This window comes from Bradyrhizobium sp. dw_411, assembly GCF_018449695.1.
GTDB lineage: Bacteria > Pseudomonadota > Alphaproteobacteria > Rhizobiales > Xanthobacteraceae > Bradyrhizobium.
This window is the reverse complement of the sequence record NZ_JAAVUY010000018.1, coordinates 1-57,671: the sequence shown is the minus strand read 5'-3', so window position 1 is coordinate 57,671 and position 57,671 is coordinate 1. Positions and strand designations below refer to the sequence as shown.

The 57,671-nt window shown below is 62.4% G+C and carries 35 protein-coding genes (1 of these 35 running past the window's edge); 13 read left to right on the top strand and 22 right to left on the bottom strand.

What is annotated here, in order from left to right; genetic code table 11:
- A protein-coding gene (locus tag HB676_RS26485) for an LEPR-XLL domain-containing protein (protein WP_213741424.1) crosses the window boundary here: on the bottom strand, positions 1–20,631 show its 5' portion. 4,878 nt of this gene lie to the left of the window's left edge; 20,631 of the gene's 25,509 nt are visible here — the first part of the coding sequence; the start codon lies at positions 20,629–20,631; its stop codon lies beyond the left edge, outside the window.
- A 259-nt stretch (positions 20,632–20,890) separates the two neighbouring features.
- On the opposite strand from HB676_RS26485, the gene HB676_RS26480 reads away from it, so the two are divergent.
- Entirely contained in the window at positions 20,891–21,619 is a 729-nt protein-coding gene (locus HB676_RS26480) for a DUF3750 domain-containing protein (RefSeq protein WP_213741423.1), read from the top strand.
- A gap of 39 nt (positions 21,620–21,658) precedes the next feature.
- Here the strand turns inward: HB676_RS26480 and HB676_RS26475 are convergent, their stop codons facing one another.
- Complete coding sequence (locus tag HB676_RS26475) at positions 21,659–22,819, bottom strand: patatin-like phospholipase family protein (RefSeq protein WP_213741422.1); 1,161 nt, start codon at positions 22,817–22,819, stop codon at positions 21,659–21,661.
- Positions 22,820–23,142: 323 nt separating this feature from the next.
- Here HB676_RS26475 and HB676_RS26470 point away from each other — a divergent pair, with 323 nt between their 5' ends.
- Together HB676_RS26470 and HB676_RS26465 are read left to right on the top strand one after the other, a co-directional pair.
- The gene (locus HB676_RS26470) at positions 23,143–23,916 is read left to right on the top strand and encodes an acetoacetate decarboxylase (protein WP_213741421.1); all 774 of its coding nucleotides are present in this window, start codon (positions 23,143–23,145) and stop codon (positions 23,914–23,916) included.
- 10 nt (positions 23,917–23,926) lie between these two features.
- On the top strand, positions 23,927–25,033 hold the full coding sequence (locus tag HB676_RS26465) for a hypothetical protein (RefSeq protein WP_213741420.1): 1,107 nt from the start codon (positions 23,927–23,929) through the stop codon (positions 25,031–25,033).
- A 32-nt stretch (positions 25,034–25,065) separates the two neighbouring features.
- Here HB676_RS26465 and HB676_RS26460 read toward each other — a convergent pair whose 3' ends face one another.
- Positions 25,066–25,635: a hypothetical protein gene (locus HB676_RS26460; RefSeq protein ID WP_213741419.1), complete on the bottom strand. Its 570-nt coding sequence runs from the start codon at positions 25,633–25,635 to the stop codon at positions 25,066–25,068.
- 185 nt (positions 25,636–25,820) lie between these two features.
- Positions 25,821–26,711 (bottom strand): SDR family oxidoreductase, encoded by an 891-nt coding sequence (locus tag HB676_RS26455; RefSeq protein ID WP_213741418.1) that lies wholly within the window; start codon positions 26,709–26,711, stop codon positions 25,821–25,823.
- Positions 26,712–26,809: 98 nt separating this feature from the next.
- Between HB676_RS26455 and HB676_RS26450 the strand changes: the two genes are divergently transcribed.
- On the top strand, positions 26,810–27,658 hold the full coding sequence (locus HB676_RS26450; RefSeq protein WP_213741417.1) for a helix-turn-helix transcriptional regulator: 849 nt from the start codon (positions 26,810–26,812) through the stop codon (positions 27,656–27,658).
- Positions 27,659–27,934: 276 nt separating this feature from the next.
- Here the strand turns inward: HB676_RS26450 and HB676_RS26445 are convergent, their stop codons facing one another.
- The 5 genes from HB676_RS26445 to HB676_RS26425 form a co-directional block, all read right to left on the bottom strand.
- Positions 27,935–29,173, bottom strand: a complete 1,239-nt coding sequence (locus tag HB676_RS26445; protein WP_213741416.1) for a DUF445 domain-containing protein — start codon at positions 29,171–29,173, stop codon at positions 27,935–27,937.
- Positions 29,174–29,175: 2 nt separating this feature from the next.
- Positions 29,176–30,000: an EcsC family protein gene (locus HB676_RS26440; RefSeq protein WP_213741415.1), complete on the bottom strand. Its 825-nt coding sequence runs from the start codon at positions 29,998–30,000 to the stop codon at positions 29,176–29,178.
- A gap of 1 nt (position 30,001) precedes the next feature.
- Positions 30,002–32,125 carry a heavy metal translocating P-type ATPase gene (locus HB676_RS26435; RefSeq protein WP_213741414.1) on the bottom strand — a complete coding sequence of 708 codons (2,124 nt, stop codon included), beginning with the start codon at positions 32,123–32,125 and terminating at the stop codon, positions 30,002–30,004.
- A gap of 48 nt (positions 32,126–32,173) precedes the next feature.
- A complete protein-coding gene (locus tag HB676_RS26430) occupies positions 32,174–32,755 on the bottom strand; it encodes an HMA2 domain-containing protein (RefSeq protein WP_213741413.1) in 582 nt (193 codons plus the stop codon).
- A 184-nt stretch (positions 32,756–32,939) separates the two neighbouring features.
- Entirely contained in the window at positions 32,940–33,329 is a 390-nt protein-coding gene (locus tag HB676_RS26425) for a DUF5132 domain-containing protein (protein ID WP_213741412.1), read from the bottom strand.
- A 400-nt stretch (positions 33,330–33,729) separates the two neighbouring features.
- Between HB676_RS26425 and ppk2 the strand changes: the two genes are divergently transcribed.
- Positions 33,730–34,611, top strand: a complete 882-nt coding sequence (gene ppk2, locus HB676_RS26420; protein ID WP_213741516.1) for a polyphosphate kinase 2 — start codon at positions 33,730–33,732, stop codon at positions 34,609–34,611.
- Positions 34,612–34,672: 61 nt separating this feature from the next.
- Here the strand turns inward: ppk2 and HB676_RS26415 are convergent, their stop codons facing one another.
- Complete coding sequence (locus tag HB676_RS26415) at positions 34,673–34,969, bottom strand: phasin family protein (RefSeq protein WP_213741411.1); 297 nt, start codon at positions 34,967–34,969, stop codon at positions 34,673–34,675.
- Between the two features lie 464 nt (positions 34,970–35,433).
- On the opposite strand from HB676_RS26415, the gene HB676_RS26410 reads away from it, so the two are divergent.
- Positions 35,434–37,056, top strand: a complete 1,623-nt coding sequence (locus tag HB676_RS26410) for an inorganic phosphate transporter (protein WP_213741410.1) — start codon at positions 35,434–35,436, stop codon at positions 37,054–37,056.
- A gap of 168 nt (positions 37,057–37,224) precedes the next feature.
- Positions 37,225–38,256 (top strand): CNNM domain-containing protein, encoded by a 1,032-nt coding sequence (locus tag HB676_RS26405; RefSeq protein ID WP_213741409.1) that lies wholly within the window; start codon positions 37,225–37,227, stop codon positions 38,254–38,256.
- Positions 38,257–38,408: 152 nt separating this feature from the next.
- Here the strand turns inward: HB676_RS26405 and HB676_RS26400 are convergent, their stop codons facing one another.
- The 10 genes from HB676_RS26400 to hydA all read right to left on the bottom strand — a co-directional run bounded on the left by HB676_RS26400 (position 38,409) and on the right by hydA (position 50,078).
- Positions 38,409–39,224: an RMD1 family protein gene (locus HB676_RS26400; RefSeq protein ID WP_213741408.1), complete on the bottom strand. Its 816-nt coding sequence runs from the start codon at positions 39,222–39,224 to the stop codon at positions 38,409–38,411.
- A gap of 59 nt (positions 39,225–39,283) precedes the next feature.
- Entirely contained in the window at positions 39,284–39,511 is a 228-nt protein-coding gene (locus HB676_RS26395; RefSeq protein ID WP_213741407.1) for a hypothetical protein, read from the bottom strand.
- A gap of 166 nt (positions 39,512–39,677) precedes the next feature.
- Positions 39,678–40,556, bottom strand: coding sequence for a DUF2061 domain-containing protein (locus HB676_RS26390; protein ID WP_213741406.1), 879 nt, complete (start codon positions 40,554–40,556; stop codon positions 39,678–39,680).
- 115 nt (positions 40,557–40,671) lie between these two features.
- Positions 40,672–42,351 (bottom strand): ABC transporter ATP-binding protein, encoded by a 1,680-nt coding sequence (locus tag HB676_RS26385; protein WP_213741405.1) that lies wholly within the window; start codon positions 42,349–42,351, stop codon positions 40,672–40,674.
- Positions 42,348–43,196: an ABC transporter permease gene (locus tag HB676_RS26380; protein ID WP_213741404.1), complete on the bottom strand. Its 849-nt coding sequence runs from the start codon at positions 43,194–43,196 to the stop codon at positions 42,348–42,350. The genes HB676_RS26385 and HB676_RS26380 overlap by 4 nt, the downstream gene beginning before the upstream one ends.
- The gene (locus HB676_RS26375) at positions 43,196–44,224 is read right to left on the bottom strand and encodes an ABC transporter permease (RefSeq protein WP_213741403.1); all 1,029 of its coding nucleotides are present in this window, start codon (positions 44,222–44,224) and stop codon (positions 43,196–43,198) included. Before HB676_RS26375 ends, HB676_RS26380 begins: the two co-directional genes overlap by 1 nt.
- Positions 44,225–44,471: 247 nt before the next feature.
- Positions 44,472–46,088: an ABC transporter substrate-binding protein gene (locus tag HB676_RS26370; RefSeq protein ID WP_213741402.1), complete on the bottom strand. Its 1,617-nt coding sequence runs from the start codon at positions 46,086–46,088 to the stop codon at positions 44,472–44,474.
- A gap of 93 nt (positions 46,089–46,181) precedes the next feature.
- Positions 46,182–47,606 carry an NAD(P)/FAD-dependent oxidoreductase gene (locus tag HB676_RS26365; protein WP_213741401.1) on the bottom strand — a complete coding sequence of 475 codons (1,425 nt, stop codon included), beginning with the start codon at positions 47,604–47,606 and terminating at the stop codon, positions 46,182–46,184.
- A complete protein-coding gene (locus HB676_RS26360) occupies positions 47,603–48,586 on the bottom strand; it encodes an NAD(P)-dependent oxidoreductase (RefSeq protein WP_213741400.1) in 984 nt (327 codons plus the stop codon). The genes HB676_RS26365 and HB676_RS26360 overlap by 4 nt, the downstream gene beginning before the upstream one ends.
- A 22-nt stretch (positions 48,587–48,608) precedes the next feature.
- A complete protein-coding gene (gene hydA, locus HB676_RS26355; protein WP_213741399.1) occupies positions 48,609–50,078 on the bottom strand; it encodes a dihydropyrimidinase in 1,470 nt (489 codons plus the stop codon).
- 160 nt (positions 50,079–50,238) lie between these two features.
- Here hydA and HB676_RS26350 point away from each other — a divergent pair, with 160 nt between their 5' ends.
- Positions 50,239–50,901, top strand: a complete 663-nt coding sequence (locus HB676_RS26350) for an aspartate/glutamate racemase family protein (protein WP_213741398.1) — start codon at positions 50,239–50,241, stop codon at positions 50,899–50,901.
- Here the strand turns inward: HB676_RS26350 and HB676_RS26345 are convergent.
- Positions 50,898–51,578, bottom strand: coding sequence for a flavin reductase family protein (locus HB676_RS26345; protein ID WP_213741397.1), 681 nt, complete (start codon positions 51,576–51,578; stop codon positions 50,898–50,900). The two genes, HB676_RS26350 and HB676_RS26345, sit on opposite strands and share 4 nt — an antisense overlap.
- A gap of 70 nt (positions 51,579–51,648) precedes the next feature.
- The gene (locus HB676_RS26340) at positions 51,649–52,581 is read right to left on the bottom strand and encodes an N-carbamoyl-D-amino-acid hydrolase (protein WP_213741396.1); all 933 of its coding nucleotides are present in this window, start codon (positions 52,579–52,581) and stop codon (positions 51,649–51,651) included.
- A 357-nt stretch (positions 52,582–52,938) separates the two neighbouring features.
- Between HB676_RS26340 and HB676_RS26335 the strand changes: the two genes are divergently transcribed.
- The 5 genes from HB676_RS26335 to HB676_RS26315 are packed head-to-tail and all read left to right on the top strand — an operon-like array spanning position 52,939 to position 57,574.
- Positions 52,939–53,799 (top strand): branched-chain amino acid ABC transporter permease, encoded by an 861-nt coding sequence (locus HB676_RS26335; RefSeq protein ID WP_213741395.1) that lies wholly within the window; start codon positions 52,939–52,941, stop codon positions 53,797–53,799.
- A complete protein-coding gene (locus HB676_RS26330) occupies positions 53,796–54,806 on the top strand; it encodes a branched-chain amino acid ABC transporter permease (protein ID WP_346347427.1) in 1,011 nt (336 codons plus the stop codon). Before HB676_RS26335 ends, HB676_RS26330 begins: the two co-directional genes overlap by 4 nt.
- A complete protein-coding gene (locus tag HB676_RS26325; protein ID WP_213741394.1) occupies positions 54,803–55,582 on the top strand; it encodes an ABC transporter ATP-binding protein in 780 nt (259 codons plus the stop codon). The genes HB676_RS26330 and HB676_RS26325 overlap by 4 nt, the downstream gene beginning before the upstream one ends.
- The gene (locus HB676_RS26320; protein WP_213741393.1) at positions 55,575–56,285 is read left to right on the top strand and encodes an ABC transporter ATP-binding protein; all 711 of its coding nucleotides are present in this window, start codon (positions 55,575–55,577) and stop codon (positions 56,283–56,285) included. The genes HB676_RS26325 and HB676_RS26320 overlap by 8 nt, the downstream gene beginning before the upstream one ends.
- 11 nt (positions 56,286–56,296) lie before the next feature.
- A complete protein-coding gene (locus HB676_RS26315; protein ID WP_213741392.1) occupies positions 56,297–57,574 on the top strand; it encodes an ABC transporter substrate-binding protein in 1,278 nt (425 codons plus the stop codon).
- Positions 57,575–57,671: the final 97 nt, after the last annotated feature.

Here is a 57,671-nt window from a genome sequence, read left to right as displayed (position 1 = left end):
GTCGAGCCCGAGAATGCCGCCGACATCCTCATGCACTTGCTGGCCGAACAGCAAATCGCCGGCCACGATGTTCTTGCTCGGCTGATCGGCGGTCTGGCGCTGGAACACGGCGATGGAGTCGCCGCTGCCGTTGAGCGCCAGCACATATTGATCATCTGGCGTGACCGCGAGCGCCACGGTTCCGTCGAGCCCGTGGGTGCCGAAGCTGTCGCCATTCTGCAGGGTCTGGATATTGACCAGCGAATGGGTCGCCGTGTTGCCGCTGCCTGTCGTGACAATGCTGAAGATCGCGAGCGTGCCGCCGCTCTGGCTCGCGACGTAGAGATAGAGGCCGTCAGGACTGACCGCGATCGAGGATGCGCCGATCAGCCCGTTGCCGGCGGTCGCCGCCACATTCACGATCTCGGTCGTTCCGCTGTTATTGAAGACAGCCGTCAATTTGTTGGTCGCCGCGTTGACGTAGAAGGTCGCATTGCCCTGCCTGGCGCTGGCGGTCTCGGCGCCGACACTGGCCAGCACATGCGCGGTGCCGAGCGTGCCGTTGCTGTTGACCGCGATCGTCTCGACGCCCGCGCTGCCCGTGAGCGTCAGGTTGCCGGTCGAAGCGTCGTAGCTCATGCTGCTCAGGAAGTTGCTGCCGACAACGGTGTGGTCGTAGCTCTTGAGGAAAGTCAGGTCGCCGGTGGTGGAGTTGAGCTGGAACACCGAGATCGAATTGTTGGTCGCGCTGCCGACCAGCACATAGCCATTGAGCCCGGTCACCACGACGCTGGAGGGCGCGATCAGCCCGGAGACGCCGTTCTGGCCGTTGGAGAACAGTTGCCGCTGCGAGCCGTCGGCTGCATTGACGTTCACCAACGCGTTGAGACTGGTGGAGACACCAAACTGCTGCTGCACCGTGGTCGAGCCCGGAGCCACCGGCTCGTTCGCAAGCGCGTTGAAGCCGTTGAACGCCGCGACGTTCAGCGACGGCCGGTTCAGCGTGATGTAGGCGGCGTGGCCATCGGTGATCGTGCCGTCATTGACGGACGGTGTCGCGGAGGGCGCGATGTTGATGACCGCATTGGTCGCGTTGGTCGTCACCGAGGCGTAGACATCCGTCTCGCCGGTCGGGATCAGTGTCACCCACACCTGGCCGGGATTGAGCGAGGTCAGGGTCTGGACCGCGCCCTCGCCACGAATCTGCAGGGCTTGTTCGCTGCTGCTGCCGACGCTCAGCATCGGAGTGCTGAGCGAAATGTTGGAGAGGTTCTGGACCACCAGCATGTCATAGCCGGTATAGCTTGAGGCGATGCGCGTCACCGACAGCAACGCGCCGCTGGGTGCTGCGCCGGCCGCGTTGAGCGCGCTCTGGATCGAAGCGTTCGCCGTCGCGGAGAGATCGATCAGCCCATAGATATCCGCACCGCCCTCAAGGTTGGCGATCGTCGGCGTGCTGGGATCGCCCGCGACATATTGGTTGGGAGCGGTCGGGCCGGTGAAAGCCTGGGTCGGAAGCGTGCCGGCCGGCTGGCCGCCAACGCTTTGCAATGCCGAGCCTGAGAAAGTCAGGTTGGTATTGCTCGCGATCAGGAAGCGGCCATTGCCGCCGGTGCTGCCATTGCCTGCCCCGGCGCCGCCGGTGGTGGTGACGCTGGCGCTGCCTGCAGAAATGTTCGTCGCTTCGATCTTGATGGTGCCGCCGGCGCCACCGCCGCCGCCGCCGCCGGCACCGCCTTCGCCGCCTTGCCCACCGGCGCCACCGTTTCCGGCGGTGTGCTGTCCGCCACCACCCGTGCCTCCGTTGGTCGGGCCACCGCTCTGCCCTAACGAGGGCGCGGTGGTCGGGCTGCCGCCTGCGCTACCCGCGCCGCCATCGGCCTGGAAGCTGCTGCTGCCGATCGAGAGATTCCCGTTGGCGATGATTTCGAACGCGCCGCCGCCAAAGCCGCCCGTGCCGCCAGCCGCACCGGTCGCGCCTTTACCGCCCGCGCCGCCACCGCCGCCACCGCCGCCGGAGCCGCCGGACCCCCCGCTCGTGAACAGACTCCCTTCCTCGCCGCCATCACCAGAAGCGCCGCCACCGCCACCGCCACCGCCGCCCGCACCGCCACCGCCACCGCCGCCGCCGCTACCGCCGGCGCCACCACCGGTAATCGTATTGTTGGTCGAAGTGTTGTGACCGCCACCGCCGCCACCGCCGATCTGCGAATTCGTGGTGTAGGACGGCGTAGAGCCATTCACGCCGGTGCCACCATTGCCAAAGCCCAACGGTGTCCGGTACTTCGCCTGACCGCCCACATAATATTTATACCGCTCGCCGGCACCGTAGCCGCCGCGGCCGCCGGCACCGCCGGAGCCATAGTGCCCGCCGGCACCGCCGCTGCCGCGGTCTGCGCTGTTGCCGTAGACGCCAGCCGAACCCAGGCCGCCGCCCCCGCCCATATATCCGTGATAGCCGGTGCCACCGCGGCCGCCGGGGCTGCCGCTGAATCCGTCGTCGCCATCATGGTAGGGAGCCGAACCGCCCTTGCCGCCACCGCCGCCACCGCCGCCGCCGCCGCCGGAGGCACCCATACCGGAGTATCCACCCTGACCGTAGCCGCCGTTGTGACCGGTATCTTTACCGGCCAGCCCGCCCATGCCGGCTCCCCCCGCCAGGGAGTGACCGTAATTGGCATTGTAGCGGCCATAATGTCCGGCATTCGTAGTACCGGCGCCGGCCTCGGTGCCGCCGCCGTCTACACCACCGGTTGCGAACGAGCCGTAGCGACTGCCCCGGCCACCGGTGCCAACAGCGCCATAACCGCCGCCGCCGGGACCCGCCTGCGTCGAGGTGGCGGAGAAGTTGAAGGTGACGCTGTTGCCGATATTGACGTCGTTGCCGACTTCGAAAGACAGGCCATTATTACCCGCCGCGGTAACCGTCGTACCGTTCTGAACCGTGAGGTTACCCGCGAAGTTGAACGTCAGGATACCGCCGCTCATCGTGACGGTGATGCCGTCCTGCGACGTGCCGAGCTGCCACAGCGTGTTGTTGAAGGTGAGCGTATGGTCGATCGTCGCGCCGTTGTCGTTGTGATCGTCGACGTTGATCGTTCCGGAGATGATTTTCGCGAAGAAATTGCCGCCGCTCTCGACCAGCGTCGTGCTGATGTTCAACTGGGCGGCGCTTGTCACCGTGAACGTCGGCACTGTTGCCGGGGCCACCGTGTTGGCGTTGTTCGCAAGGGTATCGACCGCGACGATGTCGTCGAAGTCGAGTTTGGTCGACGAGATCGACTTGAACGTCACGTCCTTGAGGCCGGTGAACGTGGTCGGCAGCGAGATCACCTGGAATCCGGCGCCGGCGGTAACCGTCAGCGTCATGCTGACGCTGCCGCCCGTGATCAAATCGCCCGTCACCAGAACGCTGGCCGTGCCTGATGTATCGGTGTCGGCGAGTTCGAGCGAATAGAGCGTGAAGCCGTCTCCGGTAACCTTGCCGGTGCTGTCGACGGTTTGCAGGGTGAAAGTGTCGTTGGTCGACTTCGCCTGCGCGGCAGGACTGATCGAATTGTCGAGCGTGAATCCATTCGAGTCCGAGGTCGAGAATCCGAAACCGTTGGAGATGTAGACCGGGTTTCCGTTCTGCCCCGGTGCGTTGCTGATCGTCTGCGGCTGGGTGCCGTTGGCAAGCCCGTCGAAATTGATCACCGGACCGTAGTTCTGGAACGTGTTGAAATCGGTCGACGGATCCGGCTGGCTGACAACGCTGAGCCCCGTGCTCAGGGTAATGGTATTGCCGGAAATCGTGCCGTTCACGTTTGCGGGTGTCGTGGAGTCGATCGTCAGCGTATCGCTCGTGGTCGGGGTCGTGCTGCCGAGGATGTTGGTGAGGGTGGCCCCTGCCGTGGAGATCACGTCGACCAGCGAGCCGCCGCTCGGCGTCGCCAACAGTTCGGTATCCTTCAAGTCCCAGGCGATCGGCGTCGTGGTGTTGGCGGTGTCGTTGACGGTCAGGAGCTGCACGCTCTGCTGGATCGAGGTGAATTCGTTGTTGAAGGGAATCCCGGGGATGTCGACCTGCAACGTGTTCTGGCCGGCGCCGCCATTGACGATGGTGCGGGCGCTGCTGACACTCTTGGCCTCGATGAAATCATCGCCGCCATTGCCTTCGACATCGATCACGGTCGAGGGCAGGATTGCCGCGCTGGTATTGATGATGAAGGAATCGTTGCCGCTGCCGAGCAGCACATTGACCCGGGGCAGATTGAAGAAGCCGATATCGCTGGCGGTCAAGCCGCTGACAATGCCATGGCCGAGGCCTTTGGCAGTGTCGTCCTTGATGACGCCGCTGGTCAGCGCCGCGGTGGCGGCGGAACGGTCGACGATCAGCAAATCAGTGCCGCCGGTGGTGCCGTTGACCTGCAGCGCACCCGTCCCGGTTCCCTGCACCGTCGCCGTATCGGTACCGGCGCCGAGGTTGATCGTGGTGGCCCTGCTGATCGCCTCAACCAGGATATTGTCCTTGAAGCCGTTTGAATTGACGGTGATCGGCGTCGCGCTGCCAAGGATGGTGACGTTGTTGGTGGTCCCGGCGGCAAGATTCACAGTGGTGGAATCGACGCCCTGGAATTCAACCGAAACGCCCGTCGGCATCACATCGGCGGTGAGCTGGCTGATTGACGAAGAGACCGCATTGAGCGTGATGTTCGAGTCGACCGTCGGGCTCACCGACATCTGATCGCCGGTATGGCCGTCGATCATGACGCTGGCGAGAATCTGGTTGAGATTCGGACCGACGATGATGTTGTCGCCGCCAGCACCCGTATCAAGCGTGGTCGCGGTCGAGGTGCCGGAGATCGTGACATTGTCGCCGCTGGCGCCGAGTTTCACCAGCAGGGAAGCAAAGCCCTGATAGGTGATGCCGTCGGCCTGGTTCACGATAGGACCGCTGCCGCCCATGCCAAGACCGAAGATCTGGTTGCTGCCGCCGCCGCCCAGAATGCCGGTCTGCGCTACCGTCTCGCCGCTGTCGTCGACCGTCAGCGTATTGGTGCCGGTGCCGCCGACCAGCACCAGCGGGCCGCTGACGTTGTCGAGCTGGCCGGTGACACCGGACACGCCGGTCTGGCCTGACACGCTGACCGTGTTGTTGCCATTGCCGAGATGGACCGTGGTCGTGGCGCCCGTCTGCGTCGACAGCACGTTCACAATGTCATTGCCGCGTCCGAGATTAAGCGTGAGCGCGCCGAGGTCGCTATAGGCGATCGAACCGGCGACCATGCCAAAGCCGGTCACGGTCGCGTCGGTGATATCGCCATTCACGACCGCTGCATCATTGGTATCGTCGAGCAGGACGCTCGAAAGATCGCCGCTGGTCCCGTTGATGGTCAGCAGCGCCTGGATGCCGATCAGGTCGCCGCCGGTGTTCGAGGATGTGAGCGCGCCATTGGCGTTGTTGAACGAGGCGGTGGCATTGCTGCCGATCAGGATCGTATTCGCCGCACTGCCGGTCTGGATCGTCACCGGCGAATTGGCCGAGACGCTGCGGATCACGAAGGTGTCGCGGTTGGTGCCACCGGTCACCGTGACCGCCGCCGCCGTGATGGCGCCTTCGAGATCGATCAATCCGAGCACGCCGGTGTCGGCACTGCCGGCGTCGCCGAACAGACTGACGTTTCCGCCGGCGTTGATGCGCGCGCCTGACGGCATCAGGAAATTATCCGCAGCCGTGATCTTCACATTGCCGCCGGCCGCGTTCACGAACGACCCGGCGCCGAACACGATGTCCTGGCCGGTGGCGGCGCTGTCGACATTGGCGATGGTGATGTCGCCGGTTGTCGACGTCACGTTGCCGATGCCGAGACCGCCTGCGACCTGCAGCACGTTAATGCCGGTCTGCGCCGACGCATTGAATGCGCCCGCGGTGTTGCCGGTATCGATACGCAGCGCGTCCGTGGTCGAGCCGACCGAACCGGTGCCCGCGCTCAGATGGAGAACCGGACCGCTGACATTGATTGCAACGCCGGTATCGGCATCGAGGATCGAGCCGGTCGCCGACAAATTGACCGATCCGCCGATTGAGCTGATCGCGCCGACATCGAGATCGCCGGTCTGGCTGATCCAGATGCCGTCGGCCGCATTGGCGTCGATCCGCGTCGATTCCGTCGCGATCGGCATCGCCGAGGTACCGATGAAGCCGAGCGGCGCCGACAGATCGAGCGTGGTCGATTCGATCCGGCCGCTCTTGGAGCCGCTGCTCGCCGCCAGGATATTGCCGTCGGCGGTCGAGATCGTGACCGGGCCGAGCGAATTGAGAATGGCGTCGTGGATCGTGACGTTTTCCGGCGCCAGCGTCGTGGTGTTCTCGATGGTGATGACGGTGCTGCCGGGATTGGCGACCGATGTCGATATGAAGCGGGTCGTGTCGGTGACGTTGACATGGATGTTGCTGGCGAAATTCGGCGTCGCCGCGACCGGATTGATCAACCCGATCTCCAGGTTGCGGGTCGAGTCGTTGATGATGGTCACGTGATCGAACGCGGTCAGGAACGTGATTGTCGCATTGCCCTGGATCGAATCCTCGCCCGGCAGCGTGCCGTAGCCGGCGGGATTCGGATCCTGCGACCAGACCGGGATGTTGAACGTCGCGGTGCCGGCCGCGGTCGAGGTATTGACGATATCGGGGATGATGATGTCGGTCGGCGTCTCGATGATGGTGCTGGGATCGATGCCAACAGCCGTGATGTTGCCCGCGGCATCGATATGCACTTCCGGCGACGGCGGTCCCGACAGGAACACGCCGGAATTGAAGGTGATGGTTCGCTGATAGGACAGCGTCTTGTTTGAGTGAGAGCTGCCAGTATCGATCACAGCACCATTCGAGGTCGCGTCGCTGAAGCCGGAGGGCGACGACGTGCCGTCGGCATCGACTTCGAGCGCGCGAGCATGAATCGTGGAATTGGTCTCGGTCAGTACCCGGGTCGCGACGTCGAAATCATTGTTGGTCGTGCTGTCGGTCTGGGCGCCGAGCCCGTTGGTGGTCGCGGTCGCGACCGCGTTGCTGGTGATGGATTCGTGCGAGGCCTTGATGGTGACGTCGTTGTCGGCCGAAAGGTTCGCGCCGCTGCGGACATTGACTTCGGCGTCGGAGGTCGGCGTGTTGGCCGGCCGGGCGATGGTGCCGTTCGCGGTGGAGTCGGCGCCGAGCGCGCTCGCGGTGGCGTTGGAATTGACTTCGAGATCGAGGGTGGTGACCCGCGCCAGTACGCTGAGATTGGCGCCGGAGGTCAGGCTCGCGGACGACTGGATCTCGGTGATGGTGCTGCCGCCATAGGTCAGATTGCCGTCGGACTCGGTGTTGACGCCGAGGCCCCCCGCCGAAGACGTCGGCGTCGACTTGCCGGTTGTCGCGGTGCGCGCCTCGACCGACATGTCGCTCCCCGAGGTGAGGCTGGCGCCGGTTTCAACGGTGGTATGGGTCTCGTCGGATTCATTGGTGGTGGTCGTGGCCTTGATGATCGGCACCACGCCGTCGCTGCCGGCGTCGCCGGAGGATTCCGCGTCGTTGGTCGAGGTCGCCAGCACCGTCATCCCGGTGGCGGCGCTGATCACGGCGTTGTCGCCGATGGTCACGGTGTTGATATTGTCGAGCGTGCTGGTCGCGCCGCCGATGATGACCAGGATGCCGCCGTAATTGCCGGCATTGCCGGTCGCGTCGGAGGTCGTATTCGAGGTCGACGTGATGTTGACGGATCCCGAGACCGGATCGGTCGCGGTCACATTGGCATCCTGATCGATCAGGATCGTCGTATCCGGATCGATCTCCATCTCGACGTCGAGCCCCTGCCCGCTCAGGATGCCGCCGCCCGCGGCAACACCCAGCAGGCTGCCGTTCGCCGTATTGTTGGCAGTGACGCTGATGGACGAGCCGCGCACGACAGCGCTCTTGCCGACCGTGGTGTTGACGGTGGGCTTGAAGGTCGCGTGCGCGATCACGAAACCGACCGCAAGGCCACCGATCGCGCCGCCGTCGATTTCCATATTGGTCGCGGTGATGGTGCTGGAGCCATTGAGGCTGATGGCACTGGCCGCATAGACCCCGGCGTCATCGCCGATCGTGGCCGTCACCGTGCCGGTGACCGCGATCAGCGCGGCGCCGGCGGCAACACCGAGAATGCCGCCACCGATCGCGATGCCCATCGGCAGGCTGTTGCTGTACGGATTGATCGTGACGGTACGTTCGGCATCCACCGTGACGGTACCGGCGAGCGGATTGGCCAGCGTCCCGATCTGGGTGAAGTCTCCGACGATGGCCTGGCCGACGCCGGTGACGGTATCCGACACAACGGCCGCGCCGAGGCCCGCGATACCCGAGACCGAGAACGCCGCGTCAGACAGGAAATGACTGATGGTGGCGTTCGAAGTCACATCGACATTGTCGAAGCCATTGACGGTGGTGGCGTCGCTGCTGGCGGTAGCCTGCTGGGTCGTATCGTCGGTTTCCGGCGTGGCGCCGATCATCGCGCGCGCCGAACTCGAATCGCTGACAAACGACACCGCGCCGCCGAGCGAAACGAAACCGCTCACCGCGCCGGCAAATCCGAGCAAATGGACATTGTCGGTGAGATCGGCCGTGACGGTGAGATCGCCGGTGGCGTTCAGTCCAAGCAGATGAACATCGGCCGCGATATAGGCGGTCGAAGGCAGGTCGGCGTGAACGACGCCGATACCGACGCCGAGCGCGACCGCGCCGACGCCGACGGCGCCCGCCTGGCCGGTGTAATTGATTTGTGCATTCGCCTTCACCGACACGGTCGGCGCGGTGATCGTGGTGTCGGCCCCCTTGCTGTTGGGCGAGGTGCCGCCGTTGATCCCCGCCGTGGTGCCGGCCTGGGGAGCCGTCCCGTTGGTGGCGGAATCGACCAGTCCGGTCGTTCCGCTCGCGGCGGCGGAAGCGCGGCCGGCATTGGCGAGACCGGCATTGCCGGCGACGAGTTGATGCGCCGAACCCGTGGCACCCGTGGTGCTGATCGCGATCGCAGTACCGTTCTGGGCGTTTTCGTAGGACGATGCGAGCTGGATATCGTCCGGATTGTTGGGATTGACGATCACGAAGTAGGTCTGGCCGTTCACCAACCCGTCGATCGGCGTCCCGCTGCCGTCCGAATAAACCACGGTATCGCCGGTCTTGAAGCCGGGATCGGAGCCGAGGTCGATGGCGTGCGTGGTGTTGTTGACTGCGCTCGACGGATTGAAGGTCGGCGAGGTCGTCGCATCGCTGGTTTGCGCGCGTCCGGTGAGCGTGCCGACCGTCGCATCGACGAACGAAATGATCGAGGAGCTCTGGCCGCTCAGCGCCGAGGAGCTGCCGCCCGAGGTCGAGTATTGCGCGCTGAAGTTTCCGCCGATGGTGTAGACGATGATGCCGCCGCCGATGCCGCCGAGGCCTGCGCCGAACGCGATGGCGTTCGAGTTCACCGCCCAATCCGACAGCGCGAATACGTCGACTTCTTTCCTGGCCGCAATCTGCGCACCCGCGCCGATCAGCGCCTGGGTGTTGTTGCTGATCATGCCGACATCGACCGAAGCGCCGATACCGGCGCCCGCGCTGCCGCCAAGCGCGCCGGCGATGCTTAGCACGTTGACCTGATTGGTTGCGGCGACGACCACGCTTTGAAGCGTGCTGGCCGTCGCATTGTTCTGATTGATCTGAACGCCACTGCCCAGCGTCGCGATCGTGCTCGAGTTGATCAGCTCGACCGAAGCCGCGCCCGCTATGCCTGCGTAAAGGCCGCCACCGGCGCTGCCGGCTACCGACGTGACGTCTTCGGACGAAGCGGCAAGCACCACGACGCCGCGGCTGGTCTTGGTATTGAAGTTGTCGCCGGTAACCGTGCCGTCCGGCACATCGGGAACATCCAGGACATTGGCTTGCGCATCGACGATCGCCTCATCGCCGATCGTCGCCAGCGTGGTCTTGGTGATCGAAGTGACGTTGACCGCGCCGGCGCCGCCCGCGGTTCCCAGACCGACGCCGACCGCGCCGCCGATGGCATAGCTGGTGGTATCGTCATTGGCCGTCACCACGACATTGCCGCCGGCGGACACCCGCACCAGCCCGGAGATCGAGGCAATCGTCGTAGTGTTGATATCGACCACGGCGGCCGAGCCGCCGATGCCGACATCGCCCGACAGCGCAATGCCCGAGCCGATGCTTAAGATTGTTTCCAGCGCACGCGCCTCGACCGTGACATTGCCGCGGGCATGGACAAAGGTCGAATAGCTGCTGCCGCCAGTGCTCGGCGTGCCCTGGATGAAGGCGGTGGTGGTGCCTTCGAGGACGGGTGCAGCGAATCCCGGCGCGGCCGCGAAGCTGCCGGAGCCCGCGATGCCGACACCGATCGACAGATCATTGTAGCTGCGGCCGGCGGCGACCGTGACGTTCTGGTTGGCGCTCGCAAGCGTGTCGTTATTCGCGGCGGCGTTGATCTGCGCGCCCTGGTCGATATAGGCACGGGTCGTGATCGAGTTCACCGTCACCGAACCGGCGACAGCGCCCGCGCCGCTGCTGGAGATTGCGACGCCGACACCGGCGCTGGTCATGTCGTTGACGCTCACAGCCACCACGATCAGGCCGGTTTGAACGCTGGTGTCGGGCGTGCGGTCGCGCTTTTCGGTCAGCGTCGGATCGCTGAACGCCTGGTTGTTGATCGAGGGCACGCCGGTGTTGTTGACGGTCTGGATCACATGATCGGAGGTCGCCGAGGCGCCGGCGGTCAACGTGATTCTGGCGCCGGCCATCGCGTTGGCTTCGCTGGTCGCCAGCGCGAAATGATTGGCATCGATGGCGATGACATAATAATGCTGGCCGGTTTCAAGACCGTCGATCGGCAAGGATTCCCCGGTGTAGATCACCTCTTCGCCGGTGGTAAAGCCGTGGTTGGTCACATCGAAACTGTTGTTGGCATAGTTGACGGCGGAGCCCGAAAACTCCTGCGTGTCGCCGCTCTGCTGCACGTTGGTGCCGCCGGCCGGCGCGCTGAAATCGCCGGTGTTGGCGGTGATCCCGGCCTTGCCGGCTTCGGCGAGTGCGGTGACGGTCGCATTCGTCGCGATATAGGCTTCGGTGTCCTTGGTCAGCACGCCGACCCCGGCCGCGATGCCGACCGCAGCACTTCCGGAGCCCGTCAGGTTGCCGGAGACCTGGTTTTCGGTGGTGTCGTCTTCGGCCGATACCAGCACGTTGCCGTTTGAGCTGACAATCGCACCTGCGCCGATATAGGCCAGCGTCGTGAGGTCAAGCACCGCGACACCGGCCGTGACGCCGACGGCGGTCTCGCCGGAAAATGCGCCGGACGCCGACACCGAGGTCTGCGTCAGATCGGCATAAGAAGCGACGGTGACATTGTCGCCTGCCTGGGCGGACGCGCCCGCGCCGATATAGGCCTCGATATTGCGATCGATGTAGCCCGCATCGGCGCCGATGCCGACCGCGACATCGCCACCGCCGGCAAGCGCACCGGCGACCCCAACCAGGGTGGTGTGGCCAACGGCGGCGATATCGACATCATGCAGCGAGCTGAGGCCCGCATTGGCTCCGGGTGTCGCGCTCGGCGCGGCTTCATAGGCGCTGGCGCTGACATCGATATAGGTGAGCGTGGTCGCGCCGGTGCCGGCACCTTCGCTGGAGAACGCACCGCCGACCGCGAGAATGACGATGTTTTCAGAGGAATTAGCCTCGATCGAGAGGCCCTGCAGGCCGGTATGGCCGGCGCCCCCGATCACGTCGGTGAAGGTTCCCGAATCTCCATTGGCGGACACGGTCGCGGCGCCGTCGATGAACGCATTGGTGGTGTCGAGGATGGTGACGTTGGTGATCGACAGGCCGACGCCGGTATCGCCGCCCGCCGCCAGCGCGCCGGCGATGGCGACAATGTTGGCGGTGTCCTGCGCGATGACCCGCAGATTGTCTTCCGCAAACACATTCGCGGTGGCGCCGGTGATCGAAGACGTCACGGGGTCGTCGACCACGTTGATCGAGACAGACGCGCCGACGCTGACATCGTCGCCGCCGGCCGTACCGACCGTCAGCGAATTGATCGCGGCGGATTCCTCGCCGTCGATGGTGACATTGCCGTTGGACGAGATGCCGGAGCTATCGACATTGGCGGTAACATCGTTGGCGATGTAATTGGCGCCGATCGCGGCCCCGACCGCGTTACCCTTGGTGGAGATCGCCGCACCGCCGGTGAGCGCGTTGATGGTGGATTCATCGCTGGCCAGGATGCTGACATTGCCGCCGGCCGTCGTGGTCAGGCTGGATCCGTCAGTGATAGTGGCCTCAATCGTGTCATAGGTGCCGTTGACCGACAGGCTGCCGCCGACGCTGGTGCCATTGCCCTTTGAGCCGCCGATCGCCGCAGCCGCGATCTTGCCCGCGAACGAGGGCGAGGTGCTGCCGATCGCCTTGATCGGCCCGTCCTCGGTCGACAATGCCTGCAGGCTGATGCCGTCGGCACCGGCATGGACAGTGGAATTATCGATGGAGGCATCGACCACCAGCGCGATCTGGTTCCAGCCGAGCCCGATCCCGTAGGCATTGCCTTGGGCGCCGACGCCGATCGCGCCGGCCACCGCATAGATCACCGAATTGTCGTCGGCCTCGACGCTGACGCCGGCCGCCGTGATGTCGGCATTTTGCAGCATCGCTAGAATCCCGCTGGAATTATCGCGGGTGAAGATGCTTTGGCTGGTCGAGATCACGTTGATGGCCAGCGTAAACGCCACCGCGTTGCTGCTGAGCCCGCCACCGGTGGCGATGCCGAGCGAGACCGCGAACGACCACAGCGTCTGGTCGTTCATCGCGGTGACCGACAGATCGCCGCCGATATCGACGGACGCGCGGCGGCCGGTGACACCGAGCACGCCGGCTTCGGTATCGCCGCTGATCTGGTTGAACGCCAGCGAGGCGCCGACGCCCTTCGCACCGGCCGTATAGCTGGCGCCGCCGCCGATCGCGATCACCTGCGCTTCGTCGAGCGCATCCATGAGCGTGTTGCCGGCGGCCATCAAGGTCGCGCCTTCGATCAGGGTCTTGGTGGTGTCCACGATTCTGTTGAGCGAGATCGAACCCGAAAACGCGTTGCCCTGTTCATTGGTATTGGCGGCAACCGCCGCCGAGAATGTTCCGAGCGTGCCGCCGCGCGTCGCCGTCAGCGACACCTGATTGGCGCCGGCGACTTTCGGAGCGGTGCTCTGGATCACGAGGCCGTTGGTGTCGGGCACCCCGCCGCTGCCCGGCAGGAAGTCAGCGATAAAGGCTTCGGTATCGGCCGTGATCTGGTTGAACACGAACGAGCCGCCGATGACACTGCCGCCGCCCAAACCGGTACCGCCGGTCACCGAGGCCGCAACGCCGCCGCTGAACAGCACGACGACCGGCGTCAGTTCGGCATCGAGCGCCAGCGTGCCGGTCGTGATCGAGCCCCGCGCGTTGATATAGGCGAGGTCGTTTTGATCGAAGATATTGATACCGACGCTGCCGGCTAAACCTTTCCCGCTCTTGATGCTGGCCGCATCCGGCCCATCCTGGAACAATGCCGGCAACGAGATGCCGTCGAGCGGATCGTCCTCTGACGAGCCGACATCCTGCGGCGCGCCTTGCGGCCCGCTCAGCGTCGTGGCGGTCGCGACCACGCCGATCCAGGTGCCGTCCGTGGTGGCGGAGAGCGAGGTGTCGCCGACGTCGAGCGACACCGCGCCCGCCGCCGTGTTGTTCTCCGGATTCGACGATAGCGGCAGACCGATGAACGCCGCGACATTGGTCGTCACGTCATTGATCAGCAGGGAGATGCCGAGCGCGTCCGAGCCCTTGCCGGCATCGACAATCGCGCCGGCGATATCGAGTTCAAATCCGCCCGATGTCGCATTGATAATGAGGGCGCCGCCGCCGTTCACCATCGGGCCACCGGTTGCATTGGCGACGAGGCCGGCCAAAACGGTGCTGCTCTGAATCAGGACGTTGCCACTGCCGGCGAAACCGAACGATGCCCCGGCGCCGGTCTGGCCGCCGGCCGTCGCGATCGCGATCCGGAAGATATTTTCGTCGGCGTCGACCGTGAGCGAGCCATCCTTGCCGATGGTGACGTCCGCATCGCCCTGGATTTCCGCGATCGCATTGTCGTCCATGTAATCCAGCAACACCGAGCCGCCGACCGATTTCGAGTTGGAGCGGCCGTAGATGTCGATGACATCGCCGCCGTCCCACAATTCGGCGGCAGACTTTTTCTCGAAATATTTTTTGGCGAGCGGCGCGTCGCTCAGCGACCACTTGCCGATGCCGGCCATCTCGACCAGTTCGATTCCGATGCTCGCGGTAACCGCGACCGACTGATCGGCCAGCGCGGTATCGCCCGGGTCCGTGATCGAATTCATGTTCTGGTTGATCTTGGCGCCGGACATGACGATCGCGTTGGCGTTGTTAGTGTAGACGTTGACCGCAATCGCAAGCGCGACGGCGGCCGCCGGCGAACCCGCCGCTTTGGCGCGCGCCACCACCCAATCGTCGAGGAACAACGTTCCAGCGCCCAGTGTGCCGTCCAGCAGGTCGGTCGTGATGAAGCTGGTGCCCTGTGTCGCCACGAGGTTACCGATGCCCTGAAGCGAGGTCAGTTCGGCCGGATCGGTGAGGAACGGATACATCAGCGATGCATTGATCGTGACGGCGCCGCCGGCATCGATCGTGGAATCGCCGAACACGGTGGCGTTGGCGGTGTTCTGGTACACGCCGATCGCGAAGGCGAGATCGACCGCCGCACCGCCCGTGGAGGTCTTCGGCTTGGAGACGTCGGACTGCACGAGGGCCTGATCGGTCTGGGTGTCCGCGGCCGATACCGTGACGTTGTTCGGGGTGCTCAGGACCGCCTTGCCGATACCGGCGGCGTTGCCGATGGTGGCGTTGACCTTGTTGTTGGTGACGATGATACCGACGCCGCCGCCAAGGCTGAGGCTGTCGTTGTGGATGGAATCCTTCACCGGGCTGGGCTTCTCGCCGTTCGGGCCCACCGGGCCTTGCGTGGGTACAGTGCCCGATTGCGCCTGGGCGCTTCCGAACAACGTCGCGAGACCGAGATCGGCCCGCGAGAACCCGTTCTTGAAGCCGGTTTCCTCGTTGAACTTGCCGCCGATCTGCGGCTGCACCTTGACCGTGTTGGCCGAAGTCAGCGTCGCCGACACGCCGATGCCGTCGGTGAGCGGGCTTTCAGACAATGCGTTCTGGAACTGGGCGCCGTTTGCGGTAATCGTGATCGGCGCGTCATTGGCTACGTCGTTCGCGTTATCGACCAGCCGGATCAACTGATCGCCATTGGCGTCGAAGCCCGCCGTCACGACGTAATAGGTGGTGTCGCTGATCAGGCCGCTGATCGCGACGTCACCGGTGGTGAGATCGCCGAGCGAACCCTGGCCGTTCATGTTGGTGATGGCGTTGGCGGTGGGCGTGCCGGAATCGGTGATCGCCACGACCGTATTGGTCGACTTGCTGAAGATCTGGAACGTGTCGGTTCCGGTCGACACGATGTTGTACAGGGTGCCGTTGGTGAGGCCGCCGATGCCGGATCCGGCCAGCGCCTCATAGTTGAGGGCTTGCGGCGCCGCCGTGGTGCCGGTGAAGCCGTGATCCTGAACGTGGATGGTATTGCCGGTGATGTACGCCAGATTGACGCTGGCGGAGACGCTGTTGGTGGCATCCGTGAACGTCTGGGTCCCGATCGCGGTGCCCTGCGAGACGTGCACGACGTTGCCGCTGGCGTCTTCGAGAACGAAGTAATCCGACGTGGTGAGCGTGGGATCGGCAACGCCGGCCGCGGTGACATCCACCACCGTATAGGTCGCGCCCTGCGTCAGCCCCGTGATCGGCGTATTGGGGTTGCCGCTGCTGTCGGTGCCGGCGTCGTAGGTCACCGTGCCGCCGTTGACCAGCGAATTGCCGGCGATGTAGATCGTGTTGTTGGTCGAATTGACCGCGTCCAGCTCGAACGCCGATGCCGCGCTGGCGGCCTGGCCCGGCACAAAGCCCGAGGCGACATAATAATCGTGGGCGGCCACGACGCTGACGCTCGGGCCGGTCGCGTTGCTCAGCGTGACGATATTCCCCGCACCGTCATAGAGCTGGAACGTGTTGGCCCCGGTCGAGACCAGATGGTATTCGCCGCCATTGGTCAGATTGCCGACCGTAGACCCGTTGAGCACGGCATAATTGACGTCGGTCTTCGCCCCGGTCGTGCCGGTGAAGCCGTGACCAGCGACCTCGATGGTATTCGTGCTGGTGTCGATGAGGCCGAGCGTGATCGAGGCACTGACCTGATCGGCGGAATCCGTGAACGTCTGGGTACCCAGCGCGTTGCCTTGCGAGATAACCGCCATCTGGTTGGTGGTGACGTCGAACAACTGGAACGAATCCGACGTCGACACGCCGCTGACGGTCTGCGGATTGACGTCTACGATGCGGTACGTGTCTGACGTGTTGAGGCCGGTGATCGCGGTATTGCCGGCGCCGGGATCATACGTCACCAGCGAGCCGTTCGTTAACCCGTTGCTCGGCAGATAGATCGTATTGGCACTGATGGCGTTCAGCTCGAACACCAGCGCTTCAGTGGTCTGCACCGATTGATCGACCTCGTAAATGATCGGCGTGCCGTTCGCCAGACCGCCCGGCAGGCCGGCGGCGGTGAGGCTGTCCTTCGGGATGACGATATCGTCGGTCGTGGAGTCCACGCCGCCGCTGACGACGTTACCGCTCGAATCGACCGGCTTGCCGGCAGAATTGATCGTGACGGCGATCGGATTGAAGTTGACGACGTTCGAGATATACGACAGCGCCTGGGTCGCGGGACCGCCGGGATCGCTGAGTTGCACCACCTTGCCGGTGGTCTCGTCGAATAGCTGGAACGAATTCGCGTCGACCGCTTTCAGGTCGTAAAACGCCTCGTTGGTCAGGCCGCCGATCGAATTGGCGCCGTCGTCCGCCAGCGATTCATAGCTCACCTCGCTGGTGCTGCCGACCGGGAAGAGGCTGCTGATGCCGGCCACATCGATCGCGTTGGTTGCGGTATTGATATAGGCCAGCGTCACGCTGGCTGCCGGAATCGAGGTGTTGGTCAGATCGGTAAAGGTCTGGGTGCCGAGCGCGATATTGCCGTTTTGATCGACCTGCGAAACATGGACGACGTTACCGCTGGAATCCTCAAGCTGGAAAGTCTGGTCGTCGATGACGTTGACGGTATAGATCGCGTTGTTGGTCAGGCCGCTGATCGGGGTGTTGCCGCCGTCGTTATACTGGATCCGGTCGCCAGTCGTAAAACCATGGCCGGGAATGATGATGTCGTTATTGGAGTCGATGGCATCGGTGCTGAACAGCTCGGTTCCCACCACGTTCAACGTCTGGTCCGACGTGATGCTGGTGCCGATGGCAGCGATGTTGAGCGGCGCCACCTTGGCCAATTGAATCGTGTCGGGTCCGGTCACCAGGACCGCGTAGGTCGATCCAGCGGTCAGCCCGCCGATCGCATTGCTCGCGGAACCGTTTTCCACGACAGGAGGAATTATCGTACCGGCGTTGATGTTGATCTGGGGCTGGTAGATGACGAGTTCGCCGGTCGAGAAGCCGTTGTCGGGGATGGTGAGGGTCGTACCATCCGCACCGATCGAGGCGCCGGTGAAGGTCTGCGCCTCGCTGTCATCGACTCCAACGCTGCCTTCCGGCGCCAGCGTCGTGAGTGTGCCGCTGACATTGGCCGAAACATTGGCGGTCTCCCAGTCGAGACCGACCGCGACGCCGCCGGCGCCATCGACCGGACTGAAGGTTCGCGCATCCGGCTTGGTGGTCTGCGATCCGCTCGCCGTGACGTTGATATTCCCCGCGGTCGAGGTGATCGAGGAATCTTCGCCGACATTGGCGATCGCAGTCAAGTTATTGTAGGCGGCGGCCAAGGCGATCGAGACCGCGTTCGGATTGACGTCCGTGAACAGGTTGCTGTCGGCATAGGCCTGTACGGAGTCCGAGCTCTTGCCGGTGGCCGCGATAGTGACGCTGTTGAGCGCCGTAATATTGGTCGTGCCGGTGATATTGACTTCGGCATCGGCCATCGCCTGGCCGTAACCGGCGGCAAAGGAAACGCCTGTCGCCGAAACTACCGCGCCGACGCCCTCGGTGATCGCCGACACCTGGGTGGTGACGGCCGTGGTCGCCTTGATGCTGACCGTGTTGTTGCTGATGATGGTCGCATCGTCGATATTGATGGTCGCTGTCGCGCCGCGCAGGATCACCGAAGCGTCGATGCCGAGGAACGAACTCAGTACCACGCCCGGAATCTGGTTTAGCAGCGTGCCTAGATTGCCGGTGAAACCGGTCAGATTCGACGGCGCATCGGTGGTGATGTTGGTGTCCGACGCCGTCGCGCTGATCGTGACCGAGCCGCCTTCGATGGTCGAGCCGTCGATATAGATGTTGGCGTTCTTGTTGGTGTAATCCACCGGCGCGCTGATCAGGCGCTGGCCGATATCTGACGTGGCGACCGTGATGGCGCCGGCCTTGTGCCCGGCGCTTCCCTCTGCATCGAGGATGACGTTGGCGCCGAGCGCAACGAAAGTGCCGCCGGCGACCTGCGCCGCACCGTCGACCGTGACGGTCCCGGACATGCCGATCGAAATCGCGCCGGAATTGCCTGATGTGCTGACGGTCGAGATATCCGCCGAATTGGCCGCGTTGGCGAGCTTGATGGAGACGACGTCGTGGCCTGACCCGTCCGGAACATTGAAGCTGATCGTGTCGCCGGTTTTATAGCCGGTACCGGCACTGGTGCTGTTGATATGGACTGACGCATTGCCGTTGGCGTCGGTGGTGATGGTCGCGGTCATGCCGCTGCCCGAACCGCCGGCTCCGGCCACCGCCGTGTAGGTCGCGTTATCGGCAAAGCTGCTGCCGCTTTGCGAGGTCGAGCCGATGACGGTGCCGATATAGGTATTTTCGGCGATCAGATTGATCGAGCCGCCATTGGTATTGAGGTCGCCGGTGACGAAGATCGAGTTCTGGTAGATCGCCGCACCGGGGCCGCTCGACGGCAACAACCCGGTCGCGAACGGATCGAATCCTTCATAGAGCAGATTGACGTTGAGGTTGGCGTGGAAGCCCGGCGCCAGCGACATGATGGTGAGCGTGTCGGCGCCCGAACCGCCGCCGCCATTGATGTTGGTCGGATCGGGAACGTTGATCGAGAGATTGCCGGTCGGCGCCGTGAAATAAGTGGTCTCGAAGTCGCCGCTGAGGCTTTGCAGCACCATCATGCCGAAATGCGCGTCGCCAACCGTCGAATCGTAATAAAGCTCGACATTGTCGGTTTGCGGCGTCAGCAGATTGTTGTTGGTGCTGATCTGGTAGTTGACATTCGCGGCGGTGCCGGAGTTCACCAGCGGCAACATGCCGGTGTAGTTGATGGTATCGCCGTCAAAGCTCTCGCTGCCGGAATGCGCCCCGGTATAGATCGACGTGAAGGTGTTGACGTTACCGGCGCTGATAACGAGGGTTCCGTCGCCGCCGCCGTCGATATTGCCAGCAAGACTGCCGGTCGAGGTGACCGTGAAGGTATTGTTCTGGCCGGTCGCGCCATCGAGATTGGCGAAGCCGCTAAAGGAGAGCGCACCGACTTCGCCCGCGCCGGCGCCGTCGATGGTCCAGTTGTTGTCCGTGGTCGCACCCGTGAGCGTGTCGGCGCCACTGCCGATGATATCGTCGACGCCGGTAAAGGCGATCTGCACCGGACCGGTGGCCTGACCCGCGCCGCCACCGCTCATCTGCCAGCTTTCGGCCGCGCCGGCATTGATCGAGACCGTACCATTGCCGCCCGCATTGATGCTGCCCGCGAGGCTGCCGCCTGATGTGACGTTGAAGACATCGTTCTGGCCGGCCGCGCCGACGAGGTTGGCGAAACCACCGAATTGCGTTGATCCGACCGAACCCGCACCGGCGCCGTTGACGGTCCAACTGGTGTCCGTGGCCGAGCCATATAGCGTGTCGGCCCCGCCACCGATGAGGTGATCGACGCCGGTAAATCCGATCTGGACCGAACCGTCGATCTCGCCCGCACCGCCGCCGTTGAGATGCCAGCCGGCCGATTGGCCCGCATTCTCGATCACGCCGAGCGTGACATTGCCGTTGCCGACGACGTTGAACTGCGGCTGCGTCGCGGCCGGGGGAAGCGACGACAGATCGAAGGTGATGGTGTTGTTGCCGGGAGCGGCAATGACCGTCACATTGCTGCCGGTGGGCACGACCTGCGACGACAGCACGTTGGCGGGATTGTTGGCATCGACCGCCTCGACGCGCTCGATATTGGTGGTCTGATTGCCCGTGGTGACGACGTCGTTGAGCAGCCGGACCACGACATCGTTGGTCGGCTGCACCGGATGCAGCGATGACAGATCGATGACGACCGGATCGGCGCTCATCAGCATGCGCGGCTCGAGCTGGTCGAAAATCAGCTTCGGCGGCGGCCCCGAAGGGGTGACAAGGTGCGAAACCGAGGATTTGAGCCCCGCCATCCATTGCCGGGCGGTTCTCGACAGTTGTCCGATGGGCTTCCCCTGCCCCGTCACGTCACGCTTACGCATCGCCGTATTCCCCCACCCCGGGCCAGCGCAAATGAGCGTTAACCCAATATAAACCAATCAGGTTTCGCTAATGGTTTTATGTCGGATTTGTTGCTGGCGGGATTTCCACACCGGCATTTGGCCCGCGCCCGCAGCCCCACCGGCATGTGAACACCTGCGTGAAAGAATTCCGCACCGTACTGGCAAAAATCAGCGGGCCAATTACATCAGCAACATCAACAACGACGATCCCACAGATCCCGCCAGCTTGAAAAAATACGTGCTCATTTTCCTGTTTCTGATCATCGCGCCGCTTTTGGTCTCGACCGCTAACTATCTTCGCGGAGACCGGCGCGGAAACTGGCAGACGGCTGATCGCTCCAGCGCCGGGCTGTTGCCGGCCGCGTCAGATCATCCGGAGGCGCTGATCCGGATTTATGCTGCGCGAACCGTGCGTTGGCGCGGAATCTTTGCCGTCCACACCTGGATTGTCGTGAAGGAGCGCGGCGCTCCGAGCTACAGCCGCTACGATTACACCGCTTGGGGACAACCCATCCGGGTCGATGGATTCGCCGCCGATGGCCGCTGGTTCGGCGCGATCCCTCAAGCGGTCGCCAGCGTCGACGGGCCGGAGGCCGGAAAGCTGATACCGGCCATTCGATCTGTGATCGAGAACTACAAATTCCGCGAATATGGCGATTACAGCGCCTGGCCGGGGCCGAATTCAAACACCTTTGTGCAGGCGGTACTCGACGGGGTGCCCGAACTGAATGCGGTGCTGCCGCCGACCGCGATCGGCAAGGATTTTCCGTATCGCGGCGAATGGTGCGGCCTCACCGCATCGCGCACCGGCGTGTTCGTCTCGCTCGGCGGCTATCTCGGCCTGACCATCGGCTGGATGGAAGGCCTGGAGTTTAATTTCTTCGGCGGCGTCCTTGGCCTGGACATCCGCCGCCCTGCGTTGAAATTTCCCGGGATCGGCCGACTCGGCGTGCCGCTGAGCCAGTAACGCGCGCAGCCCAGGGGGCCGCGCGCCAACAATCAAGTCTCAATAATCCCGCTCGCGATGCACATCGTGCACGACGATGCCCATGCCGGCTTCCGGCAGCGCCAGCCAGTCGCGCCGCTTCAGGGTCCGGCGGGTGTCGTCGAGGCCGCTTTGCCAATGCTCATGCATCGAGGTCGCGGAGAATTCGTGGTCCTTGGAATCGCCCTCATAGGTCTTCTGCTGATAGATCATCTGCAGGATGGTGATCTCCGGCAGATGCATCAGGCTGTCGCGCCGGGCGCGCTCCTCGTCGCTGAGCTGATCCTGCGGGATCTTCATCAACGCCTTGTGGAGCTCGGTCTTCAGATTGTTCATCTGCTTGTAGACATCGGTGTTGTGCCGGGTGCGCGACGAATAGACGATGTCCTTGTGCCGGGCCAGCACCTCCTGGATATCGCGCGGCAGCACGCCACGGGCGCTGAACAGATCGACCTGGAACACCAGCGAGTTCATCTTGTCCTGCTGGTCCAAGAGATGTTGCAGCGGCGTGTTGGAAACGATGCCGCCGTCCCAGAAATGATCGGTGCCGATGCGCACCATCGGCAATGCCGGCGGCAAGGCGCCGCTCGCCATCACATGCTCGGGTCCGATGATTTCCTTGTTGTTGTCGAAATACAGGAAGTTTCCGGTGACGACGTTGACCGCGCCGACCGCGAAATGCGTCTTGCGGGCGTTGATCAGGTCAAAGTCAACGAGTTCAAGCAGCGTGTCGCGCAGCGGCGTGGTGTCGTAATAGCTGGTCGCGGTCTTGGCACCGGCCGGGCTGAACCACGGATTCATCTCGTGCGGCTTGAAGAAGCCGGGCTGGCCCATCGTGGTCGTCATGAACGAACTGGCGAGATTGCGCGCCTTGCGATAGACGTCGCCGTCGGGCGTGTAGTGCCAGACCTTGCGGGCCGTGATGCGGTCCCAGAAAATCCGCAGACGCTCGAGCCGGCGCTCCGGCGGATTGCCGGCAATGATCGCCGAATTGATGCCGCCGATCGACACGCCGCAGACCCAGTCCGGCTCCATGCCGGCTTCATGCAGGGCCTGATAGACGCCGGCCTGATAGGCGCCCAGCGCGCCGCCGCCCTGCAGGACCAGGGCGACACGGTCGCATCGGTCGGGCCGCCATCCGTGTTCGACCATCGTATCGGAGTCCGGCGTACGCGCGTCCATGGTGTTTCCTCTGAATTCCCGTCTGAAAGCTTGCAGCCTAGAATTCAGATGAGCGGTGACACCCTTGTGACAAAGCCTCGCGGCCGATGACTTCCGGATGGCTTCCTGTCCACAGCGTTAAAACAAAACATCCGGCCAAATCTGGATGTCATGAGTCTGAAGAAAATGTCCCCTACCTTGCCCCAGCGCGACCGATACGAATTCCGCGTGCGGTCGCGCTTTCGTGCTTTTGCACCGAACATACAGGCTCAATCAGGGGTCAATCACCGTCGCCAGGCTGCCCGTCGATGGCGCTGGACGGTTCATTGAAAAGGGGTTCTTCGATGCGCAAGGCTGATATTCTCAAGCTTCCGTCCATGCCGATGGCAGGCCCCAGCTATCCGGCCGGCCCCTATCGTTTCATTAACCGCGAATTCCTTGTCATCACCTACGAGACCGATCCCGATCTGATCCGCGCCGGCCTGCCTGAGCCGCTGGAGCCAATCGATCAGCCGATCGTGCATTATGAATGGATCAAGATGCCGGACAGCTCCGGCTTCGGCAGCTATACCGAATCCGGCCTCGTGATCCCCGCCCGCCTCAACGGCGAAGAAGTCAATTTCGTCTCGCAGATGTATCTCGATGATGATCCGCCGATCGCGGCCGGCCGCGAGATCTGGGGTTTCCCGAAGAAATACGCGCACCCCAAGCTCGAGATCGTCAAGGACACGCTCACGGGTACGCTGGAATACGCCAATCAGCTCGTCGCGATGGGCACCATGGGCTACAAGCACGAAGCGATGGCCGGCAATGGCGAGGCCACGCTCAAGACGCTCTCCAAGACCCAGATCAACCTGAAGCTGATCCCCGGCGTCGATGGCCATGCCGAAGTCTGCCAGCTCGTTGCGATCAACCTGACCGACATTACCGTAAAGGGTTCCTGGTTCGGACCTGGCCGTCTGCATCTGGTGCCGCACGTCAATGCGCCGGTGGCGGATTTCCCGGTCCGCCGCGTGATCGGCGCACATCATTTCCTGGCCGACCTGACGCTGCCCTATGGCCGCGTAGTCTACGACTACAACAAGCAGAACGACGATCTCGCCGAGGCCGCGGAATGATCGTCGCTTGATGCAGCGGATCATCGAGAACTTTCGTATCGACGACCATGCGATGCGGTACAGCGAGTTTGTGCCGCGCCTGTATAATTACTGCCTGTCGCTGGGTTTTCAGCGCGATCGCATGATGCCCTCGCGGGCGTTCTGTTCCGATGAGAGCCAGGGCTATCCGGTGATCCTGATCGCCCAGCATTTCGGAACGTTTCCGTTCGACCACGGCCGGGTTGGCGGCAAGGTCGCCACCAACCGGCACGGGCCGCATGCCCATCATGGCGAGGATCTCGTCATCATCCATGCCAGCCATGTCGGCTACGATCCCGACACAAAACGTTACGGCGTCTATCAGCGCAGCCGCACCGCCCGTCAGGAGTTCGGTGACAATTGCGGCAAACTCTGCGGCGTGCTGCACTGGTATCAGGACGAATACCGCCACGCCTGCGATCATATCCTGTTCGGGCGGCTCGACGGCAAACCCGCGGTGCTCGTCGATAATCTTTTCCTCGATGAAGCGCGCTCCGAAGGCCTGCTGCTCAACCTCGATCTGTTGATCGACCGCAGCAAGGGCCCGCTCAAAACCCTGAGCACGTGTAACGTATTTCACGCCGCGCCATCGCTGGTGACGCGGCTGCCGGCGGAAACCTGGGGTGACACGCCGCAGGTCATCGGCGCGCGCCTGACCGCCGATCTGTTTTTCTTTCGCCGCACCGCATCGGAAGGCCCAGAAGGCCACGACATGCTGGAGGCCGCACTCAGCCCGGCGATGCCGACCTTGGTGACCTCACCGCATCCGGCGCTGGATGCCGCGCGCTATCACACCCAGATCGAGTTCGATCGCACCTATCGCAGCATGCGGCGCGAGCCGGTCTACCACGACAAGAACCTGCTGCTCATTTCCGGTGTCAATATCGACATTTCCCCGCGCGACGGACTGCCCTTCCCGGTGACCAATTTCGTGCCATGGGCCGCCTATGCCCGCCTGCGCGACGGCCGGAATTTTCATCTCGAACAGGATCAATTGAGCGAAACGTTGCGCCGGCAATCCACAGACAATCCCGACCGCCTGTCCTTTGACGCCTCCATTCACGACATGAGTGAGGCGGAAGGCATCATGATCAAGTAGATCGTGGCTCGCGCTACGCCGGCGCTTTCGGCTCAATACTTGCTCAGGATCGCCTGATAGGCCGCGCTGGCGCTTTGCAGGGCCTTCGCCGAATTGGCCGACAACGTTATGGTCACGATAAATTCGTTGCCGTCCGTGTCGCCGTCGGTGGTGACAGCCTGCAATTCATAGCCCTGTTCGCGAAGGCTGGCGGCTTCGAATTGATGACGCACAAAGGCGGGCTTGCCGTCGCCGCGGGGAAGATCGTCGAGATCGGTGATCTTGGCGCCCTTGGCGCGGCTGCGCCACTCCGCAATCTCGGCGGGCATGAAGTCGGAAATCGGCTGCTTCTTGCGATTATAAACCACCGTGACATAGATCGATGCCGACGACTTTTCGAAGTCGACCCCCTTGGGCAGCAGGAACTGCGAATTGAAATGACGCGTCGCGCCCTTGTCCTCGACCCAGCCATCGGGGATCACGATGGACGCACGGAAGAACGGACACAGCTTGCCGTCGCATTGGTTCATGATCTTTTCAATGGTGGCGTTAGCCGGCGTCATCGCGGACATAGCCGCGAGAGCCATGACAGCGCAGGCGCGCGCCAGGGAAATGCGCCGCATCGTTCCTTCTCCAAACCTCCAAGATCGGCATCGCGACAGGCCTGTTATTGCAGCCTGGCGCCACACAGCCATCCGTCGCCGAACCGGCAAGATCGGTTCAACCAAATGACCGGCGTCCCCGGGAAATTAGCGGGATTTGGGCCCCGAAAGCCGGGGCGCGGGGCATCCGCACCCCGGCCCGGCCCTCAGGCCGGGAAATAACGCGGATGATCGAGATCGGAAATCAGCCCGGGTCGTGTCGGGTGCCAACCCATCTGTTCCTGCGTCTGCGCGCTTGAGGCCGGATTATCCATTGCCGCGAAATGCGCAAACCAGCCGAAATGCTGGGCCGCCTCCTCGGGCGTTTTGCTGACGACAGGGACGTTCAAGCGGCGGCCGATTACGCCTGCGATCTCCCGGAACGGCACGCCCTGCTCGGCAACCGCATGATACACCGCACCTGCGGTCCCCTTCTCAAGCACCAATCGATAGAGCTGCGCCGCATCGAGCCGGTGTACGGCGGGCCACCGGTTGTTGCCGTCGCCGACATAGGCTGCGGCGCCCTTGTCACGGGCGAGGCCAATCAGGATCGGCACAAAACCATGATCGCCATCGCCATGCACCGTCGGCGGCAATCGCATCGCCGACACGCGCACGCCCTGCGATACCAGCGAGAGACCCGCCTGCTCCGACACGCGGGGAATCGCAGACCCCGTAGGACGCACGGTGTCTTCCGTGGCCAAATGCCCCGGCGTGAGCAAGCCGGTTCCTGACGTGACAATCAGAGGCCGATTGGAGCCGGCGAGTGCGGAGCCAAGCGCCTCGATCGCGCGGCGGTCGATTTCGCAATTCTCGGCGAATTTCGAGAAGTCGTGAATGAAGGCGGTATGAATCACGGCGTCAGTCGCGGCAGCGCCGCTGCGCAGGCTTTCGAGATCCGTGAGATCGCCGCGATGCACCTGCGCACCCGCAGCGGCAACAGACTGCGCCGATGCATCGGAGCGCGCGAGGCCGAGCACCTGATGCCCTGCCGCCATCAACTCAGCGACAACCGCAGAGCCGACAAAGCCGCTCGCGCCGGTAACGAAAACACGCATCGGATATTCTCCCAGGTTGGATCGATGCTGTTTTCGGCCTATGATCTATCCGGGTAAAGTAGTGACTTTATACAGGTATAATGACTAACAGGACGCGCATGCCGCTCGCCCAAACTAATCCAAACGACAATCTGCTTGGAAATTACCTCAGGGATCGCCGCGCGCGGCTCGATCCGGCGACGTTCGGCTTTCCGTCGGCACGCCGGCGCACGCCGGGATTGCGGCGTGAGGAAATCGCCCAGCGCGCTAATGTCAGCGCCACCTGGTATACTTGGCTCGAACAGGGCCGCGGCGGCGCGCCGTCCGCCGATGTGCTGGAGCGGATCGCGCGGGCGCTGGTGCTGACGGAAGTCGAGCGCGAGCATCTGTTTCTGCTGGCCCTGGGCCGGCCGCCCGAGGTGCGTTATCACGCGGCCGAAGGCGTGACGCCGCGGCTGCAGCGCGTGCTCGACGCGCTCGCGTTCAGCCCCGCTTATGTGAAGACCTCGACCTGGGACATCGTCGGCTGGAACCGGGCCGCGTCGGTCGTGATGACCGATTACGGCGCGATCGCCGCGGGGCAACGTAACATCCTGCGCATGATGTTCAGCACGCCTCACATCCGCGCCGTCCAGACCAATTGGGAAGGCGTCGCGCGCTTTGCGGTCGCCGCCTTCCGCGCCGACACCGCGCGCGCCGGAGCGACCAAAAGTGTTCAGGCTTTGGTCGACGAACTGTGCCGGCTCAGCCCGGAGTTCGAGGCGATCTGGCGCGAAAACGATGTGCGCAGCACCTATGGCGATTTCGCCAAATCGCTGCGGCATCCGCTGGCCGGATTGATCACGCTGGAATACTCGGCCTTCGCCGTCGATGGCCGCAGCGACCTCGACATGGTGGTCTACAATCCGGCAACGCCCGATGATGTGGAGCGGGTGAGATCGCTGATCGAGGCACGCGAAACGAAGTAACGTGTGCTCGTTCTTTCTTCGCCTCTCTCGCAAGCGGCAGGGCTATCACATATGACTTTCCGCCGCGGTAATCGCCTGGGGCCTCATGGTTCGAGACGCCTCGAAGACGAGGCTCCTCACCATGAGGGTTTAAGATTTAGCCGCACAGAAAGTCCTCATCCTGAGGGGACGCCGGAGGCGGCCGTCTCGAAGGATGGCCGCACAAAGACTGCAGGCCCAATCTCTTTCTTCATATGCAACAGCCCTACCGCAAGCGGGGATAGGGAGAAGATCAGCTCAAACCCACCGCGTGATCGTAAAAATGATCAGCCCCACCAGTCCGCCGACCAGCGTGCCGTTGATCCTGATATACTGAAGATCGCGTCCGACCTGCAGCTCCATGCGATTGACCAGTGTCTCGGTGTCCCAGCGCTCCACTACCTGCGTGATGAACGCGCCGATTTCGGCGCGGCGCGGCGCGATCAGGCGCAGCGCGGCGATCCGCAGCCATCGATTGACCGCGTCGCGAATGGCGGGATCGTTTGCCAATCGCTGACCAAGCGCGATCAAGGCATGCTCAAGCCCGCCGGCCAACTGGCCGATATAGACAGCCGAATTGGTATCGAGCTGGACTTCAATCTGAGTCCACAGCCGGTTGACCTGCTGCACCACAACGGGATTATCAAGAACTTCGGTCTTGAGCTCCTCGCCGCGCGCGTAGAATTCCGGCTTGGTGGCGAGGTCGTCGATCAAGCGATTGACCGAGGCGCCCAGCTCGGTTCGCCAGGGATGCGCGGGATTGCGCATCTCGTCGAGCAACTGCGTCAATCCGCTGACGATCTTGTCGGCAACGATCGCATCGACCCATTTCGGAATGAAGCGCGAAGACTTTTGCGTCACCGTCACCTTGATCCGGTCGCGGTTATCGGTGAGCGCCCGCGCCGCCATGTCGATCCCGCGCTCGACCAGCGCCTGGGTCTCGCCCTGCGCCCACAGGATCGAAAGTATTTTCGACGCCAGCGGCGCGGCCGGAACCGCCTCGATACCGCCGCGCGCCATCCGCGCCAGGAACGCGTTGAGATCGTCGCGCGGCATTGCCCGCAGCGCCTGCGGCAGCGTAGCTGCCGCGCGCTGTGCGATCCGGCGGGCATTGTCAGGATGAAGCAGCCAGCCTGCCGCCCAACCGGCCGGATCGATCTCCCGCATTTTCGCCCGCAATACTTTGGGCGACAGGAAATTATTAGAGATGAAACGGCCGATCGCGCCGCCGATCCGCTCTTTATTGTGCGGCACGATCGCGGTGTGCGGGATCGGAATACCCAACGGATGACGAAACAGCGCCACGACCGCGAACCAGTCGGCGCAGGCGCCGATCATGCCGGCCTCCGTGAAGGCGCGCAGATAAGCCAGCCAGGTCCATTGCCAGGGCACGAGATAGGTCGCGATGAAGATCGCCGTCATCAGCGCCAGCAGCGCGGTCGCAAACAACCGCATCCGTTGCAGGTCGCGCAGTCGCTGCTCGGCGTGCGTAACCACGGTCAGACTGGCACCGACGACCGATTGGCCAGCTCAGCATAGCTCTGACGAATATGAGCGGTGCCATATGTGCGCTCAAGCCGTCGCAGGGAAAAATGTGCCTGCGCGACCCGCTGAAAATGATCCATGAAGATGACATTGACGGTGGCGCCGCCCACCGCGCCCAATATCGGCAACGCGCCCGCCGCGACCTTGTCGGACACCACGAGGCCGAAACGCGAGGCGATCTCGCTCACCATGCTCCTGACCACCGGCACGGAAGCATCGATCGCGCCGCGCTCCGCAACAAACGTGACGATGTCGCTGGTATATTTGCTCAGGAGCGCGCGGGCGGCGTAATAGCCGATATTATCGACTTTCTCGTTGCGTTGTTTGGATCCCAGCGCAAACACTTCGAGGCAGGCCAGCCGGGCCTCGATCTTGGTGAGATCCTCGCCCTCATGCCGCGCGATCGCGGCAATCGCCCGCAGCATGAACGTCGTGGTCAGCGGCAATTCGATCGGCAAGGCGGCGAGGCCGACCAGCCCGCTGACGCCGCCGGTCACACCCGCGAGAAACGAGGAGAACCAGGTCGCCGGTGTCGGTGGCGGTTCATCCTCGAGCGTGTCGATCGCGACGTCGAGGCTTTTCATGATCGCCGAGCGCACCATTTCGTTGAGCTGATTGTTGGCCACCTTGGGCAGGAAGCCAAGCACGCGATTGACCGGCACGCCGGCATAGTCGGAAAGCCGGGCCGCGAAATTGGGATTTTCGAGGCTCTTCACCGCCTGCGTCAGCGCTGTGTGATCGGTCGGCGATAGCTGCTGCGGGGCGATTTCCAGGGTCATCTCACTGATAGCGCAGGATGGGACGTATTCCGTTCATGCTCGCCAAGATCGCCGAGCCGTTGCTGATCAACGCCGTCATTTCCGGCGTGATCAATCCGCCCGGCAGCGCCAGTCCCAGCGCCAGCGTATTGAGGCCGGCGACGATCGCGTAATTCTGCTTGATGAGGCGAACCGCGCCTTGCGAAATCTCGACCGCCTTGACGAGCTTCCACAGCGAATCTTCCATCAAAATGATATCGGCGGATTCGTGCGTGACTTCGGCGCCGTGCTTCATCGCGACGCCGACATCGGCAAAACTCAGCGCGGGTGAATCGTTGATGCCGTCGCCGACCATCGCGACCCGCTGGCCTTCGCGCTGCATCTGCTGAATGACTTCGGCCTTGTCGGCCGGCAGCATGTCGGCGAAATGCCGCGTCAGCCCGATTTCGTTGCAGACCGCGCGTGCGACCACGCCATTGTCGCCGGTCAACATTACCGTGTTCTTGACGCCCAATTCATGCAGCCGCTGGATCACGGAACGGCTTTCCGGGCGGATTTCGTCCGAGAAGGGAACCAGGCCGGCGAGCTTGCCGTCGACCGCGATGTAAAGACACGAATAGCCTTTTTCATCGAGCGCCTGGCGATCGCCGGCGCTGGCATCGACGCGAATGTCGCACTGCTTCATGAAGCGCGAATTGCCGACATGCATGTAATAGCCGTTGACCTGGCCCTCGACGCCAAGGCCGATGCGATATTTGGTCTCGTCGCAGGCCGGAACGTTCACCGCCAATTGCCGCGCGCGAACCCGCAAGGCTTCGGCGACCGGATGCTGCAGCCGCGTTTCGGCCGCGGCCGCGAGGCCCAGCAGGTGGCCCGGGGTAATGTGATCCTGATAGGGAATGACATCGATCACCGCCGGCGCGCCGCGCGTCAGGGTGCCGGTTTTGTCAAATACCACCGTGTCGATATTGGCGAGCTTTTCCATGTGCCCGCCGCTCTTGATGATGATGCCGGCGCGGGCCGCATGGGTCATTGACGACAGGACCGAGGTCGGCGCCGCGACGCGGATGCCGGTGCCGTAGTCGACGATGACCAGCGACAGGAAGCGGTTGAAATCGCCGGTCAGCGCGGCGGTGCCGACTGCCAATCCAAGCGTCGGGGTGACCAGCCGGTCGGCAAAGCGCTCGGCATGGTTCTGCATGCGGGTATCGCCGATCGGCGCGGATTCGATCAGATGCACGATCTGGCCGGCGGTGGTCGCCGAGCCGACCCGAAGCGCGCGCACGGTGATCTGCCCGTCACGAATGACGGTGGCGGCAAAGGCCGCCTCGCCGACGCCCTTGTTGACCGGCAGGCCCTCGCCCGTGATCGTCTTCTGGTCGACGGTGGCCTGACCGTCGATAATCTCGCCGTCCACCGAGATCATTTCGCCGGGATAGACCACGACGAGATCGCCGATCGCAAGTTCGCCCGCCGGAATCGAGACCACCGCGCCATCGCGCACGACCCAGGCGGATTTCGACTGAAACTCCAGGAGCTCGCTGATCGCGCGCTTCGATCCCGCCGCTGTCAGATCCCTGATCCAGTCGCCAAGTTTGATGAGCCAGGTCACGATGCAGCCCGCCATCGGCACGCCCTGCAGCACCGACGACGTGATCGCCAGCGTATCGAGCACGTCGATGTTCAGCCTGCTTTCGGTCGACCACACCTTCCAGGCGCGTTTGGCGATCGGCCACGCATTGTAAAGCATCAACGGCATATTGAGGCCGACGACGACCGGATTGGCGCTGAAAGCCATCAGCAGCGATATCGTCGGCAGCGTCAGCGGAGAGCGCTTGGAAACCGCAGGCGGCGCCGGATTGGCGTTTACCGGAGCCGCGGCAGCCTGCACGCTCGCCGCCAGCAATTTCAATTCGATCAGGCTTGTATCGCGAAAGCGATCCAGCAAGGTGCGCAGCATCGGCTCGTGCGCCGGATCGTATTCCAGCACCAGGCTGGCGCAGTCATAATTGATCCGCGCCGCCTTGATGCCAGACTGGCCGCTGATCCAGCCAAGGAAGGCCTCGGCCAGCGAACGCTTGTGGCATATGGCGGGAATATGGAGCCGGACGCGCCCGGGCATCGCATGACGGACAGAGAATTCCATTCAATCACAATCCAGAATTTTCAGCCCAACATCTGACCGGCATGTTGCTCAGGCCGGGACAGGGACAAGTGCGCCGTCTTCGTCGTCGTCTTCTTCGTTGGCTTTATGCATGCTCGCTTCGATAAAATGGTTGAGGCCGAACATCGCCAGCGTGACCCATACCGGTGTGGCGGCATTGGCGCCGACTTCCGCGATCGTGAAGCCGGCAATGCCGAATGCGAGCACGATCTTGAGATCGATGGTGTTGTGACTAGAGGTCTTGATCTGCTGGTCGACCTGCTTAAAGAAATCCACGATCACCCGCGCGGTATGGGAATTCTCGGCCAGGAATTCGGCTTCCTGCTGGATCTTGTTGGCAAGCGCGTCGATCTCATTGGTCGGCGCCGGCTGATGGTGTCCGCCGGTATGATGCGTCAGGTGGCCATGGAATTGGTCGTGATGGTCGGTATCGTAATGCAGCACCAGGCTGCCCGTGTCCGGATTGATGATGACCTCTTCGATCCCGGGAATGCCGACCAGGGTCAGCTTCATCTGCTCCAGCAGTTCGGGATTGCCCTTTCCCGAGGGGACCTTCATCCGGACCCGGCCCGGAACCTGATGCGCAATATGCAATTTGGCGTTGGCGGTCATTGTTTATTCCGAATTAACAAGCCGATTCCGAATTAATAAGATGCAGGACGAAGCCCGGCCATTGCGGCCACCGCTCAGTCCTCGAACTTTGCCTCAAACGTCAATCTTCCTGCAAATCCAGAGCAAGAATGCTCTGCACACCGGCTGCTACAAACCGGTATGCAGTCCATCGCACCCCGTAAATTCAGGCAGCCGAACGCGGCTTGTTGCGCAGGCCATCGGCATCCTCGGCCTTCACTTCGGCGACGATGTCACTGACGTGCTCCTGGGCTTCGGCAAATGCCTCCTTCGACTTCTGCGCCAGCTTGAAGGTGCCGCGAACGGTCGACTTGAAGACGGGACCAAGCGCGCCTGCCAGTTTGGGCAGATATTTCGGGGCCGCCATCGCCGCCACACCGAGCACGAGGCCCGGGATCAGAGCCGCTTCAAACAGCGCCGCACCCGCCGCGACAACGACAACCGTCGCAACGGTCTTGTTGATTCCACCATTTTCCTGGTCCTGGCCCTGATCATGGGCCTCATCGAGGTGGCCATTCGCATGCGCGTCGCCTCGACCATTGTGGATCGCGTCCATCTGAAAATCCCTTTTTCCGCCACTAAAAAACACCATGGCCGCTCGGATTTTCACCCGCGCCAGCCCCGCACCCTCCTCCTTAAGGCCCGATTAAAAAGGGTTCATGACAAACACGTGACGTAGTTTTCATGCTCCGTTCTTAAATCTGCAGCGAAAGCCGGAAAAGGCAGACAATGCGGGAATTTAAGACCCGCATTCATCCCGGGCACGATACGCGCACCTGCCGGCTGATATTCGCAATCGGGGTTCGAATTCGGATCGGATCGAGAAAGCCGATCAGTACGGAGACCTGTCACACCGCTGACATTTACATTTGCACATAACGGGGAGCCCGAAATCTTGACCGGAGAGCTCCGTGACCACAGACCGCGCCAACGGCCATCAATCGGTTCAGGATCGCATGAAGGCGGAGGCGATCGACAGCCTCGACGAAGAACTCGAGCTGGAGATCGACGATCATCGCCTGGATGCGCTGACCAACGAGTTCACCGGCGATACCTCAGGGGAGAGCGTCGACCGGCGGGTCTATTTCAAGGAGTTGTTCCGCCTTCAGGGCGAACTCGTCAAACTGCAAAGCTGGGTGCAGCACGAAAAACTCAAGGTCGTGGTGATCTTCGAGGGCCGCGATTCCGCCGGCAAGGGCGGGGTCATCAAGCGCATCACCCAGCGGCTCAATCCCCGGGTTTGCCGCGTCGCCGCCCTGCCCGCACCGAGCGAGCGCGAACGCACCCAGTGGTACTTCCAGCGCTATGTCTCGCATCTGCCCGCCGGCGGCGAAATCGTGCTGTTCGACCGTAGCTGGTACAACCGCGCCGGCGTCGAGCGCGTGATGGGATTCTGCAGCGAAGCCGATGTCGAGGAATTCTTTCGCTCGGTGCCCGAATTTGAGCGCATGCTGGTGCGCTCCGGCATCATCCTGATCAAATACTGGTTCTCGATCACGGACGAAGAACAGCATCTGCGCTTCACCATGCGGATTCAGGATCCCCTGAAGCAGTGGAAGCTGAGCCCGATGGATGTACAGGCGCGCGCCCGCTGGGAGCAATACACCAAGGCCAAGGAATCGATGCTGGATCACACCCACATTCCGGAAGCGCCCTGGCATGTGGTCGAGGCCGTCGACAAAAAGAAGGCGCGGCTGAATTGCATCTCGCATCTGTTGGAACGGATTCCCTACAACGAGGTCCCGCACCCGCCGGTGATCCTGCCGGAACGCGTGCACAATCCCGACTATCACCGGGGTCCCGTTCCGCCGGAAATGTACGTGCCGGCCAAATACTGAAAACCCAAGACGATCGCTTTCGTCATGGCCGGGCACAGCCGGCCGTTCTAACGGCTAGCGATTAGAACTTCGAACCGTGGGCCATCGTTCCAAACGGTTCGAAAGTGTGTTCGAGCAGGTCGACATAAAGCTCGGATATCCGCTTCATCTCCACGATGAAGGCCTGATAGGAATTTTGGGCAAATTCGCTCTGCAAGCCCACCGCCTGTTCGGGTGACTGCAGACTGGTCAGCCGGGTCCAGAAATCTGTCCCGTCCTGGATCGCCTTCCGGGTGTAGTCCACATGCGCACTCGCGATCGTGTGCAGGGTCGCGGCGATGGTGTTAGCCGAGGCCAGCGCCGCCTCATGCGGCTCCATCCTATATCGCGGAAATAGCTCAACATTGCTCATTTGAAATCCAATGCTCTCTTCGGGAAATCGGCTTCGCCGCCGCATGCGGAACAAACGCAAGCTAAACCACAGGGACATTTGAAGCGCAATCGCTGCCCTCCCCTTGGCCGGTAATTTGAAACCGCAGAAAGATTGCGGAAGCCACACCTCGAAATACGAAAATTAAAACCGCAATTTTTCTTGCGGATGCCCGTCACATTGCGGCGATAGAACTTGCCGCATTGCGGATGGTGGAATGCCAGCTCAATGAAAAACCTTGGGCGAACAACACTCAGCTTCTCCTTCGGCCTCATCTTGGGCGGCGTGCCTCTGGCTGCACTTCTTCGAAGTCATCCGGCTCATTTCATTGGCTTGTCACATCATCACCACAGAGTCTGCGCCAAGCCCAGCCTGCCACATCAATCTGAAGTTCAGCTTACAAGGAGCATCCCATGGCGGACGTAGCGTTACCCGGATCAATCGAGCCCGCGCGGCAAAAGGGTCCCAATCTGGATGGCGGCATGCATCCGCTGACCGGCATCATTTACCTGGCGGTGGTTGCGGCAGCGCTGCTGTTCGTCGCCTACAGCATCTATGACGATGTCGACGCCACCGGCACCCGCATCACCTCCTATGCGCCTTACCTCCTGCTCTTTGTCGCTTTGTTGATTGCGCTCGGCTTCGAATTCGTCAATGGCTTCCACGATACCGCCAACGCGGTTGCGACCGTGATCTACACCCGCTCACTCCCCGCCAATATCGCCGTGGTGTGGTCGGGCATGTTCAACCTGTTCGGCGTTCTGATGTCGAGCGGCGCGGTCGCCTTCGGCGTCGTATCGCTATTGCCGGTCGAACTGATCCTGCAGGTCGGCAGCGGCGCCGGCTTCGCGATGGTGTTCGCGCTGCTGATCTCGGCCATCATGTGGAATATCGGCACCTGGTGGTTCGGCCTGCCGGCCTCGAGCTCGCACACTTTGATCGGATCGATCATGGGTGTCGGCATCACCAACGCGCTGCTGCGCGGCCGCGACGGCACTTCCGGCGTGGATTGGTCGCAGGCTGCGAACATCGGCAAGGCGCTTTTGCTCTCGCCGCTGTTCGGTTTCGCGCTCGCCGCTTTGCTGCTGTTCATCCTCAAGAACGTCCTGCAGAAGGCCACGCCGGCGCTGTTCGCCGAGCCCAAGGGCGACGAAGCGCCGCCGATGTGGATCCGCGGCATCCTGATCCTGACCTGCACCCTGGTCAGCTTCTTCCATGGCTCCAATGACGGTCAGAAGGGCATGGGCCTGATCATGCTGATCCTGATCGGCACGGTGCCGACCGCCTACGCGCTCAACCGCGCGCTCCCCGAGAGCCAGATCGCGCAGTTTACCGTCAACTCGACCGCGGCCAGCAAGGTGATCGAGAAGAAGGGTGCGGGCTTCAACGTCATCGGCAATCCGCGTCCGGCCGTGACCAATTATGTCGCGCAGCGTCAGATCAACGAAGGCACTTATCCTTCGCTGGCGGTTCTCGTGACCGACATCAGCAAGCAGGTGACCCAATACGGCTCGCTCGCCAAGTTCCCGTCCGAGACCGTCGGCAACACCCGTAACGACATGTATCTGGTGTCTGAGGCAATCCGTTTCCTGATGAAGGACAAGGAAAGCGAATTGAGCGCCGATGAAGTTGCGACGCTCAACAGCTACAAAGGCTCGCTCGACGGCGCGACCAAGTTCATCCCGAGCTGGGTCAAGATCGCCGTTGCGATCGCGCTCGGTCTGGGCACCATGATCGGCTGGAAGCGGATCGTGATCACGGTCGGCGAAAAGATCGGCAAGACCCATCTGACCTATGCGCAGGGCGCCTGCGCCGAGATCACTGCGGCCGCGACCATCGCGGCGGCGGATGGTTATGGTCTGCCGGTTTCGACCACCCACGTGCTGTCCTCCGGCATCGCCGGCACCATGGCGGCCAGCGGCTCCGGCCTGCAATGGTCGACCATCCGCAACATCGCGCTGGCCTGGGTGCTGACCCTGCCGGCCGCGATGATCATCTCGGGCACGCTTTACTTCCTGTTCTCGCGCTTCCTCTAAGCGATCGACCTGATCTCGATCGCCGCCAACCATCAGGCGGCAGATCTCCCCGACCCGGCCCGCGCATCACAAAACTGGTGCGCGGGCCTTTCCATGCCCTAAACTGCCCGCGCCTGCGCACGCGCATTTTTAGTTCAGTCAGTTCACGGATAGATCCAGGATACTTGCATGTCTTCACTCGCGACCACCGGCGCCTGGCTCGGCGTCTTCGCCTGTATCCTGCAATCCGGATTGTTTGCCGGGCTCAATCTCGCAGTCTTCAGCCTCAGCCTGCTGCGGCTTCAGGTCGAGGCCGATGGCGGCAACAAGGATGCGGCCCAGGTGCTGGAGCTCCGCAAGGAGGCCAACCAGGTGCTGTCGACGGTGATCTGGGGCAACGTCACCACCAACGTGCTGCTGACGCTGCTGTCGGATTCCGTCCTGACCGGATTGGGCGCATTCTTCTTCTCGGCCTTCGCCATCACATTGTTGGGCGAAATCATTCCGCAGGCCTATTTCTCGCGCAACGCGCTGCACATGACCGCGCGATTTCTCCCGTTCCTGAACTTTTATCGCATCGTCCTGTTTCCCCTCGCCAAGCCGACCGCCATGCTGCTCGACTGGTGGCTCGGATCGGAAGGCGTCGCCTATTTCAAGGAGCAGGGCATCCGGCAGTTGATCGCCCGGCATGCCGCCAGCGGCGGCGAGATCGGCCGGCTGGAAGCCACCGGCGCGCAAAATTTCCTCGACCTCGATGATGTCTCGGTTTGCGATGAGGGCGAATTCGTCGACGAGAAAAGCATCCTGAGTCTGCCGCTGGCCAATAAACGATGCGTGCTGCCGACCTTCGATCGCGCGCCCAGCGATCCTTTTTTGAGGCAGATCGATGCCTCCGGCCGCAAATGGGTAATCGTCACCGACACCAGCGGCGATCCGGCGTTCGTACTCGACGCCCATCATTTCCTGCGCGATGCGCTGTTCGGTGAACTCGACAGCGATCCGTCGGCCTATTGGCACCGGCCGATCGTGGTCCGGGACATGAAGGCGCGGCTCGGCGATGTCATTGGACAGATGAGAGTCGTGCAGGAGCGCCCCGAGGATGACGTGATCGCGAATGATCTCATTCTGGTGTGGGGCGTGCGAAAACGCATCATCACCGGCTCCGATTTGCTCGGCCGCCTGCTGCGCGGTATTGCGACGGTGGAGCCGGCGCGGCGGTAGAATTGCTGCGGTAGCGTGGCTCTCATGGTTCGAGACGCGCCAAGAGGCGCTCCTCACCATGAGGATCAACTGCTTGTCCCGGCCGCCTCAGACCTCATCCTGAGGAGCATCGCAAAGCGATGCGTCTCGAAGGATGGACGCAATCACCGGCCTCAATGCCCGCGCGCCGCATAGATCTGATAGAACGTCACCACGATCTCAAACGCGATCAGCACGACGACAATGAGTTCAAGCCGCAGCGAGCGGCGGGTGTCGATAATGTCCGCCAGCGTGTTGGCGGTCTCCGCGACCACGGCGAGTTTGCGGTTGAGAGTATCGACGCGCTCCTTCAGTTCGTATTCGTCTTCAAGCCTAGCATACAGCCGCTCCAGATCGGGACGCTCCCATAACGCATCCGGCTTTTCCCCGATGGCGACACGGCCGGAGACCCGTTGCTGCACCAAAAGCGCATTGCCAATCAGCTTCAACACGCCTTTGCGGTCTCGCCGGGTCTGTCCGTGATCGGCCAATTCCTTGGCAAAGGGTTCGATGATCTCGAACACTTTCGCGACCTCACGCTCGTCATTAGCGAGCACGACGCTCTTGGCCAACACGTCGGCGATGACCAATAGCCGTTCCGGCGACATGTCGCGAAGCTGAATCGGCCCGCCCGCCTGCACCTGATCGTCGGCCTCATTGCCGCGCGCGACGAGGGCGGTTTCTTCCTCGAACCGCGCGAGCTTGCCGCCGATCCGGGGCGTCAGTCTGGCCAGGAACGCGGTTTCATCCTCGGACGAGAGCCCGATCAATACGGCCACGCCGTAACGAAACAGCACGGCGATGCCGGTCTTGCCGACTTTGATCGCGAGCGGCACCGCCGACAGGGCTTCGCCCTCGAAGCCCTTCGTGTTGATGCTGTCTCCGACATGCAACGCGTGCGCGGTCACCCGCGCACCCACGTCAGCCGAAATGAATTCGGGTTTGGTCATCACGCCGTCTCCTCAAGGCAGGCCGCCAAAGGCCGATGCCTGTCGAGCCGGCGATGATCTTACGCGACAATCGCGGAAAGTGGCGACGGCGGCGCGACAATATGCCGATATTTGCGTTCCGGCGGCAGAACCAGGCGATAGGCGCGCAATTTCGGCGCCTGCCAGGAATCCAGCAACCCACCGCAGACACTGCACTCGACCCGGCCCGGGCTCCCCTCCGCCGACATTGATTCGGCCATTTCATATGAGGAAGCGCAGGATGGGCAGGTCAGGTCTGAGATTCGCATGGGATTTTCTTTTTGCGTTTTGACGATGGGCCGATTGTTCGCAATCAATGTGGCCGCGGCAAGGACGCCACATTGATAACCATTCTCGTCTCCTGCATTATCGGAAACAAATCACAAACATCGCAGACAAATTATTTTGAACGCGATCGATCCGTGGCGGAGATTGCTAGCCGGGCGCCGGCAATAACAGCGTGGGCGCCTCTGTTTCATCCGTGCGCGCGCCGGGCGAACCATAATAATCCCACGCCATCTCGTGGCCGAAATAGACGAACGGGCCCAGGATAAACCCGGAAGCCGACAGCGTCAGCGCGGTGACGAGATCGCCGACCACCACGAAATTGGTCGTAAAATCCATCGTGGTCGCGATGGTACGGAACGTGATCGTCTTGGCCAGCGCCCGGCTGATCGTGAATCCGGGCCGCGCGTCTGAAGATGCCTCGTCCGAAAGCCTCGCCGCGTCCGAAGGCGTTCTGGCGTTGAGTCGCCACGGCAAATAAGCCGTCAGGTCGACGCGCTTATCGGCATCGCCGAACCGGTTCCACACCGCTTCATGCGCGAGATAAAACAGCGGACCCACCACAAGGGCAAACGCTGACAGGCCGGCCGCGGTCGCGACCTCGCCGATGACTATGTAATTGACCGTGAAATCCAGCGTCGTGACGATGATCCGGTAGGTGATGGTCTTGGCAATCGCCTGCTTGATGGTGAACTGGACGGGGAGCGCCGGCTTCACGACCGGCAGGTTTTGCGGCGAAGCCCTGAGCGGAGATTTCGACGCGACCGGCGGGCTGAAATCGAGCAGCGGCTTCAGGCGCCGGCGCATCCCGCGCAGGGACAAGGATTCGGTCACGGATTTGGGCAGAAGACTGGGCGCCAGCACCGCGGCGCCGCCAAGCACCATGCCCGGAATCAGCGCGACTTCGAGCAGCGCGACGCCCGCGGCGATCACGCCAACCGTCGCCACCGTGGTGACGACGTCCTGCGACAGGCTCGACCTGCCACCGGCCGCCCGGTCCATCCGTTGCGCATTGTTATCGTTCGACACGGCACGCCCTCGTTCTCATGACTGCGGCGCCTGAATCAGGCGAGTCATGCGGCAATTTGAACGTTAACCTGTGAATATCGCATGACAGCGGCGCGCAAGCGCCCGGCGCGGGCCGTCAAACATCAGACGACCGCCGCAACCGACGCCCGGCAATATGAGGCACGGCGTCGACCAGCTCACGGGTGTAATCGGTCTTGGGATTACCGAACAGCGCCCGGCTCTCGCCTTGTTCGACAATGCGGCCGTCGCGCAGCACGATGGTGTGATCGCACATCATGCGCACCACATTGAGATCGTGACTGACAAAGAGCAGCGACAGATTGTCCTCGCGCCGCAACCGGTCCAGCAATTGCAGCACCACCGCCTGCACCGAAACATCCAGCGCCGCGGTCGGCTCGTCCAGCACAAGGAGACGCGGGCGGCACGCGATGGCACGCGCGATGCCGACGCGGGCCTTCTGGCCGCCCGAGAGCTGATGCGGAAAACGCGGCAATAGTTCGAGCGGCAGACCTACGCGATCAGCGCATTCTTCAACACGCTGCCGTAACGCGTCGCCCCGGCGCATGCCGACGAGCCGCAGCAACGGATGAGCGATGCAATCGAACGCGGTAAAGCGCGGGTTCAGACTGTCATTGGGATCCTGAAACACGATCTGGATATCCCTGCGCACCGGCGAGCGGTGAAAATCCCGCGCGGCCAGATGCCCGATCGATTCCCCATCAAACAAAATCTGCCCCTCGCTGGGATCGATCAGCCGGCAGATCATGCGCGATGTCGTGGTTTTGCCCGAACCGGATTCACCGACCAGCCCAACACTTTCACCCGCGGCCATGGTCATGGAAAAATCAGCCACCGCCGGCGCGCCCTGATCGTAGCGCTTGGCGAGGTTCTTCACATCCAGCAGCGGCGGTGTGCCCGGCGCGGGCGCCTGTTGCGGCTTGCACGCCGCGAGCGTCACCAGATAAGCGGCGCGTTCCTCGTCCGTGACGAGATCCTCGATACGCGATGTCGCCGTAGGCGACGCGGCGACCAGACGCCTGGTGTAGGCATGCTGCGGGTTGTGAAACAGCGTCAACGGCGCGGCCTCCTCGACAAGACGGCCCTGCTCCATCACCACGACGCGCCGGCAATAACGCGCCGCGAGACCAAGATCATGCGTGATCAGGATCGTCGCCATCCCGCGCTCGGCGGCAATCGACGCCAGCAAGTCCATCACCACTTTCTGCGTGGTGACGTCGAGGCCGGTGGTTGGCTCGTCCGCGATCAGCAGTTTCGGGTTACAAGAGATCGCGATCGCGATCATCACGCGCTGGCACATGCCGCCGGAGAGCTCGTGCGGATAGGCCGACATCCGCTTTTCGGGGTCGCGTATCTGGACGGCCTGCAGCAGCTTCAACGCTTCATCCGCGGCTTGCTGCTTTGACATCCGCTTGTGACTGAGAATCGCGTCCGCAATCTGGAGACCAACGGCGCGGATCGGGTTGAGCGCCGCGCGCGGGTTCTGGAAGATCATCGACATGTCAGCACCATGCAGCACGCGAAAATCGCCATCCGATATTTTGGTGATGTCCTGGCCGCGAAACAGAATCCGCCCCGCCGTCACCCGCCCGGCCGGGTCGAGCAAACGCGTGGTCGCAAACCCCGTGACAGATTTGCCGGATCCGCTCTCGCCGACCAGCCCGAGCATTTCGCCCTCGTCGAGCGACAGCGTGACGCCGCGGACCGCTTCGACAAGGCCGCGGCGGGTCGAAAACGTCACATGCAAATCTTCGATGCGAAGCAGGCTCTCGGTCATGTCCGCATTCGCGGATCGAGAATGTCCCGCATCCCGTCGCCCAACAGGTTGAAGCACAGCACGGCCAGCATCAGCGCCAGCCCGGGAAACGCCACCAGCCACCATTTGCCGGTCGAGATGAAGCGCGCGCCTTCCGCAACCAGGATGCCCCATTCCGGCGTTGGCGGTTTGACGCCAAGGCCGATAAACGACAATCCGGCCGCGTTGAGGATCGCCCAGCCGAGATTAAGCGACATCTGCACCGCCATCGCCGGCAAGACGTTCGGCAACAGGAAGCGCAGCACCACCGAAACATGGCTTTCACCGGAAGCCCTCGCCGCCTCGACCCAGCCGACATTGCGGCGGACATTGACCTCGGCTCGCGCAAAGCGAATGTAGAACGGCAGGTTGATGATCGCGGTCGCGATCACGATGTTCTCGACCCGGTTGCCGAGGGCCGCGACCATCGCCATTGCCAGCACGAACAGCGGAAACGCCATCATCACATCGACAAAGCGGCCGACCGAGCGATCGAGCCGGCCGCCGGCATAACCGCAAAACGCGCCGATCACGGCGCCCAGCACAAAGGAAATGCCGACCGCCGAAACCGCAATCACCAGATCGAGCCTTGTTGCGACAATGACACGGCTGAACGAATCGCGGCCGAGCTGATCGGTGCCGGCCCAATGCGACATACTCGGCGGCAGCAGCGCCTGCGACACGTTCGAAGCAATGGGGTCGTAAGGCACGATCGACGGCCCGAAGATCGCGAGCAGGACCAGCAACACGACGCCGGCCGCGGCGACCGCGGTCAAGGGATTGCCGCGCAGGATCCAGGCGGTGTGCCGTAGCGTCGCGCCGGCCATCAAATCGACACCCGGGGATCGGCGATCCCGTAGAGAACATCGACCAGAAGATTGACCACGACAAATACGCTGGCCATCAACAAGACAAAACCTTGCACCGGCGCATAGTCCGACGACAGCAGCGCATCCAGTGCGTAGGACGCGACACCCGGCCAGGAGTAGACTTTTTCCACCAGCACATTGGCCCCGAGCATGGTCGAGAACACGATGCCGGCGATGGTGATGACGGGCAGGATCGCATTGCGCAGCGCGTAGGTCACGACGACGTGCCAGCCGGACAGCCCGACCGAGCGCGCGGTGCGCACGAAATCGCTGCCGAGCGACACCAGCATCGACGCGCGCGTGATCCGCGCCAACGGTGCGATCACGAACAGCGCCATGGTCGCCGCCGGCAGGATCAATTGCTTGAACGCGGCCCACCAGCCCTCGAAATCGCCAGCCAGCAGGAAATCGATCAGCAGAAAACCGGTGCGCGAGGGCGGCAGCGAGGTGAACACATCGATGCGCCCGGTCGGATCGGGCGCAAGACCCAGGAGATAGTAGAAGACATAAATCAGCAGCAGCCCCGAAACGAAGGTGGGCACGCAGACGCCGAGCGCGCAGAACAGCCGCACGCCGTGGTCGATAAGCGAACCCGGTTTCAACGCCGCGAGCACGCCCATGGGCACCGCCGAGACAAGCGCGATCAGGAGCGCGGTCAACGTCAATTCCAGCGAGGCAGGAAGACGATCGTGCAGATCTTTCGTGACGGCCTGCCCGGTCATCAGCGAACGGCCGAGATTGCCGCGGCCGACGTCATAGAGATACAGCAGCAATTGCTCGGGCACCGGTTTATCCAGCCCCATCTGCTTGCGGATGACCTCGATCTCTTCCTTGCCGGCGTTCGGTCCGGAGGCAAAGAACACCGCGGGATCGCCGGGCAGCACGCGCATCAGCAGGAAAGTAAAGACCAGCACGCCGAACAGCGCCGGCAGCGAGGACATAAAGCGCCTCCCTGCCCGCAGCACCGTTGCGCCGAAACTCTTCATACCGTGGTGCTCAAATTTGCTGAAATTAGACCAATCCGTAACGGCGCGGGCGGTGAGCTCCCTCTCCCCTTGTGGGAGAGGGTTGGGGTGAGGGGTCTGGGTCTATCGATGGATCGTAACCCCTCACCCGGATCGCATCTGCGATGCGATCCGACCTCTCCCACAAGGGGAGAGGTGAAGTAAGGACGATCACAGACCGGTTCAATCAAACGTCACCATGCTCTGGCCACTCACCGCTTTGCGTCGATCACTTGCGACTGAGGTCGCGATAATCGACCTGACGGTGGAACTGATAGGTATAGCCCGCGATCGAGGGCGCCATCACCGCATCCTGCGCCGGCTGCCACAGCGGAATCTGCGGCATGATGGCGAAATGAATCGCGTTGAGCTTCAGGCCGTCTTCTTCATATTTCTTCTGGTCGGGCTCGAACCGCGCCTCCTGCGCGATCGCGGTCAATTCCGGATCCTTGATGCTGCTGTAGTTCCAGCGCTGATCGCCGATGTAGAAATTGCGGTAGAAATAATCCGTCGACGGCAACCAGGCGACGATGCCTTCGGTGAAGAAGGGCAGCTTCTTCTCGTTGATCTGCGTCGACATCTGCGCATCCGGCAATTTCTGGATGTCGACCTTGATGCCGATCTTGGCGAGCGATTCCTTGACCAAAGCGGCCATCGGCTCGGCGGTCGAGGCCTGACCGACATTGAAGCTGAAAGTGGTCGAGAAGCCATCAGGCATGCCGGCTTCCTTGAGGAAGGCCGTGGCCTTGTCGAGATCGAGCGTGACCGGCTGCGGGGCCGGATAGATGCTGGTGGTCGGCTTGCCGTCCGCCCAGGTCGCGCCGAACAGCGGCGTTCCGCGGCCGAACAAGGCCGCCTTGAACATGTCTTCATACGGCAACGCGTAGGCGATGGCACGGCGCACGTTGATGTTATCGAACGGCGGGATGGTGTTGTTCATCGAAATGAAAGTCACGGAATTATACTGCGGCGTCGAAATCACCGTCAGCTTGCCTTTACTTTCGAGCGATTGCACATCGCTGGCCTGCAGATCGACCGTGATGTCCGCATCGCCGCGCTCGACCAGGTTGGCGCGCGTCGCCGGCTCCGGGATCGACTGAATGATGACCCGCTTGAAGGACGCGGCCTTCTCCGCGGTACCGCGATTCCAGGCCTCGTTGCGCTTCATGATCACCTGTTCGCCGGGCTTGAAGCTCTCGATGATGTAGGCGCCGCTGCCAACGGTATGTTCCTTAAGCCAGGCGATCGCCCAGGGATCTTCCGCGGTCGCATTCGCCTTCGCCACCTTGGAATTGAAGATGATCGGATAGACCGTGGCGAGATTGGGCAGCGCGAGCTTGTCGGGTTTCGGCAGCGTCACCTCAAACGTCAGGGGATCGATCACCTTGAACTGATCGGCGTTCGTCAGCGAGCCCGTCAGCAATTGCGCCTTGCCGAGCACCGGCGCGGTCACGGCGCGATCGAGCGACCATTTGACGTCTTCGGCGGTGACCGGCGTGCCATCCTGAAACTTGGCATCCTTGCGCAGATGAAATGTGATCTTCAATTTGTCGGGGCTGACGTCCCAGGACTCGGCCAATTCGCCGTTGATCTTGTCGAGATCGAACACCCATTTGCCGTTCAATTGCTTGCGGCCAAATGAGACCAGCCGGTCGTAGGTGCTGAGGCTGACCGCAAAGGATTCGCGGGTCGATCCCGGAACATTCGGATCGAGCGTATTAACCGACGCGCCGGTGACATAGCGCAGCGTCTCGGCCCGCGACTGCGCCCGGCCGGGCTCCGCCGCGAGAAAAAGCGCCAGTGCAGCGACCGCGCCCAGCAACGACCCGTGACATCCAAAATGCATCGTTCAATCCCCCGTACAAAACCTGAACCCGTGACCAAAGTTTAAGCAAATAATGCGCCAAGCGATATCCCAAACACCCGCGCATCCGCCGCGTTATTCCGGCGCTTTCGGCCTGGGAATCACAGCCTGCGGCACGTCATAGGCCTTGAACGATGCCCAGTGACGGTCGAGATCGGCGCGGAAGAGAGCGCGGGTCAGGCCATGCACCAGCTTGGGAATCGCGGTCGTCATGGCATTGATCGACGAGCCGGACGGACCAAAGCTCATGGTGGAAGCAAATGCGAACAGATGAATACTGGAAATCCAAGGCGTTTGTCCGGGGGTGCGTTCCATGAGCGCGTAATCGTCGGCCAGATAAGGATAGCGGCCAAGGCGCGGGCTCTGTTCGTCGGCCGGCGGCTGATAGCGGTCCGCCCAGGTCGCGATATTGTCGGCAAAATTCTTCAATTCGCGACGCTCGGTGAAATCGATATGGGTGCCGGTACCGCAGATGACGAAATCCGTCAAAATATTCCCGCGCGGCGTCTGCAACTCAACCGCGCCGCCGATTTCCTTGGCCGCCTCGACCGGCGAGCCCTCATGCAGATGGAAATTGGCAAACCGCGCGCAGCGATCCCAGGTCGCCTGCGGAAAGCCTTCCCGCAAATCCATAATCGCGCTCATGAAGCGCCAGCGCTTGATATCATCAAGATCGCTGAAGTGACGCAGGAAGCCGCTAAAGGTCAGCCAGATATAGGGCTGGACCAACTGGATCTCCGCACGCCGGCACAGCAAATGCACTTCGGCCGCGCCGGCCTCAAGCGCGGTCGCCGCATTGTCGAAGGCGGTGGCACCGGCGCCGATCACGGCGACGTTCTTGCCGCGCATCGCTTCGAAATCGATCGGGTCTGAAGTCCGCGCCACCAACGTATCCGGCAAATGGCGCAACGGCTCGGGGATGGTCCAGTTGCCCATCGCCTCCTGCCCGGTCGCGAGAACTATCTTGCGCGCATAAAGCGTTTCAGCGGCGCCGCCGGATTCCACAATCGCAGCCAACATGCCATTTCCGGCAGGTGCAATCTCAAGCAGCTCGCAACCATTGCGCACGTTCACGCCGACCGTGCGCCGGAACCAGAGCAGATATTCAACCCAGAGAACGCGCGGGATCAGCGTCAGATTCTGCCAATGCTCTTTGCCAAAACGCGCTTCGTGCCACGACTGATAGGTGAGACTGGGAATATCGAGATCGGGCCCGGTGAAGTGTTTCGGGCTGCGCAGCGTATGCATGCGGGCATAAGACAGCCACGGGCCTTCACGGCCCTCTTCCTCTTTGTCCAGAACCAGAATGTTGGTGACCTGCGAACGCATCAGGCCAAAGGCGGTGGTGATTCCCGATTGGCCGGCGCCTATAATGAGAACATCCAACGCTGGCTTGCCATCCGGTCCCGACACCGGCTCGAGCCAGGGCGCATTCGGATGCGAGGTTTTGGCGAGATCGTCGCGGACCTGAGCCTCGAGAGCGGCGAGTGCGCTGCTCATATCTCAGATTCCCCCCCGTGGCGCGTCCACCACGCGCTGAGATCCACAGCCGAATCCGCGCAGCCGAAGCGGGCGCGCCAGCCGAACTCCTGCTCCATCCGCGCGATCGACAACGGCGCGCGATCAATGTCGCTGTGCAGATCGACCGTCGGCGTTTCGCCCGATGCGGCCAGCCGGCAGACGAAGCCCGGATGCAGGGCTGCCAACTCCTGTCCCCATTGCAACGCAGACCACTCCCGCCCGGTCGAGATATTGTAGAGGCGATGCTTCGGTCTGGCGGCTTCGATCAGCACCGTCACGGCATCGGCGACATCAGGCGCGTAAATCCAGTCCTTGATTCCGGGACGAGACAAAATCGCCTGACCTTGCTGCCGCAGCGCCGCGACAATCTGCGCCTGCGCGCTCGGCGTATCGCGCACGCCTGTCGCGCGTTCCCATGGCCCGAACACACCGCTTAGCCGCACGCTGATGATATCGAATTGCCACAACGCAGAGAGGCGTGCGGCGACTCTCTCGGACGCATATTTGGTGATGGAATAAAGCGAGACCGGATCGCATGGCGTTTCTTCATCGAGCAAAGAATGCCGGGAAGCCGCCGCGCCATAAGCCGAACCCGACGACAGATTGATGATCCGCGTTACCCCGCTGCGCCGCGCGGCTTCCAGAATGGGAACCTGCGCCAGAAGATTGACCTGCAGGATCGACAAGGGGTCGGCGGCATCACGCGCCGAGCCCGCGGTGATCGCGGCGCCCAGAATAATCGTGTCGTAACCGCCGGCGATCACGCGCTCGATCTCTGACTTATCCCTGACATCGCCCTGCACGGCCGCCAGCGCATCGCCATAGCACGCAAAATCCTGCTGCGCAGCGCGCGGCAACTCTGAGCGGTCGAACGCTGTCACCTTGTGTCCACGCGCGAGCAACGCGGCGGCGATATTCAGCCCGACAAAACCTGCGCCACCGAAGATCAGGACTTTCAAGCGCGCAATCCCCCTGTCGTCCTCACAACAAGGTCGCGCCAAAGTTCCGCGCCGGATCCATATCCGCCACGAGGTGGCCGGTCGGTTTTGCAGCCTCACCGCCGGAGCGCGCGAGGAATTGCCCCGAACCCGGCTCGGCCGACCGCTTGCCATCGGCCACGATCACGCGGCCGCGCGACAGCACCGTCACCGGCCAGCCACGCAGCTTGCGGCCGGCATAGGGCGTATAGCCTGTGAGGTCGTGCATCATCTCGTCCGACAGCGTGACTTCGCGTTGGGGATCCCAGATCGCAATGTCGGCATCGGCCCCGATGGCGATCGATCCCTTGCGCGGATGCAGATTGTAGAGCTTGGCCGGCGCGGTCGCGGTCAACTCGACGAATTTTTCCAGGCCGAGGCGGCCTTTCGAAACCATCGCGTCGAACAGCAGCGGCAGACGCGCTTCCAGTCCCGGCAGGCCGTTGGCGATCACTTTGAAATTAGGATTGGGGCCGGCGCGCAGCTTGCCGGTCTCATCAAAGCGATACGGCGCATGATCCGACGAGATGGTCTGGAGATCGCCGAGCGCCAGCGCCTGCCACAGCGCTTCCTGGTCGGCCGATGTCCGCGGCGGCGGGCTGCACATCCACTTGGCGCCGTCGACGCCGGGCTTGTCCAGATCGGCGGCGGTGAGAAACAGATATTGCGGACAGGTCTCGGCAAAGACTTTGAGGCCCTCGCCCCGCGCATCGCGGATGACTTTGGCGCCCTCTGCCGTCGAGACGTGAAAGATCATGATCGGCTGATCGACCAGCGCGGCCATCCCGATCAGGCGGTTGAAGGCATCGGCTTCCGAAAATCGGGCATGGCTGACGGCGTGGAACTTCGGATGGGTATAGCCGCGCGCCAGCAGCCGCTTCACCATCCAGGCGATGATGCCGTGGTTCTCGGCATGGGCGCACAGCATCGCGCCGGATTCGCGCGCCGCGACCAGAATATCGAGCAAGGGTTCGTCGTCGATCTTCAGGCGATCATAGGTCATGAAGATCTTGATCGAGCCGTGGCCTTGTTTGATCAGCGCCGGAAGATCGTTCTGCAGCGTCTCTTTGGTCGGATCGGCGATGATCATGTGAAAGGCGTAGTCGATCACAGCGCCCTTTTTGGCGAGCGCATGATAATCCGCCAGCACCTGCGGCAGCACCATGCCGACATGCTGGGCGGCAAACGAAATCACCGTGGTGGTGCCGCCGAACGCGGCCGAGGCCGTGGCGCTTTCAAAGGTGTCGGCATTCATCATGCCCGCGGCCGAAAGCTGTTCGATATGGGCGTGGCTGTCGACGCCGCCGGGCAGCACCAGTTTGCCACGCGCATCGATCTCGCGCTTACCGGATGGGAGGCTGCGGCCGATAGCGGCGATGGTTTCGCCCGATATCGCGACATCGGCCTCGAACACATCGCTGGTGGTCGCGACTCGTCCGCCGCGGATCACGATATCGTAAGCGGGTTCGGTCATGGCATACTCCGGCGCGTTAGGCCGCTGTCCGGCAGGGAAAGCCGGCGGCGGATGATGAAGATCGCGAGAAATCGCTGGACGGCGCGAATCCCGCGTTCGAAACTGGGAAAATCATGATAGTTGCAAGCAACTGATCAAGGAAGTGAACAAGGAACTGAACATGTCCCGCCCGCGCATCCTCGTCATCAACCCCAATTCCAACACGGTGGTGACCAAGGGATTGGAAGACGCGCTGAAGCCGCTCGATTTCGCCGATGGACCCGAGATCGTCTGTGCAACCTTGGCCGAGGGACCTTACGGGATCGAGAGCCAGGCTGACGTCGACAGCGTCGCGATGCCGCTGCGCCGGCTGATCGAAAGCGACAACAGCGCGTCCGCCTTCGTGATCGCCTGCTACAGCGATCCCGGCCTGCATGTCTGCCGCGAGGGAACCGACCGGCCCGTGTTCGGCATTGCCGAATGCGGCGTGATGGCCGCGATGACGCGCGCGGAAACCTTTGGCGTGATCGCGATCGCGCAGCGCTCGATCCGCCGCCATATCCGCTATCTGCGCCAAATGGGGCTGATGGACCGGCTCGCGGGCGAACGCCCGCTCAACATGAGCGTGGCCGAAACCGCGTCGGGCAGCGGCACGCTCGCCAGGATGATCGAGGTCGGGCGCGCGTTGAAGGACGAGGATGGCGCCGGCGTCATCGTGATGGGCTGCGCCGGCATGGCGCGGATGCGCTTGCCGCTGGAAGACGCGCTCGGCATTCCCGTGATCGATCCGACGCAGGCTGCCGCGGCGATGGCGCTGGGCGCGGTGCAGTTTGCGCGGCACTAGGTATCACCGGGCGCTTTACCGCCACTGTTGTCGGCGCGTTGCACGTCGCCTTTGCGCCCGCTCCATTGCGAATGGCTCTCGCGCACCATCGTGAACGGCTCGCGCTGATAGGAATAGAGATTGCCGAACAGGCGGCCGATCGGCCGGTAGGCGTCGAAATCGACATACATGTTGGCCGTATCGACCAGGCCCGGCCGCGCATGGATGCGGAGGACTTCGCCAACCAGCAACTCACGCCCGGGCGCAAAGGCCAGCGACACGTTGCGCCGGCACTCCATCGCGAAAGGTGCGGCGCTCAGACGTGGCACTTTGACATCCACCGACGGCGAAGTCGCCAGCCCGATCGCGGCGACTTCGCTTTCACCGGAGGGGAAATCGACCGCGCAATCGTTCATCGCCGCCGCCAGCGCCTCATCCACCATATGCACGACGAACTCGCCGTCACGGTGGATGTTGCGCGTCGTGTCCTTTGGCGTGTGGTCGGCCTTGTGCTGCAGCCCCAGCACGATCAGCGGCGGGTCTTCGGAAAACACATTGAAGAAACTGAACGGCGCGGCGTTGACCGCGCCATTGGTGTCGAGCGTCGTCACCAGCGCGATCGGGCGCGGCACCACCACGCCGCACAGCAGCTTGTAGCGCTCATGCGGACTGATATCTTGAAGCAGGATTCCGGACATCGGTATTGGTACCTGTTTTGAATTGCTGTGGAGGGCGCAAGAGAGCGCATGCGGAAGAGAATGCGCGCGCTCAATCTTCCGGCGGCGCGATCGCTCCGACACGGCTGGTGATCAGGCCATAATGCTCGATGCGGCGATGCCGGGCAAAGTCGAAGATGGTTTCCTTGCCGAAGGTGGTCGCGTCGAGATCGCAGGCATGAAACAGCAATTCATCGCCTTCCGTCGAGGCCTCCGCGACAATCTCGCCATTGGGATCGACGATCAAGCTGCCGCCGATCAGCGGAAAGCCATCCTCGAAACCGGCTTTGGCGACCGCCACGACCCAGGTCGAATTCTGATAGGCGCCCGACTGCACCGACAGGCGATTGTGAAACAGCCGCTTCTCCGGGCCTTCATCGCTCTTTTGCGAATTGACCGAGGGCGTGTTGTAGCCGAGCAGCACCATCTCGACGCCCTGCAGGCCCATCACGCGGTAGGTCTCCGGCCAGCGCCGGTCGTTGCAGATCGCCATGCCGAAGATGCCGCCCTGCGTGCGCCACACCTTGAAGCCGGTATCGCCGGGCTCGAAATAGCGTTTCTCGAGATGCTGGAACGCGCGCGCGGTGTCGAATTCCGAATGGCCCGGCAGATGCGTCTTGCGATATTTTCCGACGATCTTCCCCGTCTTGTCGGTGAGGATGCAGGTGTTGAAGTGATGGCCATCCGGCGTGCGTTCGGCATAGCCGAAACTCATCGCCATCTGATACTCGGCGGCGTGCGCGAACAGCGGCATCGTCGCATCGTTCGGCATGTCGTGCTCGAACCAGGCGTCGACCTCGGTCTGATCCTCCATGTACCAGCGCGGAAAAAACGTGGTCAGCGCCAATTCCGGATAGACGATCAGATCGGCGCCCTTCGCTTTGGCTTCGTCCATCAAGGCGAGCATGCGCGGGATGACGGTTTGCCGGCTGTCCGCACGCTGGATCGGACCCATTTGAGCGGCGGCGACATTGATAACACGCATGGATGAACTTTCTTTTCGCTTTTTATAGTTGCTTGCATTTCGTGCTGCGCTGACCAAAAATGGAGCAATTCGAAAGCATCGCGCGTCCATTCCGGCATCGATTTGAGCATTAGAAATTCCACTTGGTCCGAAGTCAATTCGGTTCGGGATTCTTACACACGGTGGTGTGAAAAAGCCGATTGCGGCGACTGCGAACAAATGGTCGCTTGATGCAGCTTTGGCTTCAGTTAAGCTGATGGAACCTGGCGGACGTCGCGAAGAGGGGCTCTTGGTGGGATATCGTCGCCGCATTTTTGGCTGGGGAATTCTCCGGCAGCGGATGGGTGCTGTTTTTGCCGGCCAACCCGGCACGGCGCCATGATCGACACGTTATTACTGCTGTCGCTCAACGGCCTGATCTGGGGGCTGATCATTGCCCTGATCGCCCTCGGCCTTTCCGTCATCTTCGGCCTTCTCGACATCATCAATATCGCGCATGGCGACTTCTTCATGGTCGGCACCGTGCTGGCGTGGTTCTCGCTGCAGGTGACCGGCAATTACTGGGCCGGCTTCCTGCTGGTGCCGCTGATCTGTTTTGTGCTCGGCGCGATCATGCAGCGGCTGGTGATCCAGCCGATCCGCGGCAACCCTGCCTTGTCGATCGTCGCGACCTTCGGACTGTCGCTGATCCTGCAGGAAGTCGTGCGCATGACCTTCGGCGCCACGCCGCGCCGCATCCTGCCGCCGATCCAGGGCACCATGTCGCTGTTCGGCATTCAATACGACATCTACCGGCTCTACGCCGCAGGCTTTTCTATCGCAGCACTTGCGGCGTTTTTTCTGTTCCTGAACTACACCAAGCTCGGCACCTGGATGCGCGCGGTGCGCCATGACCGCGACACCGCGACCGCGATGGGCGTGCCGGCCCGCCTCGTCTACATCATGACCTTTGCGGTCGGCTTCGCGCTCGCCGGATTCGGCGGCGTGGTCGCCGCGCCGATCACGACGGTTGATTTCCGGGGCGGCGTCGATCTGCTGCCGGTGTGTTTCATCGCGGTGATCGTCGGCGGCCTCGGCAACCTGCCGGGGACCGCCGCCGCGGCGGTGTTGCTGGCGCTCTTGGAAGGCATCGTCCAGAGCTTTGCCAATCCGACCCTCGCCCGCATCACGTCCCTCCTTCTGATGAGCGCGGTATTGTTGTTGCGCCCGCAAGGCCTGTTCAAGGGATTTGCGAAGTGAGCGGCCGGGCGCTGGCCGAGCGCGGTCTCCTCGCCGTCTTTGTCGTCTTTTTGCTGACCGTTCCCTGGAGCGTCCCGCTCCTGCTCAACCCATTTTGGGTCAGCGTCATTGCCGAAATCCTGATCTGGTCGCTGTTTGCAGCCAGTGCCAATCTTCTGTTCGGCTATGTCGGCCTGCTGTCGTTCGGGCAGGCATTGTTTTTTGGCTTCGGGATGTATGGCGTCGGCATCGGGATCGATCATTTCGGCCTGTCGTTCTGGCCGGCCTTTGGGCTCGGGATCGTCGCCGCAATGGCGATGGCCTTTGTCTCCGGCATCCTGGCAGTGCGCCTGACCTGGCACTATTTCGCGATCATCACCGTCGTGTTCTCGCTGATCTTCTATTTCATCGCGGTCAGCGCCAAATCAGTCACCGGCGGCGATGACGGCATCAACTTCGCGCTGCCGCCGACATTCTCATTCGGAACAGTGCAATACAGTTTCGCCGACGCCAACTTCCAGTACTTCTTCATTCTGGCGGCAGTCGCGATCTGCTTCCTGCTGATGCATCTGGTGGTCAACAGCCCGCTCGGAAAAGCCTTTCTCGCGGTCCGGGAAAACGATGTCCGGGCATCGCTGATCGGATTGAACGTCTATGTGATCAGACTGATCGCCTTTGTGATGGCGGGCTTTCTGGCAGGTGTCGCGGGTGCACTGTTCGCGTTCTTCGGCCGCTACGCCTCGGCGTCCTACATGTTCTATACGTTTTCGGGCGAAGCGGTGGTCTGGGCCATTGTCGGCGGCGCCGGCACGTTGTTCGGACCTGTGGTCGGCGCCAGTCTCTTTATCGTCATCCGCGAAGTCGTCTCGACGCATTGGGAGCACCATTCGCTGATCGTCGGCGTGATGGCGATTCTGGTGGTGATCCTCGCGCCCAAAGGCATTGTCGGCTTGTGGCGCGACTGGGTCGATACGCCCGCAGACAGCGCCGAGATACCCGCGGCGCCGGAGCTTCGGACCGAGCCATGACCGGATCGATGCTTAAAATCGAGGGGCTGACGAAACGCTTCGGCGGGTTGACCGCGGTCGACAATCTCAGCCTCGATTTTCCCGAAGGCAAACTGCACGCCGTGATCGGCCCGAACGGCGCTGGGAAGACCACGCTGTTCAACCTGATCACGGGATTGCTGAAAAGCGACAGCGGCAAGGTGCAGTTCCGCAACCACGACATTTCAGGACTAAAGCCGCACCAGATCAGCCGCCTCGGCGTCAAGCGCACCATGCAGATCAAGAGCGTGTTCAACCAGCTCACGGTCGCGGAAAATCTCTCGATCACCCGGCAATCCGCGCAGCGCTTCTTGCATCCGTTACGACCCGCGTCGCGCGATCGGCAGACCCGCGAGCGCGTCGACGAAGTGCTGGAGCAGATGGACATGACCCGACTCGCCGGCCAGACCGCGGGCACGCTGTCTTACGGCGACGTCGCGATGCTCGAGATCGGCATGGCCGTGATTTCCGAACCGCAATTGCTGCTGCTGGACGAGCCGATCTGCGGCATGAGCCCGGCGGAGACCGAACGCGCGGTCGCGAAAATCCTCGAGTTGGCGCGCACTATCGGCATCATCATCATCGAGCACGACATGGAAGTCGTGTTCGGCATCGCCGACGATATCACCGTGCTGGCGCAGGGCGCGCTGCTTGTCAGCGGCAGCCCGAAGGAAATCGCCGACAACGAACAGGTGCGCGAGGCTTATCTGGGCCGCCCCGAAGACGAGGACTATGTCGACGAGGCCGCCCATGCTTGAACTCAGGGATGTCCACGTTCACATCGGCAAGCTGCACATCCTGCAGGGCGTGACCTTTGACATCAAGCCCGGCGAATCCGCCGCGCTGCTGGGACGCAACGGCGTCGGCAAGACCACGACATTGCGCGCGATCATGGGCCTCGCGGCCCGCAGCGGCGGTAAAATTTCATTCGACGGAACGGATCTGTCGAGCGTGGCACCGCACAAGATACCGCGCCTCGGCATCGGTTATGTCCCGCAAGGACGCGGCATTTTTCCGAACCTGTCGGTGCTGGAAAATCTCAACATCGGAACCCAGGGCAAGCGCGACACCGAACGGGAAGATTACGTCTTCGATTGCTTTCCACGGCTCAAAGAACGCCTGAAACAGTCCGGCAATACGTTGTCCGGCGGCGAACAACAGATGCTGGCGATCGCGCGCTGCCTGATGATGCGGCCCAAACTCATTATTCTGGACGAGCCGACCGAAGGCATCATGCCGCTGCTGGTATCGCAGATCCGCCGCGAGATTCACCGCATCAACCAGAGCGGCGTGTCAATCCTGCTGGTCGAACAGAATGTCGAGACCGCCTTGAAACTCTGCCCACGGGTGTTCCTGATGGAAAAAGGCGTCGTCGTCTATTCCGGAACATCCGGCGAATTGAAGACCAATACCGAGATCGTGCACCGTTACCTCGGCCTGTCCCGAAAACCCGCCGCATAAGGAGAGACATCATGGCAAAGAAATTATCCCGCCGAAGCTTTCTGGAATGCGCATTGGCCGGAGGCGCCGCCGCCGGCACCGCCAACCTCACCATCATGAAGGATGCATTTGCGCAGGCTTCCGGCCCCTTGGTAATCGGCCATCATTGCGACCTCACCGGCATCATCTCGTCCTGGGGCGTGTGGCATGACAAGGTCGCCAAGGCCGCCGTCGAGATCATCAACCAGGGCGGCGGCATCGCCGGTCGCAAGGTTGAACTGTCCACGGAAGACACCGAATCCAATCCCGCCAGCGGTGCGCGCAAGCTGCGCAACCTGATCCAGCGCGCGAATGCGGAATTCGTGGTCGGCTCGGTGCATTCGGGCGTGATGCTGTCGGCGTTGCCGATCGCCACGGAATTGAAGACGATCTACTTCTCTCTCGGCGAGGCTACCGAAGTCACCGGCTCGAAAGGCTCGCGCTATTCGTTCCGGACCGGAACAGATACCTATTCGATCGCGGCGGCCAGCATGCCCTGGGGCGTCGAGAATCTCGGCAAGAACTGGTCGATCGTTTACGCCGATTACGCCTTCGGCCAGAGCACCAACCAGGAATCCAAAACCTTCATCGAAAAGGCCGGCGGCAAGGTACTGGCCAGCATTGCCGTGCCGCTCGATACCAAGGATTTTGTGCCGTATCTGTCGCAGGTACCGGCCGGCACCGATGTCGTTCTGCCTGCCTTCATCGGCGCGCTTTCAATCGCGTTCTATACCCAGGCGAAAAGCATGGGGATGGACCGGAACATGCGAATGATGTCGTCCTCGGCCAGCATCGAAGCGATCGCACCTGACGACATCCAGGGCGCGGCGGAAGGAATCTACTTCTTTGAAAATTTCCCGCGCATGCTCGCCGGCAAGGACGATGAGTTCCACAAGGAATTCAACAAGCAGTTGAAGATCGACGACGTCAATGCGCGCGAGATCGGCGGTACCGCCGTGATGGACAAGAGCCATGCCTGGCAGGCCTGGGAAGATATCTTCGCGCTGAAGCAGGCGATCGAGCTTTCAGGCTACAAGACCCGCAAGGACGTCGAAGGCGTGATCCAGGCCCTCGAAGGCATGGAGATGAAGAACTCGATCGGGCATCCGCAAGGCGACAAGATCATCCGCAAGGAAGATCACGTCGGGATCATCGACTGCTACATCAGCCGCGTGAAGGACGGCAAGCTGGTGGCAGAGAAGAAATTGCCCAAGGAAGAGCTGCTCAAGAACATGCCGGTGCGCGTCGATCTGTCGAAGCTGCCGGCGTAGCGGCAGTCGGTCGGCGCTTCACACCGCTTTTGTCCAGAGCTTGATGAGGATGAATCGATCTTCAACGGCAACGAAGGTGCGCCCCCTCTCCCCTTGT

Bases quoted from the DNA above. Each gene is read 5' to 3' on its own strand.
- HB676_RS26475 (WP_213741422.1), bottom strand. From the start codon at position 22,819: ATGGACGCGCGTACGCCGGACTCCGATACGATGGTCGAACACGGATGG.
- HB676_RS26470 (WP_213741421.1), top strand. From the start codon at position 23,143: ATGCGCAAGGCTGATATTCTCAAGCTTCCGTCCATGCCGATGGCAGGC.
- HB676_RS26465 (WP_213741420.1), top strand. From the start codon at position 23,927: ATGCAGCGGATCATCGAGAACTTTCGTATCGACGACCATGCGATGCGG.
- HB676_RS26460 (WP_213741419.1), bottom strand. From the start codon at position 25,635: ATGCGGCGCATTTCCCTGGCGCGCGCCTGCGCTGTCATGGCTCTCGCG.
- HB676_RS26455 (WP_213741418.1), bottom strand. From the start codon at position 26,711: ATGCGTGTTTTCGTTACCGGCGCGAGCGGCTTTGTCGGCTCTGCGGTT.
- HB676_RS26450 (WP_213741417.1), top strand. From the start codon at position 26,810: ATGCCGCTCGCCCAAACTAATCCAAACGACAATCTGCTTGGAAATTAC.
- HB676_RS26440 (WP_213741415.1), bottom strand. From the start codon at position 30,000: ATGACCCTGGAAATCGCCCCGCAGCAGCTATCGCCGACCGATCACACA.
- HB676_RS26435 (WP_213741414.1), bottom strand. From the start codon at position 32,125: ATGGAATTCTCTGTCCGTCATGCGATGCCCGGGCGCGTCCGGCTCCAT.
- HB676_RS26430 (WP_213741413.1), bottom strand. From the start codon at position 32,755: ATGACCGCCAACGCCAAATTGCATATTGCGCATCAGGTTCCGGGCCGG.
- HB676_RS26425 (WP_213741412.1), bottom strand. From the start codon at position 33,329: ATGGACGCGATCCACAATGGTCGAGGCGACGCGCATGCGAATGGCCAC.
- ppk2 (WP_213741516.1), top strand. From the start codon at position 33,730: ATGAAGGCGGAGGCGATCGACAGCCTCGACGAAGAACTCGAGCTGGAG.
- HB676_RS26415 (WP_213741411.1), bottom strand. From the start codon at position 34,969: ATGGAGCCGCATGAGGCGGCGCTGGCCTCGGCTAACACCATCGCCGCG.
- HB676_RS26410 (WP_213741410.1), top strand. From the start codon at position 35,434: ATGGCGGACGTAGCGTTACCCGGATCAATCGAGCCCGCGCGGCAAAAG.
- HB676_RS26405 (WP_213741409.1), top strand. From the start codon at position 37,225: ATGTCTTCACTCGCGACCACCGGCGCCTGGCTCGGCGTCTTCGCCTGT.
- HB676_RS26400 (WP_213741408.1), bottom strand. From the start codon at position 39,224: ATGACCAAACCCGAATTCATTTCGGCTGACGTGGGTGCGCGGGTGACC.
- HB676_RS26395 (WP_213741407.1), bottom strand. From the start codon at position 39,511: ATGCGAATCTCAGACCTGACCTGCCCATCCTGCGCTTCCTCATATGAA.
- HB676_RS26385 (WP_213741405.1), bottom strand. From the start codon at position 42,351: ATGACCGAGAGCCTGCTTCGCATCGAAGATTTGCATGTGACGTTTTCG.
- HB676_RS26380 (WP_213741404.1), bottom strand. From the start codon at position 43,196: ATGGCCGGCGCGACGCTACGGCACACCGCCTGGATCCTGCGCGGCAAT.
- HB676_RS26375 (WP_213741403.1), bottom strand. From the start codon at position 44,224: ATGAAGAGTTTCGGCGCAACGGTGCTGCGGGCAGGGAGGCGCTTTATG.
- HB676_RS26370 (WP_213741402.1), bottom strand. From the start codon at position 46,088: ATGCATTTTGGATGTCACGGGTCGTTGCTGGGCGCGGTCGCTGCACTG.
- HB676_RS26365 (WP_213741401.1), bottom strand. From the start codon at position 47,606: ATGAGCAGCGCACTCGCCGCTCTCGAGGCTCAGGTCCGCGACGATCTC.
- hydA (WP_213741399.1), bottom strand. From the start codon at position 50,078: ATGACCGAACCCGCTTACGATATCGTGATCCGCGGCGGACGAGTCGCG.
- HB676_RS26350 (WP_213741398.1), top strand. From the start codon at position 50,239: ATGTCCCGCCCGCGCATCCTCGTCATCAACCCCAATTCCAACACGGTG.
- HB676_RS26345 (WP_213741397.1), bottom strand. From the start codon at position 51,578: ATGTCCGGAATCCTGCTTCAAGATATCAGTCCGCATGAGCGCTACAAG.
- HB676_RS26340 (WP_213741396.1), bottom strand. From the start codon at position 52,581: ATGCGTGTTATCAATGTCGCCGCCGCTCAAATGGGTCCGATCCAGCGT.
- HB676_RS26335 (WP_213741395.1), top strand. From the start codon at position 52,939: ATGATCGACACGTTATTACTGCTGTCGCTCAACGGCCTGATCTGGGGG.
- HB676_RS26325 (WP_213741394.1), top strand. From the start codon at position 54,803: ATGACCGGATCGATGCTTAAAATCGAGGGGCTGACGAAACGCTTCGGC.
- HB676_RS26320 (WP_213741393.1), top strand. From the start codon at position 55,575: ATGCTTGAACTCAGGGATGTCCACGTTCACATCGGCAAGCTGCACATC.
- HB676_RS26315 (WP_213741392.1), top strand. From the start codon at position 56,297: ATGGCAAAGAAATTATCCCGCCGAAGCTTTCTGGAATGCGCATTGGCC.